A 57671-nucleotide genomic window follows, 5' to 3' on the forward strand; every position below is an offset into this window, starting at 1 on the left:
AGCAACAGAGAAAGAGTATAAGAATAAGCTTCGGTTTTAGATTTAAAATTCATCAGTTATAGAGAGAAATTAAAAAAAGCTAAATTTACTTTAATAAACTTAATATAATATTAAATGTATTTGTGCAAATCTAACTGAGTAAATTAAAAATAGCTAGTATGTTATTTATTTAAACTCAAAACATCTACAAAGCTAAATTTCATATAACATATAGAGTCTTATCTCAGTTCTTTTTATGTTGAGTAATTAATTTAGCGCTTTAGCGATTAAGAAGAAGTTTATCTTTTATGCGATTACTTAAGGGCTTAGTTTAGCGCTATAAAGTTAATAAGTTAAGCCTATTCACTCATTTCTTCTAATAGAGATGCAATATTTAACCATTCTTCTTCGGCAAGCTGTAAATAGTTCTTAACGTCTTGTTGTTCTTTTAAAAGAGACTGCAGTTTTGTAGAGTTATTGCCTGTATAAAGTGTCTCATCCGCTAAGTCGTTTTGTAATGAATTTAAGCGCTGTTGATAGTTAGAAGTTTGTTGCTCGAGTTTTTTCAACTTATTTTGCAGGTTTTTACGTTCTTTATAAAGATTATTGCTTGTGTTTTCTTGAGCTACTTGATTTTTTCGAGCTGTTTTATCAGATAGCCAAATAAAATAATCATCTAAATCACCTTTAAAGGGCTGTACTAGTTTATTGTAAACTAAATAATACTCATCAACGGCACTGCGCAGAAGATGTCTGTCATGAGAAATTAAAATTAAAGCACCTTCATAGCTTTGTAAGGCAATTTCTATTGCAGAGCGCATACTTAAATCAAGATGATTAGTCGGCTCATCAAGTAGTAAGAGGTTAGGTTTTTGCCAAACTAATTTAGCTAAGGCTAAGCGTGCTTTTTCACCACCCGAAAAGTAATGAATAGCATTGACAGCCATATCGCCTATAAAATTAAAGCCGCCTAAAAAATCGCGAATACTTTGCTCAGTTGCAGTAGGGGAGAGCGCTTGAATTGTTTCAAGTGGGCTTAAGTTGGGGTTTAATTCTTCTAACTGGTGTTGAGCATAATAACCAATTTTTAAGTGTGCAGAGGATAAAATCTCACCTTTAAGAGGCAAAAGATTTCCTGTAAGCGTTTTAATTAATGTTGATTTTCCTTCCCCATTAGGTCCTAATAACCCTAACCGTGCGCCTGAATTAATTATTAAATTAATTTGCTCTAGAACGGACGTATTTGCTGTATAACCAGCGGTGACCTGCTCGCAGCGAATAAGAGAAGAGGTCGCTTTAGGGCATGGGAAAAATTCAAAGCAAAAGGGTGAATCGACCTGTGCTTGCGCGATAACTTCCATCTTTTCAATCATTTTAAGTCGGCTTTGTGCTTGCTTTGCTTTTGTCGCTTTAGCCCGAAAACGATTAACAAAAGACATCAAATGATTAATTTTATCTTGCTGCTTTACAAACGTTGCCTGTTGTAGAGCTAGCTTTTGCGCGCGTGCCTGTTCAAATTTACTGTAATTACCTGTATAAAGAAAGGTATTTTGTTGCTCAATATGAAGAATATGCGTTACAAACGCATCAAGAAATTCACGGTCGTGAGAAATAACAATAATACTGCTAGGACTTTGTCTAAGCCATCTTTCAAGCCAGAAAATAGCTTCCATATCTAAGTGATTGGTTGGCTCATCAAGCAAAATTAAATCTGCAGGGTTCATCAAACAACGGGCAAGGCTTAAGCGCATGCGCCAGCCGCCTGAGAAACTATTGACTGGCTGTTGTTGCTCTTTAAATTTAAAGCCAAGGCCATCCATAATTGCTGCAGCTTTGGCAGGTTTACTATAGCCGCCTGTTTGGCCTAGTTGCTCATGACAGGAAAGTACCTGCGCATCATTTTTAGTAGCTTCCGCCTCTTTTAAGCGTTGTTGTAAAAGAAAATAGTCCTCATCGCCCGCAAGAATAAAATCTAGCGCTGTTTCTTCACTATCAGGTAATTGTTGAGAAAGATGGCTGATATGTAACTGAGGATTAAGCTGACACTCACCTTCGTCAGCAGTAATCTGTCCTAAAATTAAGCTAAAAAGGCTCGATTTACCGCAGCCATTATTACCTACTAAACCAATTTTTTGTTTCTCATGCAATGCCAATGAGGCTTGTTTAAGTAAAACTTTATTACCTTGTGAAAGGGTAACTTGGCGTAGAGATAACATACAATTAATACTCAATAATAATTAAATTAGACTTCTTCGGAAACTCTACTACAAAGGCGCATTGCTTCGTCAATACGGTGCTCGAATCCTCATGTAATTTAAGTATACACTCCGTCCGGTTCTGCGCTCCGTGTCTCCTCGCACTGCACTCTCTATAGCGAGTTTCCGAAGAAGTCTATTATTATAGCAGTGCCATCAAAGGATTTATAGTCAGCAAATACCTTAAGGGTTAAAGCAGATAAAAGATGCTAAACAGGGATGATAAGGCTATAATATGGCCAATTTGATTAACAGGTTGGTTGATGAATAGGCAAGATTTTTATTTTGATTTACCTGAGGAACTTATTGCTCAATACCCTTTAGAAAATCGTCGTGACTCACGCTTATTACTTTATAATAAGCAAGAGCAGACCTATAATCATCATCAGTTTAGTTATCTTCCCAAGCTTTTAGAGTCTGGCGATCTTTTAGTGTTGAATAATACTAAGGTCATTCCAGCCCGTTTCTTTGGTGTAAAGGAAACAGGCGGGCGGGTTGAGTTTCTAATTGAACGTATTCAAGATGATCATCATTTTCTGACCCATATTAAAGCGAGCAAAGCACCTCGCGCGGGCATGACTATTTTTCTAAATTCTAATTGGCAGGTGCAAATAATTGCAAAAGTTGATGATCTCTATCGCTGTTATGTGGACGGTAACATTGACACTATTTTAGAAGAAATTGGCCATATTCCTTTGCCGCCTTATATAATGCGACCTGATGAACTTAGAGATAAAGAACGCTATCAGACTGTCTATGCTAAGCATAAAGGTTCCGTGGCAGCCCCTACCGCAGGTCTTCATTTTGATGATTATGTTTTAACGCAATTAAAAGACCAAGGAATAAAGGTAGGTTACTGCACATTACATGTAGGGGCCGGGACATTTAGGCCAGTTCGCTGTAATAATATTACTGAACATAAAATGCATAAAGAGCAGTATGATATTAGCGAATCACTATGTGAGCTTGTTAATCAAACTAAGTCGCAAGGTAGGCGGGTGATTGCTGTTGGTACAACTTCAATGCGTAGCCTTGAAAGTGCTGCTCAAAAAGGGCATTTAAAACCAGGTAAACAAGAAACCGATATTTTTATTTATCCAGGTTATGAGTTTAAGCTTTGTGACGGTTTAATTACCAATTTCCATCTGCCTGAATCAACTTTATTGATGTTAGTAGCCGCATTCATTGGTTACAGTCAAACAATGGCTTTATATAAGGAAGCCATTGCTAAACAATATCGCTTTTTTAGTTACGGCGATGCTTGTTTATTATTGTAAATGGATTATTAAGATGCAAGAAAACGCTTTAAGTCAGTATATTCCTCTCTTATCAAGTCACGCTGGTAGTTGCCTTACGTTTGAAAATTGGCAGAATACTGGTATTAGAACAATTGCTTATCAAGTAGATGAATTATTAGTAAAGCCTGGATTGCCTGTTTTAAAAAAACTGACTCATCTACGAAACTATATTTCTTGGCCTGGTGAGATTGTTTTAAATGCTTTATTAAGTCCTACGAATGCTGAAGGGATATATCAGATTCGTTCTGCTTATGATGGCCAACTTGTGAAAATTTCTGTGTCCGAATTATCGCATCTAATTAAAAAACTTAAGCCAAGTAAGGTACTTCTTCCAGTAGGGAGTGCAAAATACTTTAAAGAGTTTTGGCAGCCTCTTTTAACTGACCTTGAGCTTTACCTGCATCATGAAGAATCTATAGATGATACACTTGTTACAGGTTATTATTGTAGCTATACTGAGCAGCCGTTTAACTATTTATACAAAAGTTTACAAAGCTTTAAAAATAAGCTTTATCTTATAGGTGATTTCCAATTACAAGAAATGCAGCTTCTTCTACAAAACAATTATAGTGTTCAGTCAAATCAACCAGCTCAAGATGGTATGCAAGGCCTGTTTTATAATGAAGAGGGTAAAATTAATATTCTTAAGCAAGAACTTCAGCAAGATTACCAAACTCTTAAGGACAACTGTCAATGCCAAACTTGTAAAGCGCAATTAACGCGAGCCTATTTGCATCATTTATTGCAACAAACACCTCTGTTAGCACAGCGTTACTTAATACAACACAATGTTTATTATTGTCAAAATTATCTTATTAATCAAAATTAAAGAATTGAATTATGTCGATGCTCATTTACGTCAGCGCAAAATCCCGATATGATGTCACGCAATTTTGTTCTGCCTGATGTTTTTAGGGTAATGATAAAATAGACCTTTTGCCTAATCTACCCCCTTTAAGTCATAAGGAGATTATAGGGATTTTGTGGTGCTTATTTACTAACTGTAAGTTCAGTACCTTAATTTAGTCCTTTACTATTTTAAGAAGAGTAAATTAGGCAAAAGGTCTAATGGCAAGTTTGAGGAGACCAAATATGAGTTTTTTTATCAATGATGCAATGGCTGCAGCTACAACAGCGCCTACAGGACAGGCTGAGGGCGCATTCCCTTTGGTAATGCTAATTGCTATTTTTGTTTTATTCTATTTTATGATAATAAGACCAAATAATAAAAGAGCAAAGGAGCATCGTGAGCTAATAAGTAATTTAAAAAAAGGAGATGAAATTGTTACTTCAGGAGGTATATTAGCAAAAGTAGTTAATATAGATGAGCAATTTATTAAAATTAGCATTGCTGAGGGTGTAGAAATTAACGTTCAACGTAATGCTGTTGTGGCAGTATTACCTAAAGGTACTATTAAGGCCCTTTAAGCTGGTAGGGACTAGACTTATGATGCATAACAAATATCCGTTTTGGAAAAATATAGCGTTAGTTATCGTTGCTGTAATTGGTCTTATCTATGCTATACCGAACTTATATAGCGAGGATCCGGCTATCCAGATATCTTCTCAAACATCAATAGACGTTGAGCAACTTAAACAGCAAGTAGCAAATCTCCTTGCCGAAGCCAAAATAAATTACAACTCGATAGCTACTAGTAATGAAAGTATTGAAATAAGATTTTCATCAACCGACACACAATTATTAGCTCAAGATGTTCTTAAAAAAGGTTTAGGTCAAGGCTATACAGTTGCTTTGAATTTAGCACCTGCTACGCCTAATTGGTTTAGTAAGATTGGCGCTGAACCTATGAAACAGGGGCTCGATTTACGTGGTGGTGTTCATTTTCTCCTTGAAGTTGATGTCGATAGTTTGGTAAATCGCCGCTACGAAGGCTTAATGAAAAATATTGGCCAAGATTTACGGGAGAAGGGAATACGCTATGCAGGTATCCGTTATTTTCCAGATAAAGGCGTCAATATTATATTCCGTACACCTGACGCAATTGATGATGCTGCTCTTGAAATTAAAAATAATCTACCAGGCATTGTTGTTAATAAATTAAAAGAAACAAACACGTTAGTAGTTTCTTTATCACCTGCTGAGCTTAATTCAATAAGACAAAATACCATCGAACAAACAATGAGTATTTTGCGAAATCGAGTCAATGAACTAGGTGTTGGTGAAGCTGTTGTTCAGCAACAGGGGGCGACTCGTATAGCTGTTGATTTACCTGGTATTCAGGATGCAGCGCGGGCAAAACAAATTTTAGGTGGTACTGCAACGTTGGAGTTTCATCTTGTCGATCAGGAAAATGATCCTCAAATTGCTAAGCAAACAGGCGCTGTTCCTGTTAACAGTAAACTTTATATGATGGATGGCCATCCAATTTTATTAAAAAAACAAGTTGTATTAAGTGGCGATTCAATTACCAGCGCTGTTTCTAGTTTTGACCAACAAACTGCTTCACCAGCAGTACAAGTTCAACTTGGTGGGGGCGGCGAAAGTTTATTTACCAAAATAACGCGCGAGAATATTGGTAAACGAATGGCAATTGTTTTTGTAGAAACGAAAACAGCCCTACAAACAGTAAATGGCGTGACAAAACGCGTTTCACAGCGTGAAGAGCGAGTGATTAGTGCACCTGTTATTCAAAATGCTTTAGGAAATAATTTTCAAATTACAGGCTTAACGGATTCAAAAGAAGCAAGTAATTTAGCATTGTTACTTCGTGCCGGCGCTTTACCTGCAGTTATTTATCCTGTTGAGGAACGTACCGTTGGTCCTTCACTTGGTAAAGAAAATATACGCCGCGGTATGATATCTTTAGAAGTGGGCATGGGTTTAATTATAATACTTATGTTAGTTTACTACCGTTTTTTTGGTTTAGTCGCTAATATTGGTTTATTCCTAAACCTTGTTTTGTTAAGTGCATTATTATCACTAATCGGTACTACGCTCACCCTGCCTGGTATTGCGGCCTTTGTTTTAACAGTAGGCATGGCAGTTGATGCTAATGTTTTAATCTATGAGCGTATACGTGAAGAATTACGCAATGGCATGTCACCGCAAGCTGCGATTTATGCAGGTTATGATCGGGCTTTCTCGACAATTATAGATGCTAATGTGACAACCTTAATTGTTGGCGTTGTGTTATTTGCAATAGGAACTGGACCGGTACGTGGTTTTGCAGTGATCTTATCATTAGGCCTATTAACCTCAATGTTAACAAGCATTACTTATACACGTGCGATAGTAAATTGGTACTATGGCGGACGGAATATAAAAAAATTATCTATAGGTATTTAAGGCGAGAAATAGATGGAATTTTTTAATCCAAATTCAAAAATAGATTTTATGGGGGCAAGAAAGTGGACAGCTTTATTTTCTGCCCTAATTTTCATTATCTCAATTGGTGCTTTGTTAGTTAATGGCTTAAAGTGGGGACTTGACTTTACCGGTGGTACACAAATTGAAGTCACTTTTCCTGAAGCAGCTAACCTGACCTTGATTCGTGATAATCTTTATCAAGCTGGTTTTAAGGAAGCTCAAGTAATTAGCTATGGTACTTCTAAAGATGTTTTAATTAGTATTGCTCCTCGAATGAATCAAGAGCAAAGTGTCTTAGTTGATAAAGTTATGAACGCGATGCCCCCTGGTGCAATCAAGCAGCGAGTTGATTTTGTAGGTCCGCAAGTAGGGGAAGAATTGGCGACTAAAGGTGCATTGGCTATTATTGTTTCTTTATTGGGAACCATGATTTATATTGCAATGCGTTTTGAATACAGGCTTGCAGTTAGCTCTGCGGTTGCTTTAATACACGATCCTGTATTAATACTAGGCGTGTTTGCTCTGTTTAATATAGAGTTTGATTTAAAAGCACTAGCTGGTCTATTAGCTGTAATTGGGTATTCACTTAATGACACAATTGTGGTGTTTGATAGAGTTAGAGAAAATTTTGTAAAAATACGACGGGCTGAGCCACTAGAAATTATGAATATTTCTATTAATCAGACGTTATCAAGAACAATTATGACTTCTTTACTTACGTTATTTGTTGTCGTTGCTCTTTTTATTTACGGTGGTGAGACAATTCGCGGTTTTTCTCTGGCATTGATAATAGGTATTATCGTAGGAACTTATTCTTCTATCTATGTAGCTGGGGCACTAGCAGTCGGTATGGGCTTAGATAGAAAAGATTTTCTTCCCACTCAGCGCCGCGAAGTTGATGACCGGCCTTAAGTATTTAATTTCGACGTAAAAGGGCAAATCTTTTTATGCCGTCATGAAAGCGTACCATTTGGTAAGCGAGAATAGCTAAATTGTTTGATAGTAAGAATAGTTACACAAACTAGATATAATTCAACCTTTTATATTAAAGAGCATATGAAGCTGTTGCGTGTTTTAGACTCAGTAACTGCCTTTAAAGCAGGGGCTGTAGCGACGATAGGAAATTTTGACGGTGTACATTTAGGACATCAAGCGCTTTTGGCAAAGCTTAAAGCTAATGCCCTTAAACTTAAGCTGCCTTCTGTCGTTCTAATATTTGAGCCTCAACCTAGTGAGTTCTTTTGTAAAGAAAAAGCGCCAGCACGCTTAACTAGTTTAAGAGAAAAAATAGAAATCTTACAAAAGTCGCAAATTGATTATCTTTGTTGTCTCAAATTTAATCAAAGATTAGCCAATATGTTAGCGATTGACTTTGCTCAAACTTATTTCTTTTCTTTACTACAAGCTAAATATCTCTTAGTTGGCGAGGATTTTCGCTTTGGCCAAGGTAGACAGGGAGATATTAATTTATTAGCTAGTATGACTAAAAAGTTTAATTGTACGCTCGATATTTTCTCTAATTATGTTCTAGATGGTCAACGTGTAAGTTCAACTAAAATTAGAACGCTTTTATCTCAAGGCCAGTTAAAAGAAGCGCAAGCGTTACTGGGAAGGCCATATAGTCTTTGTGGCAGGGTAATTCAAGGACAGAAACGTGGGCGCGAATGGGGCATTCCTACAGCAAACTTAAACCTACGGCGTTTAACTTTACCTTTCACTGGTGTTTTCTGTGTTCAGGTCCAACATGAAAATGGCCAAATAATAAATGGTGTTGCTAATCTAGGATGTAGGCCTACCGTTGATGGTAAACGCAACGTCTTGGAAGTACATTTATTTAATTTTAATGGTAATTTATATGGCAAAATGCTAAAAGTTATTTTTTTACATAAATTACGTGATGAAGCTAAGTTTTCGTCTATTGAGAAATTGATTCAACAAATACACGATGATGTTAAAGAGGCAAAGTGTTATTTTAGTAATTTATTTGTTTAAATATTAGACTTCTTTGGAAACTCGCTGCAAGGAGCTAAGTTGTAGGTTGCGCCAGCGCACAGAACCGGAGTGTACATCGAGTACATGAGGATTCGAGCACTGCCGCAGCCTGCAAATTGGCCATTGCAGTAGAGTTTCCAAAGAAGTCTATTATAATTTTATTTAATTTATATAATCGAGTAGTTATAGAATGGCAGAGTATAAAGATACCCTTAATTTACCTCATACAGCTTTCCCGATGAAGGCCAATCTTGCTCAGCGTGAGCCGCAATTTTTAGAAACATGGTATTCAACAGATATTTATAAAAAAATTAGACAGGCACGAGCAAAAGGGGAACGTTTTATTCTTCATGATGGTCCACCTTATGCCAATGGCCATCTTCACTGCGGTCATGCCTTAAATAAAATTCTAAAAGATATTATTGTTAAATCAAAAACATTAAGTGGTTTTGATGCCCCTTTTGTACCTGGATGGGATTGCCATGGCCTACCTATAGAATTAAATGTAGAGAAAAAAATAGGTAAAGCAGGCATTAAAGTTGATGCTAAAGAATTTCGTATTAAATGCCGTCAATATGCCGAAAGTCAGATTAATATACAAAGAGAAGAGTTTAAACGGTTAGGTGTTTTTGGTGATTGGAATGAGCCTTATGCAACTTACAACTATAATTATGAAGCGAATATTATTCGAGCATTAGGTAAGATTATTGAAAATGGTCATTTGCAGCAGGGTTTTAAACCAGTTCATTGGTGTATTGATTGTGGTTCCGCACTTGCTGAGGCTGAAGTTGATTATGAAGATAAAACGTCGCCTTCTATTGACGTTGCATTTTACGCAGATAATCCTAATGAAGTTATTAGTTTATTTGGGCAAGCGCTGCCAGTTAAACCTGTTATAGTGCCTATTTGGACTACAACACCTTGGACTTTGCCTGCCAATGAAGCAGTGACATTCAATCCTAAATTAAATTACAGCTTAGTTGATAATGGTGAACATTACTTTTTAATTGTTGAAGAGTTAGTTGAACAAGTAATGAATCGCTATGGGTTTTCAGATTATCAATCTGCTGGAAAGCTTCCTGGCGAGAGCTTTACTCATCTACAGTTGCAACACCCCTTTTATCAGAAGTTGGTCCCTATTATCACAGGTGAGCATGTAACAACCGAATCAGGTACAGGCTGTGTGCATACAGCACCTGCCCATGGTGTTGAAGATTATAAGGTAGGGCAAGCGTTTAATTTACCTTTAGTAAATCCTGTCGTGGGCAATGGCTGTTATGCAGAAGACGTGCAGTACTTTGGAGGACTATCCGTTTTAAAAGCAAATGAAAAAATAATTGATTTGCTTGGTGAAAGAAATAGGCTTCTTCATAAGACATTTATCAACCACAGCTACCCACACTGCTGGCGCCATAAAACACCAATGATTTTTTTAGCTACACCGCAATGGTTTATCTCTATGGATCAAAATGGCTTAAGGCAACATATTTTAAATGAAATTGAATATGTTAATTGGGTTCCAGAATGGGGCAAACCACGTATAACCAATATGGTTGAAAACAGACCTGATTGGTGTATATCACGGCAAAGAGCTTGGGGAACACCTATTCCTCTATTTGTTCATAAAGCAACACGACAACTACATCCAAATACATTGGAACTACTTGAAGAAGTGGCTAAGCGAGTTGAGAAAGAAGGTATTGAGGCCTGGTTTGCCTTAAATACAGAAGAGCTTTTAGGCAAAGATGCTAATGACTATGATAAATTAACGGATACCCTAGATGTATGGTTTGATTCAGGTATTTCCCACTATAGTGTTCTAATGCAAAATCAATCATTAGGTTTACCAGCTGACGTTTATTTTGAAGGCTCAGACCAACACCGCGGCTGGTTTAACTCATCACTAACAACCGCGGTTGCAATGTATGGCCATGCACCTTATAAAACTGTTTTAACGCATGGTTATACAGTCGATGCTGAAGGCAAAAAGCTTTCTAAATCAAAAGGTAATTATGTTTCTTTAGATAAACTGATTAATCAGTATGGCGCTGATGTGCTACGTTTGTGGGTCTCCTCAACCGATTATCGTAATGAAGTGAGCATCTCTGAAGAGATTATCAAACGAACCAGTGATGCTTACCGTCGAATTCGTAATACAGCGCGATTTTTATTAGCTAATTTAGTCGATTTTGAACCTGAAAGTCATCTTGTAGCACCTGAACAATTAGTAGCGCTAGACAGTTGGGCTATTAAGCGAACACAAGCGTTACAGGAAGAGATTTTAACTGCCTATCAACAATATAATTTTCACATTATTTACCAAAAAATTCATAACTTCTGTGCTGTAGATATGGGTAGTTTTTATTTAGATGTGATTAAAGACAGGCAATATACCACTTCTAAAAATAGTTTGGCACGTCGTTCTTGCCAAACAGCTATGTATCATATTGTACAAGCCTTAACACGTTGGCTTGCACCGATTCTTTCTTTTACAGCAGAAGAGATATGGCAATGTATCCCTGGCCAAACGATAGAGTCGGTTTTCTTAGAAACCTGGTATACAGCATGGCCTGAAATTAACAGTGTTGATATGAATTTATGGCAACGTTTACAAAATGTTCGCAATGAAGTGAATAAAGCTTTAGAAACACAACGCCAACAAGGCGTTATTGGCTCAGCCTTGGCAGCTGAAGTAACACTTTATGCCAATCCTGATTTAGAGCAGCAATTATCGCAATTGGGTGACGAGTTACGTTTTTTATTAATTACTTCTTCAGCCCAAGTTAAGCCGCTAAATGATAAGCCAGCTGAACTTACTATCAATGCGGAATTGGATTTAGCGATTGCCGTTAAAGCAAGCGAGATGGAGAAATGTGCGCGTTGTTGGCACCGATCTGATGACATTGGCTTAAATCCAGAGTATCCTGATTTATGTCGCCGCTGTATAAACAATATAACTGGAAATGATGAGGTTAGATATTTCGCATGAAGAAATGGCCTTGGTTACTTTTAAGTCTATTAGTTATTGTTATTGATCAGCTTTCTAAGTTTTGGGCTGCAACACAATTATTACCTTATCAACCTGAGCCCTTATTGCCTATGGTTAATTTTACTTTGGCTTATAATACAGGTGCAGCATTCAGTTTTTTAAGTAATGCAGGTGGTTGGCAACGTTGGTTATTTGCCATATTTAGTTTAATAATGAGCGCTGTGCTATTGATATGGCTTTTACGTACGCCAAAGCATTTAAAATTACAACTAGCAGGTATAAGCCTAATTTTAGGGGGCGCCATCGGCAATCTATATGATCGAGCTATAATCGGCTATGTCGTTGATTTTATTCAAGTCTATTATAAAAATTTCTATTGGCCCGTGTTTAATATAGCAGATAGCGCCATTTGTATAGGCGCTTTTCTATTGTTAATTGATTTAAGCAAAAATAGCTGTAGACAACGTGCTTAATTGGGTTGCTTCTGGATTTAAAATACTGACTGCATCGACTGAGGGTAAAGATAAATAATGCTCAGCCTCATCCCACTCAACCTCCATGGGAAATAAACGTAACATAGGTAAGCATCTATTTAATAACACACAAAAAGATAAAGTTGATGGGTAAGGACGTACCTGATAATAGCCTAGAGCCATAACCTGCATTGCTTCAGAAATCGTAGCGACCCCAGGTAGATAATTAACTGAGTAAATTGCTGCAGTTTGGGCAATAGCGGGTAAAAAACCTGGGCTTGAGACAAAATGAACGCCTGCTTGATAACAATTTTCTAACTGCTGAGTATTAATAACGTTGGCTGCCCCAATCCGTAATTTTGGAAATTGCTGCAAAATAGATTTGAGTAACGTTTCATCATGGGTATTAATCTCGACAGCGGAGAAGCCTGCCTGGGTAACTTGTTGAAGCCTATTAAAAAGTAATGCATCAACATCTAGCGTCACAATAATTGTTTGTGTGTTAAATAATTTATCAGTCATTATACTCTTCATGAACAAACGGCGATGCACTAATGGTAGAAGACTTAGCGCTTCTTAGCAAGTGTCTGAAGCATTTAGATTATCTTGATTTTCATAAAAAATTTTCTATGAGTAGTGATTCTTTATAGAGAAATTGAAAAATTAAAATTCACCTACCATTAGGTAGGTGAAAAGCTCATGTTCTTGGCGAACGTATGGCTGCGTTAGATTGTTGCCTTAGATATTCCTGATTGCTTGCTGCTTGAAAATCATCAGCTACTGCGGGACCAAGAATAGATTGTAATTGTTTATGTGGATCACTACCATTACTACTAGGCCTTAAATTTCCTAAGGCGGCGGCTCTTCCTAAATTAGGATTAGATTTATTACGTAGTTCAGCTTCAATACTTGCTTTTGCCGCTTGTAATTGCTGAAGTTGAGTTTTTAACTGCGTAATTTCTTGGGTAAGGGTACTTTTTCTTTCACTAGTGTTGCTCTTTCTCTCTTGATGAAATTTATTCTCTGCTTTTTCAGTTTCGCTGATAAGTTTTGACATTATTAATGAGTCTCGTGTACGATTAGCTGCTTTTTCTTTCCAATTTTCATTATTAAAGTCAGTCTTTTTATCAACTAGGAGGAGCGTATTATTCTCCTTAATAAACTTTTGATCAGGCCTTAGAATATAATAAGTAGCATCGTCAAATGAATCTACTTTATTACCTTCTTTATCATAAAGCGTTGCCTCACCATCATACACATCAAGCATGTCTTGCAATTCACCAACTTGAACGTATAATGCAATATATGCAGGCTTTTTATCCATGGCTTTTTTATCATCACCATTAATAAGGCATGTCTCAATTTCGAGCCTTTGCTTTTCTACTTCGGCTTGAAGCCCCTCTATACGTCTGGCAATCTTACCTCTAGCTGCATCTTTACTGGCGGGATTAGCAGGGTCAAATTTATAATTCTCTTTCTCTAAATTACTTAAACCAGTTTCAAATGCCCGATAGCGCGAATTAATACTTTTTCCGTACTCGTCAATCTTAGAGAGTTCCTTATCAACTATAGTTAACTCATCCGTTTTGTCCTTTAACTCATCTTCAGTTTCTTTTATGAGATTGTTAGTGTATGTTAGGGTCTCGTCTAACTCACTAGAATTTTGAGCATTAAGAAACTTTTGCCTATCTTTATCACGTTGAAGTATTTTTTCAATCTGCTCTTGGGCATATTCACAGATTTGTTTATAATTCTTCTCATCTTCTTTATCAGCCAATTTAAGAAGCAAATAAGCTAACATTTGGTGATGACGTGCTTCATCTTCCATAACTTCTTTACGTATATGCTCTTCTTCCTCAATCATTTTAATGAATTCTTCTACTATCTTTACACGAACAGCCTTGCCAGTTTCTGTAGTATTTAGGAATCCAATGACATCATTTGCATATTGAAAGCCCTTTTGAGGTAATTGTTTTAAAATTTCTTCTGCGTTACGGTCTTGTAAGGTATTTACAAGAAAATGGTCTAAATCAGCACCAGTTATAACAGTTGGCCCCCGGCGCTCTAATTCTATATCCGAAGGTATCTCCGTATTACATGTTAACGAACTTACACCAAGCCGCGTGAGTTTATTAGGAAGTTTAAATTTAGTTGCCATAGCTACGCCTATTTATAATCTAATATAATTATATCCAAGTAATTGTGTTGTTGAAAGCCTTTTTGATTATTTTTGTAACAAATACTAAACAAATTTACCAGCACCTAGACGCCGGGCCTGTCGGCACGCCAGCAGGACCTGCAGTAATACCTTTTACACCTAAACTATTTAAAGTTAGGGTCTGGCAACGCGTATCATTGGTTGCTTGCTGGTTATTAGGTACAGCTTGTAGCGTATAACTAGAAGGCGTTTGCGCTGTAATCGATAAAGTATACCATTGCTCGGGTGATAAATTAGTTGCTCTTACATCCGTTGCATTACCTGTGCCAATTGTTGCTGTTTGATAGGTATTTTGCTGCGCATAGTACCGTTCCAGGCGACTTGCTAAATCAAGTAAAGCAGCTTGCCCATCAGCACGCCTGCTGCGAGTAATATAATCCTGATAACTAGGGTAAGCGATCATAGTTAATATAGCTACAATGACAACCACAATCATTAATTCAATTAAGGTAAATCCTTTATTTAGATTTTTAACCACAATCATGCCTAATTCCTTGCATTATATTCAATTGAAACGCCTTAATTTAAATTATACCTAATCTAGCTTATTTAAACCGCGAATTTCAGATAAGAATTACCTAAAATCTTTAATAAATCAACGATAGTTTCGTTAAAACTAGCCAGAAATGCCCAAATGAGCACTACTAGTTCTGTACTTTTGTCTAGTTTTGCCTTGCCCTCATTGATTTTTCTTGATTTTAAGCGGTTGTTATTCGAAATTTGTGTTTAAAGTTAAATACATAGTTTTGTTTCATTTAAAGGCGTTATTTGATTTTGCTGTTTTATTTGTTTAACAAATAAAGCAGCATGGTGTATCTCCTCATTTGAGGAGGATGGTAAAGGATCTGCTAAAATTGGGTCAGAAGGAGAAATAGTGCTTAACAATACATTAAGGAAGCGTTGACTATTATTAGAAACTGTATGCTCAAGTTGGTCAATACGAATTGGGTTTTCAAGAAAATAATCACTATCTTTATGCGTTTGAAAGAGCTGTTTATCTTCATCTGCAAAAATCTTGCAATATAAATATTGCCGACAAATCTGAATCTTTGTTAAAGAGAACTGCTTAATAAAGCCAACTTGTTGTTCAAGCCAATTACTACTGTAGGTAATTGCCTTGGCAGTTAGGCGAAATAGAGGTCCTATTGTTTCATCCCAAATAGAAGCAACAGCAAGAATAACTAAACCTAAAGAGTAAGCTACAAAGCGACTTAAGGGGTTAAAAATAGTTAAGGATAAGCGAGTAAGGAAAAATAAAACATCAATACAAGGTAGAAGGATAAAATTCTTACAGGTTTGGAGAGCCGGTAAGGCAATTAACCAAAAGCCATTCATTAAGAAATTTAAAAAAGGGTTTTTACTATAAGTTCGCAGCGGATTAGTATAGCCGTAAAGTGGCATTAATCTTAAACCGGCTAAAAAATTCCAGTTTCCTGGTCGTTTAGCAAAAGCAATGAAAGTGTTGCCAATTGATTCTAACCCACCTAATGTCCCTAAAAAGCGACTAACAAAATTAGTTAGGCCACGAAAGGGAACGTAAATTAACATCGTTCCTATTTCTAAGAAAAAAACGGTGGTTAAAGCGAGTAATAAATCAAGTACTGCAGCGCCAATTTGTCTTAAAAATAAGCTAGCTAATCTGGCACTTTTTTTAATACCTGTTAAAAACCCAGGATAGCCATAATAGTGTGCTTCGATAAGCGGACCTAAGACTATTTTACCAAATGTCGCTGCGCCTCTAAAAAACCACTTAATGGTCCCTAGTAACCAATCATCACCAGGATGCATAACAGTATCATAAATAGCAGCGCCACCTTTGGCGCCTAGTGCTAAATAATTAATTTCAGGATGAGGTCCCATTTCTTTTTGTAAAGCAGGAATGGCTTTACATAAGCCATAGCCTAAACCTAGAGCAAGGGCTAAGATAATAGCAATTTCAGCAGGATTATCACGTAAAGCTGTAATCGTTTGAATAAAAAAATCATCCAGATTGCCAGAAACCACTATTCCTTGCCAGTAAATGACAGCTGCCGAAATAGCTTCAGAAAGTGTTCCATGACTCATCCATTTCCCAAGCTTTTGAGTAGGCTCAATTCCTGCAATTAGACCATTTAGGTGAAGTTTAAGTAATAATGCTTTTAAAGCGTCAGGTGCAATAATAGCGCCACCGCCATAAAGATAGGCAAGCATAGCGAGGGATCCGATAAGGGGATTTTCCTCACTTTTACTAACAAAGAACATTGCGAAGTGACGTGCTATATTAAGAAGTCTGTGCAGTGGATTGCTATAGAAAGTTAACTGAGGGACATGCTCTTCCCTAACAATAATATAATTATTTTTGCCAATATGTTCTTGTATAAATTCCTCTAATGATTGACCATTTTTTAATAAACCATGTCCAATCATAATTTCTACAATTGATTTTAACAAAGCCGGTTTTTCTGGGGCGATTTGCTTTTCTTTATTAATCGGATACCCGCTATGAATATGGTTAGCAAAGTCAGTGTGTAAATCTCTAAAAAAGAGCGTTAAGTTATTAAAAATATATTTAAAAAACTTAGGAATACAGGAAAGAAAAGCTTTAAATTGTAAGTTTATTTTTTCCGGCAGAAAAAGATGTTTCTTTGATAAGTGACTTAGTATCACTAAATCTTCACCGCTGGGCATAGGATAAAATAACTCATTTTCCTTAAAATAATGCAGTGCAACCATATTATTTTTTATTCGGATAATGACTTGATTTTCGCAAGGTAAGTGCACCCAATGACCATTAGCCTTAGTCGTTAGGACTTCATAAGCTTGCTCTTTCGAGTTAGCGACGTAACCCGGTTGATTTAAGTGAGTAAGGTCATTAATTAACGCCTCTAAGGTAGAGTGACCTATTTGATTTAAGCCTTTAAAGCGGTAATACGGCTTAATCGTTGTCAGGGTTAGCCCATCACTACGCGTCCAAACCTGTTTTTCATAAACAGGCTGGTTTTTTTTGGCTAGATGACTGGCTAATTGTTTAGCTTCTTTATAAAGCTTACTAAAAAAAGCGCCTAAACGCTCAAATCGATTAGCGGGAATATTATAAAGGGAAGAAGGTAATGCCAATCCATAAAGTTCTGAAATTACCCGTAAGGTATTATTAAGCTCTTGCTCATCTTGTTTAATATGAATTTCGCTATCCCAGACAAAACAAGGTTTCTTTTCAGCCGTAAAGTTGTTTGCTACTTCTGTAAAATCTAACTGATCTAATCTTGAAACAGGAAAGACACGATTAAATTGATAATATTGTGCTGTTTGCTTAGCACCGTAAAGAATACGACCTAAATAACCCTCAGAGACTATAGGACTATTAGCAAGCAATCTATTCTGATCACGGCATTGCTCAATAAGCGATATCACTTTAGTACGCAGCTTTTCTTGCCCTGCCCAATCGTGACTAAATAGACTTCGCTCCTCTTTAAGTAATTTTTCCAGTGAAAGAAGGCATTGTCTAGCAAACTGATATTTCTTTTCTTGATGTATATGACGTGGTTTGACATAGCTGTCTGAGCGAGTTAAATAACTACTTAATTGTCTTATACATTCAGCAATCAAGGAAGCTCGCCGTTTACCAGGCAGTTGTTTTAATTTTTGTGGGTCATGAGTAAACAGCAAAATTTGAGGAATTGACTTATTATGGTTAGCAATAATTCGCAGGTAATCACCATTAGGAAGACGATAATCCATATTATAATAACCAAAGATTACTGTACCCGCTTGAGCACCACTAATAGAACCAATGAATGTTGTTCCCACGCCATGGTTTAATGGACGCACTTGTAGGGGTATTTCCATATGAATAGTCTCTACTATTTCTTTTAAATTAACCATTTATTATTGATGAGCATCCAGCTACTAATAATAAATTATTCCTTCATTAATTAGGCAATAGCAAGCTAATTTATTTGCTTTCCTATTTAAAAAGACTTCTTGCAGATTAGATTTAAATCCCTTAATATGCTTTTGTCTATGCTTACCATGAAACTTAATCTTTACAAGCATATGATTAGTTGGATTTATATTGGATTGTTCTATTTAAAATGGATTAGGCATTGAAGCAGTTACGAAAATTTATTAGATTAGAAACCACATTAATACCTGTTGACATCAGTTACTCTCAGCAGCTTCAAATTTTTATTGTCTTAAAGTCACTTTCAATTAGGAACTTGATTCAATTATTCCTTAAAGCTAAAGAATTATTTTCAGTATTGGATTTTTTACCATGGCGCATTGGTATATTAGGCTTTTAGTCCGGGAGTAAGAAGAATTGATAAAAAAACTTATTTTTTTAATAATACTTTTTCCCTTAATGGTATTGGCTGAGGAAAATAATCCGTCGGTCAAGCCACCCGAGACGGTGCTTTCTTCAGTAGAGCAAGTACAAAAAACTTCCGTTGAGCAAGCTAAAAATACAGCTAGTATATCGGCAACAGGTTTTTCAGCACCAAGCAATAGTGGCGATGAAGGCAATGATCCGGCTGATGATGAAGAGACTAATATTCACTTAAAATCTACCACACACATGGGCGCTGTATTAAATCAAAAGCTGCCGGTGTTTGGGCGCAATCTTTTTGGGCGTCAATGTGAGCGCTTACATCAAGCGCGCTTTTTTAATCCTGAATATCGAATTACTGTTGGTGATGAAGTGAATGTGCAATTATGGGGCGCCTATCAGTTGTCGCAGAAATTAACCGTTGATAGTCAGGGCAATATTTTCATTCCGGAAGTGGGACCTGTAAAAGTTGAAGGCGTGGAGAATCAGCGGGTTAATGAGGTTATTCAACAGCATGTTAAACAGAGCTTTAAAAAAGGAGTTAATCTCTATGCAGATTTAGTCACTGCTCAACCAGTGCAAGTATATGTGGCAGGTTTTGTTAATTCCCCAGGCCTTTATGATGGGCTGTCGTCTGATTCAGTGATTTATTTCTTATGTGCAGCAGGTGGCATTAACTTAAGCGAAGGCAGTTTTCGTGATATTGCAGTGATTCGTAATGGTAAGCCGCTTCGACAAGTAGATTTGTATGATTTTCTCTTACAAGGTAATGTTAATCCCTTTCAGTTGCATCAAGGCGATACAATTTTAGTACGCGCTCAAAAGTACATTGTCTCAGTGGCAGGGGATGTTAAAAGTCCCTATCAATATGAGTTGCTTGACAAAGAAACACCGCTCTCCACATTAATGCATTTAGCCAATGTTGAGCCAACAGCTACTTATGTACGCATTCAACGTAATCAAGGGACACAGCCAACCTTCTTATATGAGAAAATTCGCGCATCCAAACCGGTGCGTATTAAAGCAGGCGATCGCATTACGTTTGTAGCTGATAAAGAAGTTCAACAAACTTTAATTACGGTGAAAGGGCAGGTCAAGGGTCCACATCAATATGTCGTCAAACAAGGCACCACCCTAGGGCAATTTTTAAAGACTCTACCGCTTGCGTCGAATGCAAATATAGATAATGTGCAACTGTTTCGTGAATCGGTAGCCAAGCAACAAAAGGAAGCATTAAGTGCTAACCTCTCACGTCTACAGCGTCAAACAATGACGGGGGAGACTTTCACTGGCGATGACGCCAAACTTCAAGCAGCTCGCTCAGAACTTATTACTAAATTTGTCCAAGAAGCTAAACAAGTGGAAACCAAAGGCCAAGTTGTTTTAGGTCCAAAAGACCACTGGGATAGTATTTTATTACAAAATAATGATGTAATTAACATTCCAATTAAATCTTCTGTCGTCACCATAAGCGGCGATGTAGTGAATTCTATTTCACTGACGGTTAATCCTAGCTACCGTCTCATCGATTATATTCAAGCTGCAGGCGGTTTTCAGAAAACAGCTAATCAATCTGAATTTCTTTTAATTCGACAAAATGGCCAAGTTCAAGTGGTCAAACACACTTGGCATTCAGGGCAAGTTGGCTTGCAAGGTGGTGATCAACTTATTGTCTTACCTAAGCAAACGGAAAGCGGTATTAAACTAACCGGTATGATGACGACAATACTTTATCAATTAGCATTGGCAGCGAAAGTAGCGATAGCCATTTAAAGTCTAAATTAATAGTGCAAGTAGAGCCATAATGGCAGTTTATTTAAAAATAACCTTAACAGTAAATCATGTTAACTAAACAAATGAATTACAAAAGATCTTTAAAATTACTTACTGCATTGCCTGTAGTCAAGGAGTATACCCGTTTAATAAGGTATTTACATAGGCAAATTAAGATTCAATTAATTAGCAAGTCTAATTTGATTCAGGTCAAACCAACAAAAAGCTACATCGAATTATGTAAGAAGCAACCCTGTTACCTTTACCTACCTTGGATAGAAGCGCTAACCAATAAATTAATGAGTCATTTAGATAATTCAGCGACGCATTTTAGATTACTGCCGTTACCCATTTTTACAAATACTAAAACAATCCAAAATCGTAAAAAAATTACTTTTTTAGCTCGGTACGCTCAGCCTATTTTAGACAAAATTTTATTAAATTGGTTAGAACCTATTGCATCCGATATAGCAGGAATAGTTTTCACCTTTGATTATGGGTTGCTGCAACGCCAAATGATTAGAGTATGTCAGCGTTTAAATATTCAAACAATTCTCATTCCACATGAATCTGTGTTTTTTAATCGTGATAAATATTATCTTCATCCATTAACGGGTATTAATACGCCCCTATGCGATTATGTATTGTGTTGGGGACAATTACAAAAGGATGTTTTTACCAGTCGTGGCTATCCTTCAGATCGGATCCAAATTGTTGGTGCGCCAAAACTCGATCACTACTACCATTATCAACCAAAATTCTCACATAGTGAATTTTGTCAGCGAGCAAAATTAAATGAGGACAAACCTATTGTTTTATTTGCTGCCCAAAGTTTAGATTTTCAAGTCAATCATCAAATGGCAATCCAAGCGCAACGTACTATCATTACGCAGCTAATCAATTATTGCCAACAAAAAAATTATGAGTTTATTTTACGGTGTCCTCCTACAGGCTACATCATTGGCGATAAGCAACTTTTTAATCAAATGCATGAAGCTAATTTTCTTATTGATTCGCCAAACCCAGCTTACTGTTTTGAACCAGAAGAAGCCATTTACCATGCAGATGTGATCATATCAATTAACAGTACAATGTTATTTGAAGCACTATTGATGGGGAAACGATCCTTATCAGTTAAGTATTTTGATTTTAAGGAGGATTGGCAGCGAGCAGGTATTAAATGTGTTTTTAGTGAGCAAGAACTGATAACAACACTTAATAATTGGTTGCAAGATAAGCAGTTTGAAAAGCCTATGCCTACTCAATGGGCAATTCAATCATTCTCCTTAAATGGTTTTGATGGTCAGGCTACAACACGCATTAATCAGCACCTTGAAAAAATTGTTGAGCAGCCATTAAAAATGATACCACCTCCTGTTACTCGAATTCTTTCTAACGAAGGGCCACCAGTTGATTTCGTGCACTTTCCTAAAGAAGGCAGTCGATTCGATTATATTGCTGAATTATTAAATGCTAAAACAATTGTTTCGCCTAAGAGAAAGCAGTTTATTCTCTTGACTGAGGTAGATTGCTTGATCAAGGGAAAGCGAAATCCTTTAGCAAACGAGTCAATAAAACAATTACCAAAAATCTACCTCGATCGTGGCCTTATTCATTATGGCGATCAATGGACTTCAATTACTCTAGATGATATGGAATTCTATGATAGAAAAAATCAAATTAATCGCTTAAAAAGCCTGTTAAACAGTGATATTGAATTAACACCTCTACAAGAAAATGAAGCAAAGCATTGTATAGATAGAATAGTTTCTAGTCATTTCTTTACAACCCTTACACTTCCACATAAACCAAAAATTGTAGGATCTAAAAATCGACCCAAGTTATTATTAATCGATGAATTCAGAGAAGCTAAAAATAAAACGACAGAATTATCCTTTAAAAGGCTCCTTGAGCAAGCGCTTCTAGAGTGCCCACACTACGATATTTTAATCTATTCGCCTCATCTAAAGCATAGAAAGAGAACTTATTTAAATCAGGCCAGCTTAAGGCTTTATTTAAAGCAATATAAGAATATCTACTTTGTTAACTCTGATTATGATCTTTATTCCTTAATGACACAGGTAGAAAAGCTCTATGTAGTGAATTCTATAATTGGTTTTTTTGCTTTAATGGCAGAGATTAAAGTTTATTGTTATGGCCTTCCTTTTTATTCAAATTGGGGTTTAACTGTTGATGACATTCAGTTACCTAACCAAAGAAGACGCACGCTAAATGAGCTTTTTTATTTTGCTTGCATTTATTTAAGCCGGTATTACAGTCCCTTGTTAAAGCGTAAATGTAATTTAAATGAGTATATTGATTATATTTTAAACTCTAAAGCAAACGCTCCTATGCATCCTTTTCAAACCCTCAATTAAATATTTTTATGAATGTTTAATTTTTTGCTTTATTATTTCGTTACTCTATTTTTTAAAGCTTTATTAGACTTAACCCAGCACTCAATACATGCTAAAATGTTTTAAAAATAAACATGGTTGAAAGTAAATGACAAGTTATTGTGGCTATATTGCTTTAGTAGGTAGACCAAACGTCGGTAAGTCAACGCTACTTAATCATATTTTACAATACAAAGTAAGTATCACTTCTCGTAAGCCACAAACAACTAGGCACAGTATTTTAGGTATTCATACAGTTGACGAGTATCAATTTGTTTATGTTGACACACCGGGTATTCATCAGAATCAAAAAAAAGCAATTAATCGGCTAATGAATAAAACAGCAAGCAGCGTATTGCGAGATGTGGATGTGGCAGTATTTATAGTAGATGGTACACATTGGACGGATGAAGATGAGAAGGTTTTAAAATTAATTGCACAAGCAGAGGTTCCTTGTATTTTAGCTATTAATAAAATTGATAAAATTACGGATAAAGCGCAGCTATTACCTTGGATAGAGAAAGTAAGTCGATATCATCAGTTTGCTGCCATCATTCCTTTATCTGCTAAAACAGGCGCTCAGGTTGAAGAATTGCAAAAATGCCTAAAAGATTTTCTCCCTGAAGGGCCGCATTTATTTGCTGATGATCAGTTGACTGATCGCTCTACTCGCTTTTTATGTGCTGAATTGATTCGAGAAAAGGTATTCCGTCTTTGTGGGCAAGAAATTCCGTATTCAACCACAGTTGAAATTGAATCCTTTAAAGAAGAAGAAAAATTAGTGCGCATTCATGCTTTAATTATGCTGGATAAAGCTAATCATAAACCTATTATTATTGGTGAAAAAGGCCAGAAACTTAAAGAGATTGCTACAGCGGCACGACTGGATATTGAAAAATTATTAGGTAAAAAAGTGTTTCTACAGTGCTGGTGTAAAATAAAGTCAGGATGGGCCGATAATGAGCGTTTCTTAAAGCAATTGGGTTATGACTAATCATTCCCTCAGCGCTTGGTTGCTTCATAAGCAACCTTTAGGTGATACAAGTTTAAAGACTACTTTTTATTCTCGAGAGCAAGGAATTATTTCTTGTATTTATAAAGGAGGGCGCTTACCCAATAAGCAGACCCTTTTACAACCTTTTATACCTTTATGGCTATCAGTTAATCAGCAACCTAGATCACAGTGGCGTTATATCCAGCAACTTGAGAACACTTCATCACCTTTAATCCTTAAGGGAATCGCATTATTTGCAGGACTTTATATCAATGAACTTATTTATTATTTACTAGATAACACCGAGTCCCAGCCAGCTTTCTATGATAATTATGAATATACTCTGCAAGCTCTAGCTAATGTACATGAGCGTTTAGAGATTGAAGCAATATTACGACGTTTCGAGTATCGCCTACTAGAAATTTGTGGTTATGCTTTTTCTTATGAGCATGAAGCCTATTCATTTGAATTAATTGATGTAAAAAAGCGATATACATTTGTTGCAGGCCACGGTTTTATTCCGGCTAAAGAAGGGTTATTGGGAAGTGATATAATAGCGCTTGGCAGTGGGCAGTTAAATAGTGCCCATTATTTAAAGGTTGCAAAATATATTATGCGCCATGCCATTAATCACGCCTTAGACGGTCGTAAATTAATCTCAAGAAGTTTATTTAAAGTAGGTGCGAAGTAGTTGGTTAAGATAAATATGGCAAAATCCTAATTCATATTTCTATTAAATAAGCAAAGGTAGGTTGGGCTAAGCATAGCGCAGCCCAACAGTTTTAGTCATAAAGCGTTTAACATATTCATAGTTTGTTGGGCTGCACTTTGTTTAACCCAGCCTATCCTCTGTTTTCTCTCTTATCCAGACAGTAGTGCGCGTAAGCGAGCATCCATGTTTAGCTTGGTATTGAAAGTAAATAAATAATACAAATTATCTTGATATGACTAATTGTTAGCTAGCATTAAAGAAAAAAAACTAAAAATTGCATCACTTGTGTAACAATCAATTTAACTTTAAAAAAAACATAGCTTATTTCACACAATTAGTTTCATAATATAGTTTGTTGTTTTTTTAAGTTGTGAGTGAAATATGAAAGAAATTTTATTAGGCGTTAATATTGATCATGTTGCAACAGTTAGGCAAGCACGCGGCACACGCTACCCTGATCCAGTGCAAGCAGCTATTGAGGCAGAAGAAGCAGGTGCTGATGGTATTACATTGCATATGCGTGAAGATTTACGGCATATTCAGGCGCGTGATGTACAGTTAATTAGACAAGTGTTGCAAACAAGAATGAATTTAGAATTAGCAGTGACTGATGCTATGCTAGATTTTGCGGAAGAAATTTTGCCCGAGCATACTTGTTTTGTACCTGAAAAGCGTGCCGAACTTACTACAGAAGGCGGCTTAGATGTTAGAGGCAATTTTGACTTAATAACTCGAGCTGTAAAGCGCTTGCAATGTTTTGGTAGTGAGGTGTCTTTATTTATTGATCCTGATATAAAACAAATTAATGCAGCCGCTGAAACAGGTGCGCCTGTTATTGAAATTCATACAGGTGCTTATGCAGATGCTTCAACACTTGCGCTACGAAATGAAGAATTAGCTCGAATTAAAGTTGCTGCTAAGCATGCTCACGAACTTGGATTAATTGTTAATGCAGGACATGGTTTAAATTATCAGAACGTTAAACCCATCGCTGCAATTAACGAATTACATGAATTAAATATTGGCCATGCCATTATTGCCCGAGCGCTTTTTACTGGTTTAAAGGATGCAGTAAGGCATATGCGCCAGTTAATGGTGGAAGCTAGAAATTATGTCAATGAATGATGCAATTATTATTCGCTTAACAGGAGATTCAGGCGACGGTGTACAACTATTAGGTGAGCAGCTAACTATAACAGCTGCCTTAACTGGACGTGATGTTCGAACCTTACCTGATTTTCCTGCCGAAATTAGAGCACCAGCTGGCACTGTCTCTGGTGTTTCTGGCTTTCAGCTTGCAATGGCAGAGGAAGCCATCTTTACTGCTGGTGAGGAGCTTGATGTTTTAGTGGCTTTAAATCCTGCAGCTTTAAAAAATTCAATTTCCTACTTGTCTCAAGGCGGACTATTGATTATTAATGAAGATAGTTTCCAAGAAAAAGATTGGCAAAAAGCAGGGCTTACAGATAGTTTTTTAGAAGAAAAAAAAGCCCTTTATCAAGTCATTAGTTTGCCTTTAATAAGTTATACCTTACAAGCATTAAAAGAGCTCGATATAAGTCATGCCCAAGCTAAAAGGGCAAAGAACTTTTATATTCTGGGTTTAGTTTTATGGTTATTTGATTTGCCAACGGAGAATTGTCTTTCTTTTATTAAGAAAAAATTTAAAACAAATCCCTTAATGGCCCAAGCAAATGAATTAACCTTACTTGCAGGATATAATTATGCTATGACGCTTGAATTAAGTCGACAGCATTTTATGCTTGGGCAAGTCAATCGTGAAAAAGGTGAATATAGACAAATTACAGGTGTTGAGGCCATTAGCCTTGCACTAGCGACTCTCGCTGTAAAAACAAAAACTCCTTTATTAGTAGCAGGTTATCCAATTACTCCTTCATCGGCTATTTTACATGAATGCGCTAAATTAGTTGATTATGGCGTGCAGTTATTCCAGGCAGAAGATGAAATTGCAGCAATTGGCGCATGTCTTGGTGCGGCCTTTGGCGGCTGTCTGGCAATGACATGTACTTCAGGCCCGGGGCTTGACCTAAAAAGTGAAAGCTTAGGGCTCGCTGTTGTTACTGAACTTCCGATGGTGCTTATTGATGTTCAAAGAGCAGGTGCTTCTACAGGGTTACCTACTAAGATGGGACAAAGTGATCTCAGACAAGCCCTGTATGGACGTCATGGTGAAGCACCACTTCCTGTGATTGCGGCTCAATCGCCTGCTGATTGTTTTAATACAGTTCTTGAGGCATTTAAAATAGCTGTTTCTTACATGACGCCTGTCATCGTATTATTAGATGCTTATCTAGCAAATGCAGCGGAGCCTTGGAAGATACCGCCAGTAGAATCTCTTGATGTACCTATCATGCAATTTAATCGTTTTATTAAACCCTATGAGCGAGATGAATATTTTGTTCGTAGTTGGAATATACCTGGTAGTCCCGGATATATTCATCAAATAGGCGGGCTTGAGAAAGAAGGTGAAGAGGGTAAAGTAAGTTACGATCCTGATAATCACCAAAAAATGATTAATTTACGTGCACAAAAAGTAGCAGGCATTGCTCGAGAATATACTGCATTAACTATAGAAGGTGATGAGCAATCCACTACGTTATTAATTGGTTGGGGCAGTACTTATGGCAGTCTTAAGTCAACTGTTAAACAAGCTAGCGAGGAAGGATTAGGTTTAGCCTTATTACATCTACGTCATTTAAATCCCTTACCCAACGAATTAGGAAACTGTCTCGCTCGTTATAAAAAAGTTTTTGTTGTGGAATTAAATTCAGGGCAATTGTGCCAAATTATTCGTGGAGAATATCTAATTGATGCTCATTCAATTAGTCAGTCTAACGGTCAACCCTTTACTGTAAGTACATTGCTTAAAGCCATTAAAATGGAACTTAACTATGAACAACAATTTCAAGCGTGAGGATTTTACAAGTAAAGCTGAAGTAAGATGGTGCCCCGGCTGTGGTGATTATGCAATTTTAGCCGCACTGCAAAAATTACTACCTGAATTGGATTTACCGCCAGAGCAACATGTTTTTATTTCAGGAATAGGTTGCGCTGGACGCCTGCCTTATTACATGAATACTTATGGCTTTCATACTATTCATGGCCGAGCGCCAGCAGTGGCAACTGGTTTAAAAGCCATGCGAGAAGACTTAACAGTATGGATTATTACAGGTGATGGTGACGCCCTAAGTATTGGCGGTAATCATTTCATTCATTGCTTAAGAAGAAATGTTAATGTCAACATTTTATTATTTAATAATCAAGTATATGGACTGACTAAAGGTCAATTTTCTCCAACCTCGCAAAAAGGACAAATTACAAAAACCTCACCTGCTGGGGTTAGTAATGAGCCAATTAATCCTATTTTATTAGCACTAGCTGCAGGTGCGACTTTTATAGCGCGAGCTGTTGATAAAGATCCCAATCATTTAATTTCTATCCTAAAGCAGGCTTACGCTCATCAAGGATGTTCCTTTGTAGAAATCTATCAAGATTGCAATATCTTTAATCATGGTGCTTTTGATAGCTTTGCGGTGAAAACAAATCGAGCTGAAAAAACCGTTCTTCTTTCTGAAGGAAAACCGTTGTTATTTGGCGCTAGCCAGCAACGGGCGCTTATTCCTCGGGAAGATAAAATGGAAATAGTTGAGTATAAGCTTGATGAAATAGGAGATATTTATACACATCAATCTCATAGCTTTATAAATGCCATTCGTCTCGCTCAACTTACCTACCCTGATTTTCCTGTTCCATTAGGCGTTTACTATCAAAAATCACGCGATGTATTTAATTTAGCTCGTCCAATTTTAAAACAAGAAGAAGACTTGAAAAAGTTATTTAGAGAAAAAGCAAATTGGCAGCAGGTTTAAGTGAGATGAACAAATTAAAGGAAGCTCTACTCTGGCGGAGAGACAGGGATTCGAACCCTGGGAAGGTTGCCCTTCAACGGTTTTCAAGACCGCCGCAATCGACCGCTCTGCCATCTCTCCACGGCGAATACTATAACAACCATTAAACCTTTGCAAATAATTTTTTGAAATAATGAGTTACTTTTTATATTTAGTTAAATCTTCATTTAAGTTTTAATGATAAAGTTTTGTAATTGTTAGAGGATGAGTATAATGGCTTTTCTCTACATTAGTATGCATTAACTGTTTACAGGTATTTTTATGAAACGTATTTTAGCATTGACCCTTACTATGATAATTCTGTTACTCACTTCATGTGTATCATGGTGGGGAAATGAAGTCGATGATAATGGTCCTTATAAAGGGATGACTGCTAAACAAATTTTTGAGCAATCACAAGATGCAATGGCAAAAAAAGAATATAGTGCTGCGGTTAAGCGCCTTGAAGCATTAGAAACCATGTATCCTTTTAGTGAGTATGCTGAAAAAGCCCAATTAGATTTAATCTATGCTTACTATCAAAAGGAAGATTACGCTTCAGCAGCCGCAACAGCAGAGCGCTTTATCCACCTTTATCCACGCGCTAAAAGAGTAGATTATGCCTATTATATGAAAGCAATGGCTAATTTTCAGCAAAATCGAGGCACGTTTGCTAACGTTCTACCTTTAGATGAATCATGGCGCGACCCTGGAACGCAAGCGCAAGCCTACGCAGACTTTGCTGTGTTAGTTCAGCGTTTTCCAGAAAGTAAGTATAAAGATAATGCTCTGCAACGCATGATTTATTTACGCAATATGTTTGCCCAGCGTGAATTAAACACGGCAAATTATTATTTTGAACGTAAACGATATGTCGCTGCAGCAGAGCGAGCTAGCTATTTAATTAAAAATTACCCGCAAGCCCCAAGTGTTCAGCCAGCATTGATTATTCTTTATCGAGCTAATAAGGCTTTAGGCTTGCATAAAGCGGCCGCAGACGCATTACAAGTCTATCAGGCAACCTATCATTCGTTACCAGCTGGGGTAACTATTTAATGATTATCAATTGTGAAAAGTATTAATAAGGGATTATTTTATTTATTTCTTTATTGGATGACATTGCCAGTGCTAGCAATGTCATTCGAAGATGCTCAATTATTACGTAAAGATTACTTCCTTTATCAAGCATGGTCTGTTAGTCGTAATTATTATTTTGGTACAATTATAAAACAAAACAGAGTTTATGCGCTCGCATGGCAACTCATTTATACCTCTTTACTACCTACAACTTATCCGCAAAAAGAAAAATTATTAGATGTCTATCGAAATGGTTTAAGCGCTAAGCAACAACAAAGAGCTTCTGAAATAGCTGGTTATCTCATAAAGACGTATAATCTTAATTCACCGCTATCAGAAATCGAGTTAACTCAGGCTTATCTTCTAAGAGAAGTAAATAATGATTGGTCAAGTTTAGAATTAATTCTTCCAAGTAAAGAGGATAGTAAACAGTTCAAACAATGGATAATATGGTTAGCTCATTATTATGGCCAAAGTATAGCTGAGCAGATAGATCAGTATGCCTATAACTTACTTACTGCTAATCAGCTACCAATCGTTTATGGCCAACTTAATGTTAAAGGTCCAGAATTACCGCAGATGGTTGGGGTTGACGTAAAAATTTTTTCTCATGGTTTGTTTGTCGGCCATCCCCATAATCGAGAGCTTAATTTTAATCTAGCAGGTTACCAAACAGCTCGAATTAAGTTAAATAATAAATCCATACAACCTATCCCTGTCGTGAATTTAGAACCCCTGCCTCATAATAAGCAAACAGGACTAATTGGTAGAGTATTGCCTTGGTCTGGTTTAACAACAGGCAACATTATATTTATAGCTGAATCTGCATTAGCAAATCATCAAGATGAGCCTTGGTTACAACCGCATATTCCATTAACGATCACCGAAAATGGTGAATTTTATGCTACTGGCTTAGCGGCAGGCCGTTATTTGCTTTTTATTAATACCGCTGGTCTTAGTACAAAAATTAAAGTGACTCTTAAAGAAGGTGAAACAAGAGGCTTGTCCTTAATAAAGCTTAATAAACCTACTTATTAAGTAAAACAGTTCTTGAGTAACTCTACTTAAGTATTGAATGAGCTTGGATGGATACCGCCTGCGCGGGAAAGACATTTATTATCCACCATTATCCACGCAACAATGCCGCGCGGGTATGACAAGATAGTTGCATTATCAGTGATGCCTGCGCAGGCAAGGAATTATTATAGTTTGGCACTGAACTAAGCTATAGTGATTTTATTTGTTGGTAAGGGATTTTAAAAAGACTTATATTCATCAATAAAGTTACCTCAATCCTTTATGAATTACGGACTCACCTTCATTCCATAAAACAGCTTGTTTTATTTTTGAGATTTTCCAGTTATTACCTTGTGTTTTATTAACTAATACAAAATTATAGATGACATGGGAGTTAAACTGTTTGCCCTTTTTGTCCTTTCTATAAATCAACGCACTTAATCGACAGTAAGCTTCGTTTCCTTGACAATCAATCTCTAAGTTTGAAAAAAGATGCTGCGTGTGAAGATGAGCTAGTGCTGCTTTTCTAGAATCAACATAGTCTTTTTTAGCATAAGTTTTAATTTCGCCTCGTAAATCTTGATAATTGCATTCGATATTGTCAGCCAAAGTATCTTCTAAGCCCTGCCAATCCTTTATATCAAAACTATTTGCAAATTTAGCAAGTAAATTACAAACTGGGTGCATTAGTTATTTCCTTATAGGCTTAATAAAAACCTAACTTTTGTACATTAAATAGTTTTAAATAGAAATTAAAATAATTAAACTAATTATAAGGTAGAAAATTATAAGTAGTTAATTTATAAAGGGAACTTTATAGTTTAAAACTACTGGTTAATTTAATATGCAACTCAGTATTGAAACATCACGTACCATTTTACGGTTAATTAAAGAAGATGATTTAGAACAAATCGCTGAACTAAATTTAGATCCAGAAGTTAGAAAGTTTTTCCCTGATGGAATTCAAACTAAAGAACAAACTAAGAAAAGGGTTGGAGAATTTATATCTTTTTATAAAAACTACGGGCTTCCTTGCTTTGTCATTTTAAATAAAATATCTGGCGAATTTATAGGTCGCTGTGGCTTTGGCCCTGTTGAAACAGGAGAAATAGAAGTAGGCTACTTAATTGTGAGAAAATTTTGGGGTAGAGGTTATGCTTCTGAAGTGTTAAAAGCACTTCTTAATTGGAGTAAAATTAATCTAAGCGCTGACTACATTATTGCGTTTGCTCCTTTAGAGCATAAAGCCTCCCATCGAGTCATGGAGAAATGTAATATGAAATATTACAAAGATGGAATAGGGCATGGCGTAGCTTGTAAGTTTTATAAAATTAAAAATAGTTAAGCTATAGAGGCTTAAGTTTATTTCCCTAAATATAAATAAGTTAATTACTTATTAAATAGTCGTTATAAAAATAAATTTTGGTTTTAATGCATGTTATTTAAGGCTTCTTTAAGTGAAGCTGCCAAAACTGATATAATCCTTCAACATCAGCAGAGCATAATAATTTTATCGCCTTAGCTAGTACATCATCAGGCCAATGCCACCATTGTATTTTTAGTAATAATTTTATTTGGTCATCTGAAAACCGTTTGCGAATTGGTTTAGCAGGATTGCCTACCACAATAGTATAAGGTTCAACATCTTTAGTCACCATGGCGCGGGCGCCAATAACAGCACCGTGTCCAATTTTAATACCCGGCATAATCATTGCCTCTGCACCAATCCATACATCATGTCCGACTTCCGTGTTACCTGCGCTTATAAAGCCATCTACTGCATCTTTGGTATAATCATCGCCTGTGTAATAAAAAGGAAAAGAGCTTACCCATTCCATTCTATGGCCTTGGTTGCCTGCCATAACAAAAGCAACGCCTGTGCCTATTGAACAGAAATTACCAATAATTAATTTATCGACATCATCGCGATCAGGTAATAAATAGCGCGCGCAATCATCAAAGGAGTGACCATGATAATAGCCTGAATAATAACTATGCCGACCAACTATAATATTAGGGTTGGTAACTTGTTCTGACAAAGGTATCCCTTTAAATGGATTTTCAAAATAGTTGTATCGACTCATGTGCTTCACTATTAATTATCGAAGAACTCATTCATTAGTTTCTTGCTAGGAATGAGATTAAACAACACTTAGACTACGATGGCAACAATAAGTTGAAATTCTAACTAAATACAAAAAGGCCTGATAGTAATTGCATATTCGAGTTGTTGCTAGGTGATTAAGTATCTATTTGCTAAAATTAAGCTGCCACTTATTAATTAATTTTCTCTATGAACAAAAGCTATTTATGGACTTCTTTGCATGCGCGCTTGCAATTAATTCAAACGACTTTAGATGCAAGCTTTAACTGGCTTTTTCTGCCCGGCGGTCCAGGACTCGGCTCCGAGTCATTAGCGCCTCTTACGGCACTGTTAAAACTACCAGGCAATATATGGCACCTTGATTTACCAGGTGATGGCTCTAATTTGACAGCTAACGATACAGAGGCGTTTGCCAATTGGTCAGAAGCTTTGATTGAAGCAGTGAGTGCTTTAGAAAACGTCATTTTAGTTGCACATTCAACGGGCGGAATGTATGCTCTCGCCACCCCTGAACTTGAAAATAGATTAACAGGTTTAGTATTAATGAGTTCTGCCCCAAACTCATCTTGGCATCAATTTTTTATGAAGTATGTTCAGAATAATCCTATAGCTGAAGCAGAAAAACTTCATGAAATTTATGCAAGGAATCCTACTAACGCTAGTTTAAAGAAACTAACTATTCTCTCTGCTCCTTATCTATTTACAAAGGAAGGGTTAGCAAAAAATTTATCTTTTCTAGAAGATTTACCCTATAATTTTAGAACCTGTGAATGGTCAGCTCAACATTTTGATTCAGTTTATAAGGCGAAATGGTTCCCTAAAAAATTGCCTACTTTAATATTCGCAGGCGAAAAAGATTATGTAACCCCCCTACATTTATTTACCCAAGCAAAAAATTTTCAAAGAGAAAATATTACAATTCGAACCATTGAACATGCAGCTCATTTTCCTTGGATTGAGAACCCCAAACAAGTGATCGAGGTTTTTAAGGATTATGTTCAGCAGCTATCATAATAGTAGGTAGAGAAGAGTATTTGAAACAATATTTAACGCTGCAAGCTTTACGCAATAAAATACATAACTATTGCATCAACCAATATAATCTTATAGTTAAAATCACTATTGATGTTAATAAATCAAAATGTTTTAATTTCAAACATAATTATGTTAAAATGCGCAACACTATTAAAATAATATTAGATTCAAAGTAGGTAAGGTATTATAATTATGCGTCTTGAAATAACTGATAACATTAAATTAGATGAATTAGAAAAGTCATTTGTAAGTAAATTTATTGAGGCTCTTAACCAAGATGAAAGGACAAGTGCTCATGGTGAGGAAGTAAACTATCAGGCGTTAGAATCAGCTAAATATCTACTGCAACATCGTGAACTAAGTCCTACTCTTACATTAGAGCAGATTGTAAAAGGAGCAATGAATATGGCAATTGCTCTACAAAATTCTAAATATAGAATTATTACTCCTGAGGGAATTGCAGAAACAAGATACCAAATATATACAGAGCGAAGTCATAGCTGGTTTGTAGGTTACAATGAGGCATTATCAAAATTAAAAGCAAAAGATAACCTTTCAAAAATATGGCACATAGCGATTCCAGTCATTGTGAGAGCCTCTAATAGTCCTTTATATATTACCCCGTGTGTCCCTAACACATTAAAATTATATTTTGATTATATGAAAATCTTAGATAATAATTTTGTTCCTCCAGAAATACCAACTGGCAATACGTTTGATAAATTGACAGAAGATCAATTTCTTATTCTTAATTCAGTATCTACCTTATCTTATTTATCTTTATTTGCAGTCAAGAAACATAATCTAACTATAAAGGATCTACCTTTAGATTTAAAAGACAAACTTCAAGGGCTACCAGGTTTTAACGAAGATAAAGAAGAATTTAACTTCTCATGTTCATCTTGTGTCATTATTTAGCAAGCCCTGATGTAGCGCAGCATAATTAAGGTATTATTCTAATCTGCTAAGTTGCAGATTTAATTAAAAGCAAGATATCTAGTTTGTTAGTGTTAGGTCGTAAGATTTAAGTAAAAGTAATGCTAACTAGAGCGCCTAGTTCGTTGTAAGTTAGCTTTCCTCTTTTATTGAACTTATGCTAAGACCTGTACTTATCTCATAAGCTAATGCCAGTTAAATAAGTTCTTCTGCAAGTTTACTCTCTTTAACTGGTGAGTTACTAGCTTTATTATTTAATCCCTTCATCAAATCATCAACTAAGTGCCGTAATTCACCACAAAGTAGAGTTAGTGAGGCATCTCGTTTTAAATAATCGTCTTCAAGTTGATTAATGTCATTAAATTCATCAATCAGATAATCTAAACTTTTTAAACGCTTAAAGGTTAAGTCATGCGTTAAGGTAAATTGAATGCGTTCATTCCAAATTAAAGACACTTCAGCTGCTGCTAGACCTTGCGTTAATAGAGTAATGATTTCTTCTGCCGGTAACTCATAACCTCGACAAGTAATTCGCTTTTTTTCATCATCCATAGCAAATAATAAGCAATCGGAAGCGAGCTTAAAAGAAGAGGGTAGAGCGGCAGGATTAGTTATCCATTCAGCAAAGCGAAGCGCTAAGTTATCTGGGTGCGAAAGTGGCTCAAGTTGAACTTTGGGTAGAGTTTTTCGTAAAAGTGAAGTTAATTGCGATGCTTGATTCTCACTTGCCGTATTAATAATTAAGCGTTTAGCTTGTGTGTCTAAGATTGCTAATAAACGTTTTTGAATGCAAAATGACTTAGGCAGTAATTCGAATTCGACTTCCTCATTTAATTGTGCTTTTTCAGAGCGCTTAATTTTTCGTCCATGCTGGGTTTCTAGTTGCAAAATACGCTCAGCAACAATTTGATTGATAACACCGCGTGGCAAAATACGCTCTGTTTTACCTAAACAAAGAAGGGCAGCCCCTGCTACTTCACAAATAAGCTCATCTTCTGCAACAGGCAACCAGCCATAAATAAAGCGAGCATGTGGTGGACAAGGTTTTAGTTTTTCTTCTGCCAGTAAAGACGCAAAATCTAATTTTTCCTCTGCAAGCTCATAATGGTAAATAAGCGCGTTGTTAAACCACATCTAATCTATCCTGTTAACAAAATTGGCATGCTAACATGATTAATTTCGATAAGCTATGTATGCCAATAGTTTGTTAATCTTCGCAATAAACAGGTTATCTTCTAAATATAAATATTTAAAGCAATGACAACTGATTTAAAATCGGTAGCATCTTTTCCTGTTATTGAAAACCAATAACCACCTATTATGCCAATATTTGCATTAAAGTTATACTCAATAGCAGGTGCAAGTGATATTTCTTCTAGATAGTTATGGCCAATAGTTGCAGGGCTACCACTTGCAGTTAAACCGCGAAAACCACGAAAGCGCGTACGGTCTCGACTGGCATAATAACCTTCCATAACAGCGACCCAGTTTTGCGTAAGATTTAATTCCCATGCTAAATCGAGGCTAAGCATATTTCCTGGGTTAATCTTGCCATTGGTAGTTGCTGTTCCACCATAGCTGGTGAAACCTCTGATATTTACATCAAGAGGTATAAGATAACCAATACTAAAGCGTGTGCGCAGATAGTTTAATTCTGTTAATTGTAAGAGATGCTGAAAGTTTAAATTAAATCCTGTTTGATAGCTGCCAAGGCCAGTTGCATCAGCGCCATTATTTAACGGATTTAAATTCTTAAACTTCCCACTTGGAAAAATTTCTTGTCCAGTAATTCTTAAATCAGGTCGCCACTTTGCTTTCCCTTGTTCAAGAAATTGATAACCTAATACTGCGCTAACATCACTAATATGATGATAACTTCTACCTTGCTGCCTATTATAGGCGTAGGGAAGGAGATATTGGATGTCAAGTTTATCAGTTAGCCCATGCGTGATAACAGGGTTGCCCACTATGTTCTCGCTATGGGGTAGATGGGTTAAACGCCAGTGACGCGTGTACACACCATCATTCTCAGTAAAGAAAGCATAAGGTTCAAAGTTTGTGTGCCCTCTCGGTATAGTATGTCCTGCTGGAGCAAGGAGAGGACCTGTATACCAGGGGCCTGCAACTGCATTGCTACACATTAAAACAACTGAAAAAAAGGGTAAGAATATGGCTACTAACCGGTACATAATTATCCTTAATTAAACTAATTTGTTTGAAGTTCTAATCCATTAGTGCTTTTAAAAGATGAAGGCATAACGCCACCCACTAAGCTTTATACTGCGTTGCAAGTTCACTTGCGCCTTGTCTAAAGCTTAGTGGATGGCGCTATAGACATTTCAATTTTCAAAACTATAGTGTAGATTAGCTGACTTTTGATATTTGTGAAATACCCATGAGAGCTGTCGTTTATCTTAATCCTGAAAAACAACATACTATGCGCCGCGGCCATCCTTGGATTTTTCCCAAAGCAATTAGGAAAATGCAAGGTAAACCTAAAACGGGCAATTTCGTTGATATCGTTGATTTAAATAACAATGAACGGCTAGGTTTGGGTGTTTATAATGAGCATTCTTTATATCGTGTACGACTACTAGCGCAAAACTGGGAAGTAACTGCTGATTTTACCTTGACTAAGTTGTTAGAGCTCAGATTTAAGCAAGCTTTGTCAGTGAGAAAAGCACTTAATTTACCTAATGAGTTCACTAACGCGTTTCGGTTATTTAATAGTGAAGCGGATGGCCTATCTGGCTTAACTATTGATTACTTTAATCAAGTTTGTGTCGTTTCAAGTTCTGCTTATTGGGTCGAATTACATAAAAATGAAATTACCGCCACACTTAAAAGCATTGTAAACTGCGCAAGAATAATTTGGCTTTCACAACAAAAACCCTTAAAACAAGATGGTTGGGAAGTTATTAAAGAAACATCGAGAGAAGAATTTTCTATGGATGTTTTAGAAGCAGGCGTAACTTATCAAGTTAATTTCGCGAATGCTCAAAAAACAGGACTCTTCCTTGATCAACGCGAGAATCATGAGCGTATTGCCCATCTTGCGCGTGGGAAGCGCGTTTTGGATTTATATACTTATACGGGTGGTTTCGCATTGCATGCAGCGCGTGCGGGTGCTAAAGAAGTGTTGGCTGTTGACAGCTCAGCGCCAGCTATCTTGCAAGCGAGACAAAATGCTATAAAAAATAATTTGACCAATATTGAGTTTATTGAAGGTGATGCCCGTAATTATTTAAGTCAGGCGCAAAATTACGATTTAATTATTCTTGATCCACCAAAATTAGTCCCTTCTCAACAACATCTCCAACGGGCAAAAAATTATTACCGCTTTCTTCATCGAGAATTATTCAAAGTAATGCAATCTGGTTCTTTACTAATGACCTGCAATTGTTCATCAGCACTTTCAACGATTGAATTTGTTAACCTCATTCAAATGCAAGCTTTAGCTGTTCAAAAACAGTTAAGAATCCTAGGAACGTTTGGACCGGCTAGTTGTCATCCCACGCTGCCTTCTTTTCCGGAAGGGAATTATTTAACGGCTGTTTTAGTGGCTGTTTTATAGTGTTTACTAGAGCAACATTCGCTATATCTCTTATTAAAACCTTATTAGTAAAATAATTATATTAATGATATAAAAAAATAAAATCTTTTAAGCTTTTCTTTTATCTAAGAAATATTTTCTTGTTAATTAATAACCTAATAAAAACTGAGATAACTGAACTTTAATATATTTTTTTGTAAACTTATTGATCAAATTATACTATTTATGTATAATGTGAAACCATAAGACGTAAGAGTTAGTTAAGGTAATTAATAGTTAGTTGACATTTTAATGAAGCCGAGGTCCAAATGAAATTTATAGCATTCGAAGATGCTGGAGAAAAATCCATAGAGGCAGTACAAAACAAGTTTAAGATTGCCAAAAAAGATACTTATATTATCCGTGATAAGGATGCAAGATCAAGAAAGGATGATATGCAAGAAGTAGAAGGTCCATTTGAAGAATTTATAATCTTAGGTCATACGGGTGATGATGCCAAAAAGGGTAAAACAACTTTAGGAGACTATAGCGCTAAAGAATTTGCTGAAAAACTGGCACTTAAGGTACATCCTACTAATAGGCTTCAAGTTAAACATGTCTATATTATTGGCTGTGAAGTCGGTATGTCAAAAGAAGGTAAACCTGCTTTGGCTCAGGAGATTGCTAATGAACTTTCTAACCAAGGATTCAAGAATATCCAAGTGCATGCAATTACAAACCCTAGTGACGCGCCTTGTTATGGAATGCGTGTTGAAGTTGTATCAAGGCCAGGAGCACCAGGCAAAATTTTAGGCCATCAACCTGGCCAGTTAGTATCGCATTTACATGCTACCCCTCGGCAAGAAGCATTATGTATGCAATTAAGCGAAGAACCTGAAAAAGAACTAACCATTATTGCGGATAAAGAAGAGTATAAATCAAGACCTACTCTGGTAGATACAAGTGATGCCCGTAATGAATTTCTGCGCAAACAAAATACCTTTATACCAGGGGGACATGGGCCTTTATCTAAGAAAATTTTAGCACAAGAGCAATTTATTGTTTTAGTTGAAAGAGAAGCTAGAACAACTCCCAATAAAAAACTAGCTGCAAAATTAAATAAACTTTTACCAAACTTAAAAAAAGCATCAAGCACAGAGTGGGAAAAAATTATTATTGAAGCTTTAATTCCTTATTATGATGAAAAGGGAGTGATCGGAAAGTTACAAAACAAAGCTCGGGCTAGAAAACACGATCCCGAAAGCTCAACCTTTTGTATAACAATGCGAAATTTTTATGCTCATGTTGGCTTGTCAGAAGATAACTTAGTAAGGCAAGTTAAGCAAGTCGCTAATAAAAAAGAAGCCAAAGGAAAGGATGTTAAGACAACAAAAGAAGAAGAGCAGCCACTATTAGTAGGAACTGATGATAGAAGTAAGAAAGAAGAAAAAACTTCAGGTCCAGAAAAGCAAAGACCTAAAAAAGGGGCTAAAGACCACGAAAGCACAATCATACGTAGAGCAACTCATCATTCTAGTTCACCAGCTCTATATGTAGATCCAAAAATTATGGCAGTGAAATCACAATTAAGATTGATCTCTTCGGCATATGAGATAAGAAGGCCTACAGATAATTGGTTAAAGAATTTATGTTTTTTCAAACCAAAGTCAAGCCGAACTACACAACTAAATACATTAATGCAGTTAGGTCAAGATGAAACAGCAACCGAAGGAAAAGTTAGAGAAGGTATTAGCAAAGTATTAACACAGTTAAGAGGTGAAAATAATAAACTTAAAAGTACACTTCAAAATATATTAGAAGAATTAATAGATGAGTTAGATGGTAAGAAACCTGAAGTACAGCATCAGAAACAAAAAGCTTTCTAATCTAATTGACGCTCCTTTTCTCTGAAGTGCTCTAAAAGATTAATGAGTTAGTAAAGCTCAAATTTGATCTGACAGATCTTAGTTTTAAAGAAAGCTCTGTCAGGTCAATTTTAATTAAAAATATTTCTCCAGTACTGGGTATCTTCACTTAATAAAGCACAAAAAGTATTAATACATATTAATATTCACGACCATAATCACAATTCATAAATCTTTTATTGTTATTGATTAAGGAGAAGGATTCTTAAAGACATTAACACTCTGCAAATTCATTACAAATGTTAAGAATTGCTGTTTATGTGGCTGTAGTTGTATATCATTAGGATTATAATTTGGGAGATAGTCTTTCTGTTTTCGTCCAATGCCTTGCCAGGCTTCTTCTAAAGCTTTGGATTCAGGATGATGATTGATCGCAGAAGAGAGGTATTGCTGATATATAGGATTTGATAATAAATCCTCTTTAGTAAAATCATAAGGTGAATATTGCGAAAAAAGCTTGGCATGTTGGCTAATGAGTTCCAGAATCTTTTGCTCAAACAGGCACTGCTTGTAGACTGTTGTAATCATGTTTTTAACTAAAGTTGAAGCAGAATTATTATTTAAATCAAGATCCATTTCAATATTAAGATTATGTGTAGAAGTATCATCGTTTTCATTGCCTAATAAAATACTTAGCTTTTGGCCTAATGTTCTTTGATACCAAGGTATGTCTTCATAATCAGTCTCTTCAAGGAAGATTTGATCATCAACAGGCTTAAAGCCAAAGTTGCAATAAAACTTAAACATGCCTTCTCTTGAATTTTTTTGGTTAGGATGAATAGCAGCTAGAAGCTGTATTTCTTTAAGATTATTTTGCAAGGCATACTCAATGAGCTTGCTTAACAATAAATTACCTAATTTATTTCCTTGATACTCTTCTGCTATTTCTATGCCTGCTAAATGAAGATAATTATCGTCTTCATTGTTAAAATGAGTAAACTGCAGATGCCCAATAATTTTATCGTTAAACTTTAAGACATAATAAAAGTAAGTGTTGTCATGACTTTGAAATTTTCCATTATTTGCTAAAATTTCTTCTAAAAAAGGCGTATCATCCGAAATGATTGTACATGTTGAAGGGTCGTATTCATGCTCCTTAATGCGTTCAATACTAAAATGCTCAAGAGCATGAATGTCAGTGAGTATAGCGCTTATGTCACTGCTGTATGCAATATTAAAAAATCCCTGCAAACTGTTTTGAAATTTATCGATTAAAGCAATTGGACTTTGTTCAGACTTTATAAAGCGAATTTTAGACATAGAAACTCCTCTTTTTTTTAATTCTAGTACAAGGGATAGTAAAAGAGGATAAAAAGGGAGCAATTAAATACATTAGCGTAAAGCAATAAATTTTAGCAGTTTTATTGCCATATAATTTATTTCTACTAATCTTAAGCCTTATTGATAATTGCCGAGCTCTACGTTTCACAGCTTGTCCGCCTAGGAAACATAGATTTTGTGAACAAGTCGTTGTTGCTGCATTGTTACGTGGAGAATGTCTTTCCCGCTAGGCGGGAATCCATCTAAAATTAACCTTCGTGCTAATTGATAAATAGATCCCCGACTGCGCAGGAAGGTATTGTTGCGTAGATAAGAATAATTAGTTATAGATAGTTGTAGCATGGGTGAAACGAAGTGAAACCCGGGTTTCGGCCTTATGGGCCTGCACCCAGGCTACCTATTTTTTTTATAAATTTATCCATGCAACAACGCCGGGCAAGCCGTGGAACATAGGGATTTTAGGCATTTTGAAAAAATGCATTATGAATAGACCTTAGTCTCTTTATGCTTTATCCATTTGTTTTTTGATGACGTTTCTGTAAACAAGCAACGACATTATAAAAATTACTTCCAGATGCTGTTAAAAGCACTAAAAGATGATAAATTAAATCAGCACTCTCATTAATTAATTCCTCTTTATTATCTTTCATTGCAGCAATCACCACTTCCGTCGCTTCTTCACCTACTTTTTGTGCACAGCGCGCTGCGCCTGATTGTAATAATTGAGTCGTATAACTTGTTTGATTTGGATTATTAGCCCGGCTTGCAATGAGGTTAACTAAGTCACTTAAAAAACCAATTTTTGTAGTGATAGAAGGTTGAAAACAAGTATTAAAACCTAGATGACATGCAGGGCCTGCGGGTAAAACTTGGATTAACAAGCTATCTCCATCGCAATCTTTACTTATTGCCTGCACTGTCATGGTATTCCCCGAGGTAGCGCCCTTACGCCATAATTCATTACGGCTGCGGCTAAAGAGCGTTAGTTCTTGGGTTTGCTGGGTGATTTCTAACGACTCTTTACTCATATAACCTAACATTAACACATCACCGCTTTCTGCATGCTGAATAATAGCCGGTATTAAACCGGCCATCTTTTCCCAAGCTAGCTTAGTTATATCAATCTTAATCATTGTCTTACCTCAATTTGATTTGCCGCTAGATAAGTTTTTAAAGCAGGAATAGCTAATATCTGATCATGAAAAACGCTGGCTGCTAAGGCGCCTTCAACTTGGGCTTGTTTAAAAACGTCAACAAAATCTTCTTCTTTTCCCGCACCGCCTGAAGCAATGAGCGGCACATAAGTGGCGGCTCGAATTTTTTGTAATTGCGCGAGATCATAACCTCGACGTACGCCATCGGATTGCATGCAATTAAGAACAATCTCGCCTGCGCCTCGGTCTTGGACTTCTCTAGCCCAGTCAAGCGTTTTGCGCGCAGCATTACGCATAGTTTTTATACTTCCTGTATATTGAAAGACGTAAAAATCATCCTCAATCCATTGGCTATCAATGCCCACAACGACACATTGACTACCAAATGTTTGACTTAATTCATTAATAAGATTTGGATTTTCCAACGCTGGGCTGTTAATAGAAATTTTATCTGCACCAGCATTTAAAATAGACTTTGCTTGATTAACGCTACGAATACCACCTGCAACGGTAAAAGGGATATTAATGGTTGCTGCAACTCGATTAATCCATTTTGGACAAACTGGGCGCTCTTCAGCACTGGCAGTAATGTCATAAAAAACTAATTCATCTGCCCCTTCATCCGAGTAACGTTTGGCTAAAGTAAGGATATCGCCAATAATACGATGATTATCAAATTTTATGCCTTTAACAACAAGATTATCACGTACATCAAGGCAGGGAATAATACGTCTAGCTAACATACAATACTCTCAAAGGAAGAAATTGAATTAGGTTGATAAAGCATACGTCCTAAAATGGCGGCACTTACACCTAATTTTGCTAAAGTGTTTAAATCGTCTTCGTTACGTATGCCTCCTGATGCTTGCCAGTGTAAGTTTGGAAATCGGAAAGTAGCTTGTTGATAGAGTTCAAAATTAGGGCCTTCTAGCATGCCATCGCGACTTATGTCGGTGCATAAAATGGTTTTAACCTGCCAGTGTTGATAAAGTGCAACGATATCCCATAAATTAGCTTCTGTGAGTGTTTGCCAACCATGAATGGCAGGTTTAGGTATTTCATTTTGGATAAGGACATCTAAGGCAAGAATAATATTATCAGCGCCCGCTAGGTTAATAATTTCCCGGGTTGTTTCTAGATCTGTAATGGCAAGGCTTCCTAAAACTAATTGATTAGTTCCTGCATCAAGGCAGCTTTTTGCTGCATTTAAGTCTCGAATCCCACCGCCTACTTGTAGCGTACATCCTGCCGCGCGCAGCGATCTAATCAAAGGAAGTTGTTGTATTGTACCTGCTTTCGCGCCATCTAAATCAACAATATGTAAATGATTAGCTCCGCGTTTAACATAACTTTCTGCCAATGTTAAAGGATTATGTGGATAAATAGTTGTTTGATTAAATTTACCTTGCCGTAATCGGACACATTGTCCTTGCTGTAAATCAATCGCAGGAATAAGTTTCATTGAAAACTCCAACAGTTGCACCATCAGATTGAATAGTTAAAAAATTACATAACAACCGTAGTCCTACATTTGAGGATTTTTCTGGATGAAATTGCATACCATAAAAATTATCACGCTGGACAATGGCTGTGAATTTTATGCTGTAATCGCAAGAAGCAAGCGCATAAGTTTGGTCTTCTAAGGCAAAGCTGTGCACAAAATAAACGTAGTCGTTGGCCTTTAGCCCAGCTTGCAGGGGAGACTTCTTGCGCCATTCTAAAGTATTCCAGCCCATATGCGGCACAGGATAGCCTTTTTGTTGGGGGAGACGTTTAGCGATACCCGGAATTAACCCAAGGCAATCAATATTGCCTTCCTCACTATGATCAAGTAATAACTGCATGCCTAAACAAATACCTAACACGGGTTGTTTTAAGGCTTTAATAACGGGTGTCAATTGATAATCATGTAAGGCTTGCATGCCTGTATAAGCTGCGCCTACACCCGGAATAATGACATGGCTTGCTCTGCTAATTTCGTCTGAGTTATGAGTAAGCTGATAATCATATCCTAATTGTTTTAAAGCATTGGCCAGTGAGGTTAAGTTATTACCGCTAACATCAATGATGGCAATCATAAAACCCCCTTAGTAGAAGGCAGGGTAATATCAGTTTGTTGTAAGGCTTGCTTTAAAGCACGACCTAATCCTTTAAAACACGCCTCAATCATATGATGATGATTTTCACCTTTAACTGTGATATGTAGGCTGGCGCCAAGGCTGTCTGCTAGGGAATTAAAAAAATGCGGAATCATCTCTGTTGCAAGTCCGCCTACAAATTCGCGGGTAAATTTCCCTTCAAAAATACAAGAACGTCGACCACTTAAATCAATAGCCACACTTGCTAGCGCTTCATCCATGGGTAGTGTAAAACCATAGCGGCTAATACCCCATTTATCACCTAGAGCAGTTTTTAACGCCTCCCCAAGTGCAATTGCTGTGTCTTCAATTAAGTGATGATCATCAACTTCTGTGTCACCATGCGCTTGTAACTGAAGCGTGAAACCAGCATGTTTGGCAATCTGCTCTAACATATGGCTAAAAAAGCCAACGGGCGTTTCAATTTTGCTTGGTTTATTTGAGTCTAAAGTGACTGCAATATAGATGTCTGTTTCATTTGTCTTGCGCTTTATAGTTGCCTGACGTTTGGTATTTAAAATGGTTGCGGTAATGTCTTGCCAACCATGCTCTTTTGATACAGGTAAAAATTTAATATTTAAATTATCAGCAAACTGCTTATCTGTGGCACGATCACCAATCATCCAAGAATAGTCGCGATTAAAATGGGTTGATTGAAGAAAGTCATTCAGTAAACCAATTTTAGGTTTACGACATTCACATTGATCAGCCTCCTGATGTGGGCAGATGAAAATATTTTCAAAGTCGATTCCCTGGGATGCAAACAGATGCAAAATAAAATTATGACAAACTTGAAACTTTTCTTGTGGAAATTTTAAAGTACCTAAACCGTCTTGATTAGTTACCATAATAAAACGATAACCCGCATTCTTTAGAGCAAGCAGAGATGGGATAACACCTTGGCATAGCCGAATTTTGTCCAATGAATCAACCTGAAAATCATAAGGTTCCTCTATTAAGGTGCCATCTCGATCAATAAATAGTATCTTTTGCATAGTAAACTCACTTTATTTAGCGCTACATAGCAACTAAATAGGGGTTAAAATATCCTCATTAAATTCTTGTAGTAAGGTGATTAATAATTGATTATGTGCTTTGTCACCAATGCTGATTCGTAAAAAATGCTCAAAGGGTGTATTTAAAAAATCACGTACCGCAAGTTTGTGTTGAGTAAACCAGTTTGCTAATGCTCTAGCATAGTTGGTTTTAATAAAAATGAAATTAGCTTCACTTGGGTAAATTGTTTCAATGATTGGAAGCTGCTGTAAAAATCCCTGCACTCGTTCTCGTTCAATAAGAATTTGATGCACGCTTTCTGTCAACCACTCTGGCTGTTGCAGCGCTTGTTCAGCTAAGGCCATAATGGGGCTTGCTAATAGATAAGGTGCCATAATCTTTTGTAGCGCTTTAATCACCCAGGGGTTGGCAATGACGCTTCCTAAACGTAAGCCCGCTAAACCAAATGCTTTAGATAGGGTACGTAGTACAATAAGATTGTCATATCGAGTAAGTAAAGTAGTGGCGCTAGAGCAGGCTGCAAATTCAATATAGGCTTCGTCCACTATAACCATTGCTTTATGACTGAAATGTTGACAAATAGTCGCTATTGCTTCTAGAGGGATTAGGTTGCCGGTCGGATTATTTGGTTGGCAAAGAAAGATAAGTTTACAATTAGGTTGCCAAGCTGCGAAGAGTTCGTTAAGGGATAACCTAAATTTTTTTTTAGGGTTAAGAGGGCAGTTAATGACCTCGGCATGTTGGAGCTGGGCATAAAATGTATACATAGGAAAAGTAGGTGGGCACTGAAGAATACTATCTTTGTCAGGGCATAAAAAAAGACGCATGAGAAAATCAATTCCGTCATCGCTACCCCGTGTTAAGACTAGCTCTTGACTATTGACTTGATAATGATTGGCGAGTAGCTCTTGCAGCGCTATTTGATCATTGACATTAGGATAATGATTTAAAGCCAGCGTTCGTAATTTAACCGGCGACCACGGTGATTCATTCGCATGTAAGCGATAAAGAGGATTGTCTTGTGAAGGCTTGTACTCTTTTAAGTTTTTTAATTCAGGGCGTATTAAATCCATTATTGACATATTAATTCTCCAAATTTTTTAAGCGAATGCTCACAGCATTAGCATGTGCATCGAGGCCTTCTAACTGAGCTAAAGTGATAGCAGCCTGACCTAGCGTCTTAATACCCGTACTATTAACTTCTTGTACAGTCATTGATTTTAAAAAGTCTAACGTGCTAAGTCCGCTGTGACTGCGCGCATACCCATTGGTTGGTAAAACATGATTACTACCTGTGACATAATCACCTAAGGTTTCCGCAGCCCAGGGGCCAATAAAAATAGTTCCGGCTGCCGTAATCTGCGAAACCCAGTTTAGCGCATCTTCTCGATTAATAATTAAATGTTCTGGTGCATAATAATTGATTAAAGCGGGCTGCTTATTTGCTGGGCAAATAATAATTGCACTTTTTTCCAAAGATTGTTTAATAATCTCTTGCCTTGACAGTTGGCTAAACTGTTTTATTAGTGCTTTTTTGACAGTTTGGGCTAACATTTTATCCTCGCATAATAAGATGACTTGCGAATCTTGACCATGTTCGGCTTGTGCTAATAAATCAGCAGCAACATAATCTGGATTAGCTTCACTGTCTGCTGTAATTAAAACTTCAGAGGGGCCTGCAGGCATATCAACAGTAGCACCATCTGGATCGAGGGCAACTTGCGTTTTTGCTTCAGTCACAAAGCTGTTTCCAGGCCCAAAAATCTTATCGACTTTAGTAACAGATTCTGTACCATAAGCCATTGCTGCAATGGCTTGCGCGCCGCCAATAGGATGGATGGTATCAATACCGCATAATTTTGCGGCTACTAAAAGGTGAGGATTTATGTCTCCTTCTCTATTAGCAGGTGTACACAAAACTTTTATCGGACAGCCGGCAATTTTGGCAGGAATTGCCTGCATAAGTAATGAAGAAATTAAAGGCGTATTATTTCCGCCAGGGATATATAACCCCACTCTTTGAATAGGGCGATAAAGACGCTTAATTTTTATGCCTTGTGCGGTTGTAATACTTAAAGGCTCAGGTATTAAATTCTGATGATACAGCGTAATAGTTGTTATAGCAGTTTTTATAGCATTCAGCGCTTCTTTAGTTATAGATGCTTTATTAATTTTTTCTTGATCAATTTGCAACGTTGTTAATTTACATTGATCAAATTGATAGGCGAATTCAAATAGCGCTTGGTCACCTTGTTCTTGAACAGAAGTAATAATTGCCTTAACTTGGCTTTTAATAGAGTTTATTTTTTTAGGCCTTGTTAAAAGGTTAGTCTGTTCAGTGAAAGATAAATTCTGCCAATCGATAATTTTTAACATCAATTACTCCAGCATTTTTTCAATCGGCAAGACTAAAATTGAACTTGCGCCTAGGAATTGTATTGTTTCTAAAGTATTCCAAAATATACCTTCACTTGAGACAACATGAACCGCTACTTTATCAGGGTAGTCTGATAGCGGCAGAATAGTTGGTGACTCAGCGCCAGGTAGTGCTTGACAAATTCGAGTAAGCGCAAGTTTTGGTGCATGAAAAACAATGTATTTACGCTCGCAAGCTTGCAAAACTGCTTGAATACGCCTTTTTAACATAGTAAATAAGTCATTAAATACTTCGGGAAATGATTGCGAAGATTGAATGAAAACGGCCTGGCTTTCTAAAACCATATCCATTTCAATAAGTTTATTATCTTCAAGTGTTTGCCCGCTTGACACAATATCACAAATGGCATCAGCCATACCCATACGGGGGGCTACTTCTACAGAACCTGATAGGGTCAAAATATCGGCGCAAATTTTTCTTTCTTCTAAATACTGTCTAAGTAAATTAGGATAACTTGTTGCAATCCGTTTCCCATCTAAACTACCTGGATTTTGATAATTGGATAATTCAGGTACAGCAATAGCTAAGCGACAACGACAAATACCTAAAGGAAGAATGACTTTATAATTTGAATTAAACTTATTCGATGCTGCTTCAAGTAAAACATTTTCACCAACAATACCTGCGTCACAAAGACCATCAAAAATTAAGGTAGGTATATCATCATCACGCACAAAGAGAAGGTCGATAGGAAAATTGTCGACATGACAAAGTAGTGCATTTTCACGAAGTCGGTAACGAAGGCCACAACGTTTGAGTAAATTTAAAGATTCTTGTGCCAGACGGCCCTTTTTTTGTAGCGCTAAGCGTAAACGTCTAGTCATGATTGATTTAATCTCTCTGCAATTAGGGAATAGCCGCCACTTCCCATCATTAAACTGCGGGCAACGCGGGTAATAGTTGTTACACTGACGCCTGTTTGTTCATGGATAGAGCGATAAGAAAGACCTTGACGTAATAAAGGGACAACTTGAAAGCGATCGGCCATTGCCTCCAGTTCAGCAGGCGTACATAAATCATTGAAAAATGCGCTTGCTTCTTCTTCACTTTTTAAAAGCGCGATAGCCTGCATTAATAATTGATGTGCTTGTTGCTTAGATCCATGATTTATTTTCATATTAGTATTTTAGCGCATTAAAACGTTAAAACAGGGTAGCAAAAAATATACACTGAGTCAATACGCTTTAAAGAATTAAAAAATATGGTATAAAACATATTTAATTTAAGGAGAGAACGCGTGTTACTTAGGAAAGATGATTCTTGTTTACTTTTAATTGATGTACAAGAAAAACTAACACCCCTTATTGAACATCATGAATCTTTAATTGAGCGTTGTCAGTGGCTATTACGCTTAGCAAATGATCTTGGTGTGCCGTGCCTTATAAGTGAACAATATCCTCGCGGGTTGGGGCCAACTTTAGATTCACTTAAAACACTTGTGTCACAAAATATAGCCATCGAAAAAGTGCATTTTTCTTGTTCTCGCGAGCCAACTTATAAGCAACATTTAAAAGACATTAATAAGCAACAATTAATACTGATTGGCATAGAAGCACATGTTTGCGTTTTGCAAACAGCACTTAATTTAGTTGCTGAAGACTATGAAGTGTTTATAGTTGTTGATGCTGTAGGTAGTCGCAAGATGTTGGATAAAAAATATGCTCTTAAACGCATGCAGCAACTCGGTGTAACACTTTTAACGTCTGAAATGGTGTTTTTCGAGTGGCTAGAGCAAGCAGGAACGCCACTATTTAAAGCTTTAAGTACTACTTATTTAAAATAGGTAAGCCTTTACATTAATTGAGGGAGTCAATGAATGAATTTAGATAATCAAATTGCAGTGATAACAGGTGGTGCTTCCGGCATGGGAAAAGCCTGTGCCTTAAAGCTTGCCGATAAGGTTACGCAAGTAGTTATTTGGGATAAAGATATTAGTTCTTTTGTTAATCACCCAAATATTGAGGCTATTGAATGCGATGTAAGTTTAGATGATGCCGTGTCTGCGGCTATGGATAAAACCAAGGAGAAAGTTGGTATTCCAAGAATATGCATTAATTGCGCAGGTATTGCCCCTGCTAAGCGTATGGTAGGAAAGGAAGGCGCAATGCCTCTAGAGGCTTTCAAAAAAGTAATCGACATAAATCTTATTGGCACATTTAATGTTATGCGCATCATAACTACAGCAATGATTGAGCTTGATATCAATGAGAGTGTCGAAGAGCGGGGGGTTATTATTAATACAGCTTCTATAGCGGCGTTCGAAGGGCAAATTGGCCAGTTAGCTTATAGTGCTTCTAAAGGTGGCATTGTTGCTATGACTTTACCCGCCGCTAGAGAGTTAGCCCAGCATGCTATAAGGGTCAATACCATTGCGCCTGGATTAATTGCAACCCCATTACTACTTAATATGCCTAAAGAAGTACAAGATAACTTGGCAGCGACGGTCACTTTTCCTAAGCGCTTGGGAAAGCCTGAGGAATTTGCTGATTTAGCAATTCATATTATAGAAAATCAACTTATTAATGGGGAGACAATTCGCCTAGATGGTGCATTAAGGATGCAAGCTAAATAAGTCTTTCCTATATTGCAAATCTTAACTGTAATAATTTTTTCTATACTTATAATTACAGCAAATTATTTCTGAGCTTCTGCTTAATTAGACGAGGCTCTTATAGCTGTTATGTCAATATTAACCTATGTTATTCATTTATATGGACATTCATGGATAGGGAAGAGCTGTGGGAAAATTTAAAAGATGTACACATAAGTAAGCCTGTTCTTAATGCTCTTTTCATTATGGCGCTCTTGTTGCTGATGATTATTAGCTATTTGTCTCATCAGCAAGTTAAAAATTTAATTGAATCTAATAAATGGGTTACGCATACCTATGAAGTCATCCAAGAGATTGATTCAGCCCTTTATAAAGTTGTAAATCTTGAATCTAATCAACGTGGTTATCTTTTAAGTGGCAATGAGCGCTTCTTATTAGATATGGATAGTGTAAGAGATAATCTAAATGTTAATTTAAATTCACTAAAAGAATTGATTAAAGATAATAAAGAACAAAGCCAACGTGTGAATCAATTTATTGCTTTTATTAATACTCGTATTGCGCTTATAAAAAAAATTATAAATTTAAAAGCTGTAAACAAATTTAATACGATTGATGGAGCTAATTTATTTATAGAGGGGCAAGATATCTCCTTGCGCGTAAAAAGTCTAGGGCAAGAAATTAAATCAGTTGAGCTAGTGCTTTTAAAAGAGAGACATTTAGATGCAATAAAAAATATCGACGTTACTAATACAATCCTAATTGTTGGCAACTTAATAAGTATCCTCTCTCTAATCTTTGCCTTATTTCTAATCAATAGAGAATTATCTATTCGGAAAAGTACCGAATTACAAAATGAAACAACAAAAGCGCGTTTAAGAAAAATTATTGAAAGTGCTAGTGATATGATTGCAGCGCTCGATAAAGAGTGTCGATTTTTAATTTTTAATGAGGAATATCATCGAGAATTTAAACTTATTTTTGGCAAGTCAATTTGGGTTGGTATGTCATTGGAAGAGGCTTTTTCTGAATCTATAGAAACAAAAGACAATGTAGCCCGAGTTTGGCGAGAGACATTGCATGAAGATAATACAGTTAAGACCATTAAGGTTACAATAAACGATGAAGAGCGTACTTATGAGATTTCAGCTAATCTGATTTACAGTGAAAAGAATGAGTTTAATGGCGCTGTGCAAATTGTTCGCGATATTACTAAACGAATTCAAGAGCACACTGAATTGCAACTGTCTTATGAAAAACTTGAACAGGGCATGCAAGCCTTAGAAGAAAAGAATAAACAAATTACGCTCTTAGTTGAAATGAGCGACATCATGCTTGCTTCTAATTCACAAGATGAATTAAGTGAGGTCATGTCTAAATATTCAGCAAGGCTTTTAGACTTTGCAAGTGGTTATTTATATGTCATGCATCCATCTAAAAATTATCTAGAAATAATATCTCGCTGGGGAGTGCCAACTACACAAGAGATGAGTTTTGTACCTGAGCAATGTTGGGCCATTCGCTTAGGACGTAAACACCATGTCAGCAGTTGTAATCGAAGTGAACTAGTTTGTAATCATATAAAAATAACTAATCCAGAAAAGAATGCCTTTTTATGTGTTCCATTAATGGCACAAAATGATATTTATGGGTTATTATATTTAGAACTTATCCGTAATGGTACAGAAGTTTTAGATGAAAATCATAAGCTCCTAATTAATGCTTTTGCTGAATTAGCTGCTTTAGCTTTAGCGAATGTGCGTTTAAGAGAGAACTTACGCCATCAATCCATTCGTGACCCTTTAACTGGGCTTTATAATCGGCGCTATTTAGAAGATTTTCTTTTTAAGAGTGTCCATCAGGCGGCGAGATCAAAATCAACATTCTCCATTTTAATACTTGATTTAGATCATTTTAAAAAAATTAATGATACGTATGGGCATGATGCAGGAGACGCCGTATTAAAAGAACTAGGTCGTATACTACAGGGCATTATTCGCATTGGTGATATTGCAGCCCGTTATGGTGGTGAGGAATTCGTGGTGGCCTTTTATAATATTGACCATGAAACAACTTTAACGCGAGCTGAAAGTATTAGGCAGGCTGTCTTAAGATTACAAGTTCGTTATGGCGCACAGCAAGTTGGACCAATAACTGTGTCAATTGGCGTTGCTATGTATCCCGTGGATGGTAGAACGCCTACCGAATTAATAGAGTCTGCTGATAAAGCTTTATATGCTGCTAAGCACAAGGGTCGTAATCAAATTATCTCTTTTGCTGAAATAAATAAAAAAGAGTCATGAGATTTTAGCTTTTAAATTTTTTAGTCATTAAACGTAATCTCAATGCATTTAATATAACAGAGACAGAACTTAAAGACATAGCCGCAGCCGCAAAGATAGGACTTAATAATAAACCTGTAAATGGGTAGAGAATGCCAGCTGCAATCGGAACACCAATGACATTGTAAATAAAGGCAAAAAATAGGTTTTGCCGAATGTTGTATATTGTCGCTTTCGATAAATCGTAAGCCTTTAAAATAGCCACAAGATCACTATGTAAGAGGGTTATATCGGCACTTTCAATGGCAATATCACTTCCTGTTCCCATTGCAATACCGATGTCAGCCTGTGATAGAGCAATAGCATCATTGACGCCATCGCCTGCCATGGCAACTTTGAAACCTTGTGATTGTAATTGTTTAATAAGCTCGCTTTTTTCTTGGGGCAATACTTCAGCATAGACTTTATCTATCTTTAATTGTTCGGCAACATAGTTTGCAGTTTGCTGATTATCACCTGTCATCATAATGGGTTTAATCCCGCGCTCTCTTAGTTTCTCTATAGCAACATAACTTGAAGATTTAATGGGATCTTCGATAAGAAATACACCAACAAGTTTCATATCAATTGCTAAGTAAATTTTTGTAGCATGAGGTTTATTAAGTTGACTAGAATCAAGAAAAGTAGAGCAATCAACTTTAAATTCTTCCATTAAACGCATGTTACCTAATAAGATAAATTCATCATTAATAGAAGCAGAAACGCCCTTTCCTGTGATACTGTTAAAGGTTGCGTTATTTTGTATTTTTATCCTTTTATCGAGTGCTGCTTTGTTAATTGCTTTGGCTAGCGGGTGCTCACTATTTTGTTCAAGATTAGCTGCAAAAGTTAATAGTTCGTCAGCTGAGTAATTAGCAAGTGGAATAATCTCTGTAAGTTTTGGCCTGCCTTCAGTAAGTGTGCCTGTTTTATCTATCACTAAAATATTTATTTTTTCCATTAATTCAAGAGCAGCTGCATTCTTAATTAAAATACCAAGTTGTGCGCCTTGGCCGATACCCACCATAATCGACATCGGTGTTGCTAGCCCTAGAGCGCAGGGGCAGGCAATAATTAATACCGAGACCGCAGTGATTAAACCATAATTAAGAGCAGGTGCTGGGCCAAATAGTAACCACATGAAGAAGGTAATCACAGCTGTTACTAAAATGGCTGGCACAAACCAGCCAGAAACAACATCAGCTAATCGTTGTATAGGTGCCCGACTACGTTGCGCTTGGCTAACAAGAGTTATAATGCGAGCGAGAAGAGTGTGTGTGCCTACATCAGTTGCGCGCATAATAAAGCTGCCCGCTTGATTCACTGTTCCGCCAATCACCTTATCACCGGCTTCCTTTTTAATGGGTATGGGCTCGCCTGTTATCATTGATTCATCAATATAACTTTGACCCTGTATCAGTTCTCCATCAACTGGAATTTTCTCACCTGGTTTAACTCGCAATAAATCACCTGCCGCTATTTTATCAAGAGACACATCTTCATCGGCTTGATTAGATACAATACGGTGAGCAAAGGTAGGTTGTAATTTTAACAGAGCCTCTATAGCACCACTTGTCTTAGCCCGAGCCTTAAGTTCTAAGACTTGCCCTAATAAGACCAGCGTTATAATGACAGCTGCTGCTTCAAAATAAACCCCCACTAATCCATTGCTTAAATGAAAAGCAGGTGGAAATAATCTCGGGGCGAGTAAGGCCACAAGACTATAACCCCAAGCAAGTAGAGTACCGATAGCAATTAAAGTAAACATATTTAATTGCTTAGATTTTATTGACACCCAAGCTCTAACAAAGAATGGCCAACCTGCCCATAGTACTACAGGAGTAGCCAGTATTGCTTGTAACCAAAAAGATAAGTAGGGTGAAAGGTAATGACCAAAAAAATGTTCTCCCATTGCTAGTAAAAAAACGGGTATGGTTATAAGTAGAGCAATAAAAAACCGCCTACGCATGTCAAGATACTCAGGATTTTCTAATGCATTCGCAGTAGAAATTATCTCAGGCTCTAAAGCCATGCCACAAATGGGGCAGTTTCCTGGCCCGTTTTGCCGAATGTTTAAATGCATGGGGCAAATATAAATCGTATTAGGGCTGCCTTCTACATTTGATTGCATCTTAATACTAGTAGATTGGCGATTGTGATGACAGCAGGTATGTTCATTAGACTTTTTTATAGAATCAAGATTCTCATTAGGTGGTTTATTCATTACATTACTCTAAGTAACAATAAATAATTAAAGTATAGGACTTATGAAAAAACTAATCTCTTTGTTAAAAATATTTCAACTCGGTCATTTAGGTTAAGTGTTATTACGTGGATAATGAATGTCTTTCCCGCGTAGGCGGGAATCCATCTAAAAATTGACCTCAGTGCTAATTGATGAATAGATCCTCGCCTGCGCGGGAATGACATAGGATTTGCGGGCATGACATAGGATTCGCAGAGATGATATAGGATCATTCTGGTTATAATTAGGGCGTGTCTAACTAAACTCTCTCATTAAAAATATTTTTTGCCTCGATCTTGGTTTTTTTCCTAAGTCTTGAATAGATTAGGAATGATTAAATTATTGGATTAATAAATTTAATAATTAATATTATAGTTGCGCTCAAATTAAAAATAGTGCGAGTGACTATTTTTAATTTGATACGAATGAGAAAAGACAGCGCTATTTATGCACCTTAAAAATCAGCAATGAGCTTTAAAGCTATTTGCTCACTATTAATCTGATAACGTCCAGACGCAATTTCATGCTTAAGGTGCGCAATGCGATTTTGATTAATAGTAGTGGCTTGTTGAATTATCTCTTTTAAGAAAGAAAGCTGACTTAAAAAGATAGTCCAATCATGGTTATTGTGAGACAAGAATTGACTTTTCGATAACTTAGAACTTTTTCTGTTGTTAACAGATTTTACCATAACCATGTCCTCAATCTCATTCACCATTTTTCATCGGCTCCTTATGATAAAATCTTTAGAAATTTCAATTCTTGTTTTATCTATAACATAAGTTTTAAATAATGTCATCACTTAAAATTAATATAATAGAAATTTTTATTGTTAAAGAAAATAGCGACCCATTGTAAATTCAGGTAAGCTGCAATTTTTGGCGAAAAGCTAATTTATTCCTTATTTAAAGAGAAGTTGTTATATGAAAATATGGATAAAAATAATTTACCTTAACGTGCTTATTATTAAAGCTTCTTTAGCGGCTACGCACCAACCAGAGGAATTCCTTGCTAAAGTTCGTGGTCAGAAAGATGAAGGCCAACAGATTGTTCAACACTTTTGTGCAAATTGCCATGCAATAAAACCACTTATTGAATTAGGTGCGCCAAAAATAGCAGTTTTAATGGATTGGGAAATTCGAATGAAGCAAGGTTTTGCTAAAGTTTTTGAACATACAACCGAAGGATATCGCGCTATGCCTGCTCGTGGCGGCTGCTTTGAATGTACAGATAAGCAATTACAACTCGCTATCTTAGCAATGTTGCCTCTTTCTTTGCAAAAAGAGCTGAATAACAGTCTGAAAGAAAATAAATAATTCAATAAGTTAAAATTTTCATTTAAAAAGCTAAACCTATTACAAATTCTCCCGATAAAGAGTAAAAAGGGAGGATACACCAATGAAAAAATATTTCATTCTTGGACCGTTGTGTGTATTAACAGCCGCTTGTACGTCAATGGATAGATCAGTTGCTATCGTCGATGATGGTGGCTATACACATTACACAACACATCATAGTTTTGATTCAAAAGGTAGCAATTATTTTCCAGAAAAAAGGGAAGCAACGGGACGAAGAGTGTTTATTTTTGACCCGAAAGCGACTGCTTGGGCTGCTTATGATGAAGCTGGAAATCGAGTTAAAACAGGTAGTGCTTCAGGTGGAAAAGATTTTTGTGAGGATACGGGTAGAGGTTGTCGTACTATTACAGGAACTTTTAGAGTTTACTCGAAAAAAGGACCGGAATGCAGATCAAGCCTTTACCCTATAGAGACTGGTGGCGGCGCTTTGATGCCTTATTGTATGCACTTTTCAGGTAGTTATTCTATTCATGGTGCGTATGAGGTGCCCAATTACAATGCGAGCCATGGCTGTATTCGAGTATTCCCAAGTGCTGCTCAATGGCTAAATGAAAACTTTTTAAATATTGGATCTACAGTTATCGTTAGGCCTTATTAATTGTTCTGTCTAGGAAATTAAATTATGAATATTTATTAACTTTAACGAGGGGAGAACCACTCTAATATAAAAACAATAAAAATCAATGTCAGCAGTTTTCCCCAATATCTTATAAACTACACTTAGTGATTTAAGAAGTTATTTTAGGTATTTTTTTAATAATGAATTAACCTCACTGGGATTTACTTTTCCTTTCGTTTGTTTCATCACTTGACCAACAAAAAAAGCTAAGAGTTTTTCTTTGCCCTCTCGATATTCTTGCGCCTGCTCAGGATATTTTTTGACTAATTCTTTAATTAAAGAAATAAGCCTATCTCCCTCAGTTAT

Annotated in this window: 50 protein-coding genes and 1 tRNA gene (2 of these 51 cut by a window edge); 27 read left to right on the forward strand and 24 right to left on the reverse strand. The window is 36.5% G+C overall.

All coding sequences use genetic code 11. The features are described from left to right. Positions 1 to 53: the beginning of a hypothetical protein gene (locus tag ACQUW5_RS08045; RefSeq protein WP_444990715.1), read on the reverse strand. It extends 1576 nt beyond the left edge of the window; only the first 53 of its 1629 coding nucleotides appear in the window; its start codon is at positions 51 to 53; its stop codon lies beyond the left edge, outside the window. Between the two features lie 285 nt (positions 54 to 338). Next, a complete protein-coding gene (locus ACQUW5_RS08050; protein WP_444990716.1) occupies positions 339 to 2195 on the reverse strand; it encodes an ABC-F family ATP-binding cassette domain-containing protein in 1857 nt (618 codons plus the stop codon). A 302-nt stretch (positions 2196 to 2497) separates the two neighbouring features. On the opposite strand from ACQUW5_RS08050, the gene queA reads away from it, so the two are divergent. The 8 genes from queA (at position 2498) to lspA (ending at position 12314) form a co-directional block, all read left to right on the forward strand. Beyond that, positions 2498 to 3511 carry a tRNA preQ1(34) S-adenosylmethionine ribosyltransferase-isomerase QueA gene (gene queA, locus ACQUW5_RS08055; RefSeq protein WP_444990717.1) on the forward strand — a complete coding sequence of 338 codons (1014 nt, stop codon included), beginning with the start codon at positions 2498 to 2500 and terminating at the stop codon, positions 3509 to 3511. A gap of 13 nt (positions 3512 to 3524) precedes the next feature. Further along, positions 3525 to 4361: a hypothetical protein gene (locus ACQUW5_RS08060; protein WP_444990718.1), complete on the forward strand. Its 837-nt coding sequence runs from the start codon at positions 3525 to 3527 to the stop codon at positions 4359 to 4361. Between the two features lie 263 nt (positions 4362 to 4624). Then, entirely contained in the window at positions 4625 to 4960 is a 336-nt protein-coding gene (gene yajC / locus ACQUW5_RS08065; RefSeq protein WP_444990719.1) for a preprotein translocase subunit YajC, read from the forward strand. Positions 4961 to 4982: 22 nt separating this feature from the next. Next, a complete protein-coding gene (gene secD / locus ACQUW5_RS08070; protein ID WP_444990835.1) occupies positions 4983 to 6839 on the forward strand; it encodes a protein translocase subunit SecD in 1857 nt (618 codons plus the stop codon). A gap of 12 nt (positions 6840 to 6851) precedes the next feature. Beyond that, on the forward strand, positions 6852 to 7772 hold the full coding sequence (gene secF / locus ACQUW5_RS08075) for a protein translocase subunit SecF (protein ID WP_444990721.1): 921 nt from the start codon (positions 6852 to 6854) through the stop codon (positions 7770 to 7772). Between the two features lie 144 nt (positions 7773 to 7916). Continuing rightward, on the forward strand, positions 7917 to 8852 hold the full coding sequence (gene ribF, locus ACQUW5_RS08080; RefSeq protein ID WP_444990722.1) for a bifunctional riboflavin kinase/FAD synthetase: 936 nt from the start codon (positions 7917 to 7919) through the stop codon (positions 8850 to 8852). A 190-nt stretch (positions 8853 to 9042) separates the two neighbouring features. Beyond that, positions 9043 to 11841, forward strand: coding sequence for an isoleucine--tRNA ligase (ileS, locus tag ACQUW5_RS08085; protein WP_444990723.1), 2799 nt, complete (start codon positions 9043 to 9045; stop codon positions 11839 to 11841). Next, complete coding sequence (gene lspA, locus ACQUW5_RS08090; RefSeq protein WP_444990724.1) at positions 11838 to 12314, forward strand: signal peptidase II; 477 nt, start codon at positions 11838 to 11840, stop codon at positions 12312 to 12314. The genes ileS and lspA overlap by 4 nt, the downstream gene beginning before the upstream one ends. On the opposite strand, the gene ACQUW5_RS08095 is transcribed toward lspA, so the two are convergent. The 4 genes from ACQUW5_RS08095 to ACQUW5_RS08110 all read right to left on the reverse strand — a co-directional run bounded on the left by ACQUW5_RS08095 (position 12282) and on the right by ACQUW5_RS08110 (position 18393). Next, the gene (locus ACQUW5_RS08095; protein ID WP_444990836.1) at positions 12282 to 12839 is read right to left on the reverse strand and encodes a beta/alpha barrel domain-containing protein; all 558 of its coding nucleotides are present in this window, start codon (positions 12837 to 12839) and stop codon (positions 12282 to 12284) included. The genes lspA and ACQUW5_RS08095 overlap by 33 nt on opposite strands. Before the next feature lie 172 nt (positions 12840 to 13011). Beyond that, complete coding sequence (locus tag ACQUW5_RS08100) at positions 13012 to 14472, reverse strand: hypothetical protein (protein WP_444990725.1); 1461 nt, start codon at positions 14470 to 14472, stop codon at positions 13012 to 13014. A gap of 94 nt (positions 14473 to 14566) precedes the next feature. Continuing rightward, complete coding sequence (locus ACQUW5_RS08105) at positions 14567 to 15016, reverse strand: type IV pilin protein (RefSeq protein WP_444990726.1); 450 nt, start codon at positions 15014 to 15016, stop codon at positions 14567 to 14569. A 248-nt stretch (positions 15017 to 15264) separates the two neighbouring features. After that, positions 15265 to 18393 (reverse strand): hypothetical protein, encoded by a 3129-nt coding sequence (locus ACQUW5_RS08110; RefSeq protein WP_444990727.1) that lies wholly within the window; start codon positions 18391 to 18393, stop codon positions 15265 to 15267. Positions 18394 to 18829: 436 nt separating this feature from the next. Between ACQUW5_RS08110 and ACQUW5_RS08115 the strand changes: the two genes are divergently transcribed. The 7 genes from ACQUW5_RS08115 (at position 18830) to ACQUW5_RS08145 (ending at position 28600) form a co-directional block, all read left to right on the forward strand. Then, positions 18830 to 20608, forward strand: a complete 1779-nt coding sequence (locus ACQUW5_RS08115) for a polysaccharide biosynthesis/export family protein (protein ID WP_444990728.1) — start codon at positions 18830 to 18832, stop codon at positions 20606 to 20608. A gap of 68 nt (positions 20609 to 20676) precedes the next feature. Further along, a complete protein-coding gene (locus ACQUW5_RS08120) occupies positions 20677 to 22986 on the forward strand; it encodes a capsular polysaccharide export protein, LipB/KpsS family (RefSeq protein WP_444990729.1) in 2310 nt (769 codons plus the stop codon). A 127-nt stretch (positions 22987 to 23113) separates the two neighbouring features. Next, complete coding sequence (gene era / locus ACQUW5_RS08125; RefSeq protein ID WP_444990730.1) at positions 23114 to 23998, forward strand: GTPase Era; 885 nt, start codon at positions 23114 to 23116, stop codon at positions 23996 to 23998. Next, positions 23991 to 24689, forward strand: a complete 699-nt coding sequence (gene recO / locus ACQUW5_RS08130; RefSeq protein WP_444990731.1) for a DNA repair protein RecO — start codon at positions 23991 to 23993, stop codon at positions 24687 to 24689. The genes era and recO overlap by 8 nt, the downstream gene beginning before the upstream one ends. A 402-nt stretch (positions 24690 to 25091) precedes the next feature. After that, positions 25092 to 25835 (forward strand): pyridoxine 5'-phosphate synthase, encoded by a 744-nt coding sequence (gene pdxJ, locus ACQUW5_RS08135; RefSeq protein WP_444990732.1) that lies wholly within the window; start codon positions 25092 to 25094, stop codon positions 25833 to 25835. Beyond that, a complete protein-coding gene (locus ACQUW5_RS08140) occupies positions 25822 to 27645 on the forward strand; it encodes a 2-oxoacid:acceptor oxidoreductase subunit alpha (RefSeq protein ID WP_444990733.1) in 1824 nt (607 codons plus the stop codon). The genes pdxJ and ACQUW5_RS08140 overlap by 14 nt, the downstream gene beginning before the upstream one ends. Continuing rightward, a complete protein-coding gene (locus tag ACQUW5_RS08145; RefSeq protein ID WP_444990734.1) occupies positions 27623 to 28600 on the forward strand; it encodes a 2-oxoacid:ferredoxin oxidoreductase subunit beta in 978 nt (325 codons plus the stop codon). The genes ACQUW5_RS08140 and ACQUW5_RS08145 overlap by 23 nt, the downstream gene beginning before the upstream one ends. A 32-nt stretch (positions 28601 to 28632) precedes the next feature. On the opposite strand, the gene ACQUW5_RS08150 is transcribed toward ACQUW5_RS08145, so the two are convergent. After that, a tRNA-Ser gene (locus ACQUW5_RS08150) sits at positions 28633 to 28720 on the reverse strand. Positions 28721 to 28900: 180 nt separating this feature from the next. On the opposite strand from ACQUW5_RS08150, the gene ACQUW5_RS08155 reads away from it, so the two are divergent. Both ACQUW5_RS08155 and ACQUW5_RS08160 read left to right on the forward strand, forming a co-directional pair. Further along, positions 28901 to 29674 carry an outer membrane protein assembly factor BamD gene (locus ACQUW5_RS08155; RefSeq protein ID WP_444990735.1) on the forward strand — a complete coding sequence of 258 codons (774 nt, stop codon included), beginning with the start codon at positions 28901 to 28903 and terminating at the stop codon, positions 29672 to 29674. A gap of 12 nt (positions 29675 to 29686) precedes the next feature. Continuing rightward, complete coding sequence (locus ACQUW5_RS08160) at positions 29687 to 30733, forward strand: hypothetical protein (protein ID WP_444990736.1); 1047 nt, start codon at positions 29687 to 29689, stop codon at positions 30731 to 30733. 246 nt (positions 30734 to 30979) lie between these two features. Here the strand turns inward: ACQUW5_RS08160 and ACQUW5_RS08165 are convergent, their stop codons facing one another. Then, positions 30980 to 31399: a nuclear transport factor 2 family protein gene (locus tag ACQUW5_RS08165; RefSeq protein WP_444990738.1), complete on the reverse strand. Its 420-nt coding sequence runs from the start codon at positions 31397 to 31399 to the stop codon at positions 30980 to 30982. A 157-nt stretch (positions 31400 to 31556) separates the two neighbouring features. Here ACQUW5_RS08165 and ACQUW5_RS08170 point away from each other — a divergent pair, with 157 nt between their 5' ends. Then, on the forward strand, positions 31557 to 32057 hold the full coding sequence (locus ACQUW5_RS08170; RefSeq protein WP_444990739.1) for a GNAT family N-acetyltransferase: 501 nt from the start codon (positions 31557 to 31559) through the stop codon (positions 32055 to 32057). 97 nt (positions 32058 to 32154) lie between these two features. Here the strand turns inward: ACQUW5_RS08170 and catB are convergent, their stop codons facing one another. Then, positions 32155 to 32796 carry a type B chloramphenicol O-acetyltransferase gene (catB, locus tag ACQUW5_RS08175; RefSeq protein ID WP_444990740.1) on the reverse strand — a complete coding sequence of 214 codons (642 nt, stop codon included), beginning with the start codon at positions 32794 to 32796 and terminating at the stop codon, positions 32155 to 32157. Between the two features lie 209 nt (positions 32797 to 33005). Between catB and ACQUW5_RS08180 the strand changes: the two genes are divergently transcribed. Both ACQUW5_RS08180 and ACQUW5_RS08185 read left to right on the forward strand, forming a co-directional pair. Further along, positions 33006 to 33830, forward strand: a complete 825-nt coding sequence (locus tag ACQUW5_RS08180) for an alpha/beta fold hydrolase (protein ID WP_444990741.1) — start codon at positions 33006 to 33008, stop codon at positions 33828 to 33830. A 213-nt stretch (positions 33831 to 34043) separates the two neighbouring features. Continuing rightward, on the forward strand, positions 34044 to 34769 hold the full coding sequence (locus ACQUW5_RS08185; protein ID WP_444990742.1) for a hypothetical protein: 726 nt from the start codon (positions 34044 to 34046) through the stop codon (positions 34767 to 34769). 213 nt (positions 34770 to 34982) lie between these two features. Here the strand turns inward: ACQUW5_RS08185 and ACQUW5_RS08190 are convergent, their stop codons facing one another. Beyond that, positions 34983 to 35921, reverse strand: coding sequence for a recombination-associated protein RdgC (locus ACQUW5_RS08190; RefSeq protein ID WP_444990743.1), 939 nt, complete (start codon positions 35919 to 35921; stop codon positions 34983 to 34985). Between the two features lie 101 nt (positions 35922 to 36022). Continuing rightward, positions 36023 to 36976 carry a hypothetical protein gene (locus tag ACQUW5_RS08195; RefSeq protein ID WP_444990744.1) on the reverse strand — a complete coding sequence of 318 codons (954 nt, stop codon included), beginning with the start codon at positions 36974 to 36976 and terminating at the stop codon, positions 36023 to 36025. A 206-nt stretch (positions 36977 to 37182) separates the two neighbouring features. Here ACQUW5_RS08195 and ACQUW5_RS08200 point away from each other — a divergent pair, with 206 nt between their 5' ends. Together ACQUW5_RS08200 and ACQUW5_RS08205 are read left to right on the forward strand one after the other, a co-directional pair. Further along, a complete protein-coding gene (locus ACQUW5_RS08200; RefSeq protein ID WP_444990745.1) occupies positions 37183 to 38361 on the forward strand; it encodes a class I SAM-dependent rRNA methyltransferase in 1179 nt (392 codons plus the stop codon). A 287-nt stretch (positions 38362 to 38648) separates the two neighbouring features. Further along, entirely contained in the window at positions 38649 to 40205 is a 1557-nt protein-coding gene (locus tag ACQUW5_RS08205; RefSeq protein ID WP_444990746.1) for a hypothetical protein, read from the forward strand. 228 nt (positions 40206 to 40433) lie between these two features. Here the strand turns inward: ACQUW5_RS08205 and ACQUW5_RS08210 are convergent, their stop codons facing one another. From ACQUW5_RS08210 to ACQUW5_RS08255, 10 genes are all read right to left on the reverse strand, one after another. Beyond that, the gene (locus ACQUW5_RS08210; RefSeq protein ID WP_444990747.1) at positions 40434 to 41504 is read right to left on the reverse strand and encodes a GNAT family N-acetyltransferase; all 1071 of its coding nucleotides are present in this window, start codon (positions 41502 to 41504) and stop codon (positions 40434 to 40436) included. A gap of 530 nt (positions 41505 to 42034) precedes the next feature. Further along, the gene (gene hisIE, locus ACQUW5_RS08215; RefSeq protein WP_444990748.1) at positions 42035 to 42658 is read right to left on the reverse strand and encodes a bifunctional phosphoribosyl-AMP cyclohydrolase/phosphoribosyl-ATP diphosphatase HisIE; all 624 of its coding nucleotides are present in this window, start codon (positions 42656 to 42658) and stop codon (positions 42035 to 42037) included. Next, on the reverse strand, positions 42655 to 43422 hold the full coding sequence (hisF, locus tag ACQUW5_RS08220) for an imidazole glycerol phosphate synthase subunit HisF (protein ID WP_444990749.1): 768 nt from the start codon (positions 43420 to 43422) through the stop codon (positions 42655 to 42657). The genes hisIE and hisF overlap by 4 nt, the downstream gene beginning before the upstream one ends. Then, positions 43416 to 44141 (reverse strand): 1-(5-phosphoribosyl)-5-[(5-phosphoribosylamino)methylideneamino]imidazole-4-carboxamide isomerase, encoded by a 726-nt coding sequence (locus tag ACQUW5_RS08225; protein ID WP_444990750.1) that lies wholly within the window; start codon positions 44139 to 44141, stop codon positions 43416 to 43418. Before ACQUW5_RS08225 ends, hisF begins: the two co-directional genes overlap by 7 nt. After that, a complete protein-coding gene (hisH, locus tag ACQUW5_RS08230) occupies positions 44119 to 44757 on the reverse strand; it encodes an imidazole glycerol phosphate synthase subunit HisH (RefSeq protein ID WP_444990751.1) in 639 nt (212 codons plus the stop codon). Before hisH ends, ACQUW5_RS08225 begins: the two co-directional genes overlap by 23 nt. Continuing rightward, complete coding sequence (gene hisB, locus ACQUW5_RS08235) at positions 44754 to 45812, reverse strand: bifunctional histidinol-phosphatase/imidazoleglycerol-phosphate dehydratase HisB (RefSeq protein ID WP_444990752.1); 1059 nt, start codon at positions 45810 to 45812, stop codon at positions 44754 to 44756. Before hisB ends, hisH begins: the two co-directional genes overlap by 4 nt. Positions 45813 to 45845: 33 nt before the next feature. Then, positions 45846 to 46916, reverse strand: a complete 1071-nt coding sequence (gene hisC, locus ACQUW5_RS08240; protein ID WP_444990753.1) for a histidinol-phosphate transaminase — start codon at positions 46914 to 46916, stop codon at positions 45846 to 45848. Position 46917: 1 nt separating this feature from the next. Continuing rightward, positions 46918 to 48210, reverse strand: a complete 1293-nt coding sequence (gene hisD, locus ACQUW5_RS08245) for a histidinol dehydrogenase (protein WP_444990754.1) — start codon at positions 48208 to 48210, stop codon at positions 46918 to 46920. Between the two features lie 3 nt (positions 48211 to 48213). After that, positions 48214 to 49095, reverse strand: coding sequence for an ATP phosphoribosyltransferase (gene hisG, locus ACQUW5_RS08250; RefSeq protein ID WP_444990755.1), 882 nt, complete (start codon positions 49093 to 49095; stop codon positions 48214 to 48216). After that, positions 49092 to 49388: a YerC/YecD family TrpR-related protein gene (locus ACQUW5_RS08255; protein ID WP_444990756.1), complete on the reverse strand. Its 297-nt coding sequence runs from the start codon at positions 49386 to 49388 to the stop codon at positions 49092 to 49094. The genes hisG and ACQUW5_RS08255 overlap by 4 nt, the downstream gene beginning before the upstream one ends. 120 nt (positions 49389 to 49508) lie before the next feature. Between ACQUW5_RS08255 and ACQUW5_RS08260 the strand changes: the two genes are divergently transcribed. From ACQUW5_RS08260 to ACQUW5_RS08270, 3 genes are all read left to right on the forward strand, one after another. Next, the gene (locus ACQUW5_RS08260) at positions 49509 to 50054 is read left to right on the forward strand and encodes a hydrolase (protein ID WP_444990757.1); all 546 of its coding nucleotides are present in this window, start codon (positions 49509 to 49511) and stop codon (positions 50052 to 50054) included. 33 nt (positions 50055 to 50087) lie between these two features. Then, positions 50088 to 50843, forward strand: coding sequence for an SDR family NAD(P)-dependent oxidoreductase (locus ACQUW5_RS08265; RefSeq protein ID WP_444990758.1), 756 nt, complete (start codon positions 50088 to 50090; stop codon positions 50841 to 50843). A 149-nt stretch (positions 50844 to 50992) separates the two neighbouring features. Then, positions 50993 to 53125 (forward strand): diguanylate cyclase, encoded by a 2133-nt coding sequence (locus ACQUW5_RS08270; protein ID WP_444990759.1) that lies wholly within the window; start codon positions 50993 to 50995, stop codon positions 53123 to 53125. Positions 53126 to 53129: 4 nt separating this feature from the next. On the opposite strand, the gene ACQUW5_RS08275 is transcribed toward ACQUW5_RS08270, so the two are convergent. Continuing rightward, positions 53130 to 55367 carry a copper-transporting P-type ATPase gene (locus ACQUW5_RS08275; RefSeq protein WP_444990760.1) on the reverse strand — a complete coding sequence of 746 codons (2238 nt, stop codon included), beginning with the start codon at positions 55365 to 55367 and terminating at the stop codon, positions 53130 to 53132. A 475-nt stretch (positions 55368 to 55842) separates the two neighbouring features. After that, a complete protein-coding gene (gene flgM, locus ACQUW5_RS08280) occupies positions 55843 to 56106 on the reverse strand; it encodes a flagellar biosynthesis anti-sigma factor FlgM (RefSeq protein ID WP_444990761.1) in 264 nt (87 codons plus the stop codon). 205 nt (positions 56107 to 56311) lie between these two features. Between flgM and ACQUW5_RS08285 the strand changes: the two genes are divergently transcribed. Both ACQUW5_RS08285 and ACQUW5_RS08290 read left to right on the forward strand, forming a co-directional pair. Then, a complete protein-coding gene (locus tag ACQUW5_RS08285; RefSeq protein ID WP_444990762.1) occupies positions 56312 to 56704 on the forward strand; it encodes a c-type cytochrome in 393 nt (130 codons plus the stop codon). An 82-nt stretch (positions 56705 to 56786) separates the two neighbouring features. Next, the gene (locus tag ACQUW5_RS08290; protein ID WP_444990763.1) at positions 56787 to 57344 is read left to right on the forward strand and encodes a L,D-transpeptidase; all 558 of its coding nucleotides are present in this window, start codon (positions 56787 to 56789) and stop codon (positions 57342 to 57344) included. 138 nt (positions 57345 to 57482) lie between these two features. Here the strand turns inward: ACQUW5_RS08290 and gatB are convergent, their stop codons facing one another. Further along, on the reverse strand, positions 57483 to 57671 hold the 3' portion of the coding sequence (gatB, locus tag ACQUW5_RS08295) for an Asp-tRNA(Asn)/Glu-tRNA(Gln) amidotransferase subunit GatB (protein WP_444990837.1). Its footprint extends 1245 nt past the window's final position; 189 of the gene's 1434 nt are visible here — the last part of the coding sequence; its start codon lies beyond the right edge, outside the window — the gene reads right to left on this strand; it ends in the stop codon at positions 57483 to 57485.

The organism is Legionella pelazae, assembly GCF_052527395.1.

Coding starts and splice junctions, on each gene's coding strand:
- queA (WP_444990717.1), top strand. CDS start 2,498: ATGAATAGGCAAGATTTTTATTTTGATTTACCTGAGGAACTTATTGCT.
- ACQUW5_RS08205 (WP_444990746.1), top strand. CDS start 38,649: ATGAAATTTATAGCATTCGAAGATGCTGGAGAAAAATCCATAGAGGCA.
- hisH (WP_444990751.1), bottom strand. CDS start 44,757: ATGATTGCCATCATTGATGTTAGCGGTAATAACTTAACCTCACTGGCC.
- ACQUW5_RS08145 (WP_444990734.1), top strand. CDS start 27,623: ATGAACAACAATTTCAAGCGTGAGGATTTTACAAGTAAAGCTGAAGTA.
- recO (WP_444990731.1), top strand. CDS start 23,991: ATGACTAATCATTCCCTCAGCGCTTGGTTGCTTCATAAGCAACCTTTA.
- era (WP_444990730.1), top strand. CDS start 23,114: ATGACAAGTTATTGTGGCTATATTGCTTTAGTAGGTAGACCAAACGTC.
- hisB (WP_444990752.1), bottom strand. CDS start 45,812: ATGCAAAAGATACTATTTATTGATCGAGATGGCACCTTAATAGAGGAA.
- ACQUW5_RS08275 (WP_444990760.1), bottom strand. CDS start 55,367: ATGAATAAACCACCTAATGAGAATCTTGATTCTATAAAAAAGTCTAAT.
- yajC (WP_444990719.1), top strand. CDS start 4,625: ATGAGTTTTTTTATCAATGATGCAATGGCTGCAGCTACAACAGCGCCT.
- ACQUW5_RS08290 (WP_444990763.1), top strand. CDS start 56,787: ATGAAAAAATATTTCATTCTTGGACCGTTGTGTGTATTAACAGCCGCT.
- ACQUW5_RS08270 (WP_444990759.1), top strand. CDS start 50,993: ATGGATAGGGAAGAGCTGTGGGAAAATTTAAAAGATGTACACATAAGT.
- hisD (WP_444990754.1), bottom strand. CDS start 48,210: ATGTTAAAAATTATCGATTGGCAGAATTTATCTTTCACTGAACAGACT.
- ACQUW5_RS08285 (WP_444990762.1), top strand. CDS start 56,312: ATGAAAATATGGATAAAAATAATTTACCTTAACGTGCTTATTATTAAA.
- hisF (WP_444990749.1), bottom strand. CDS start 43,422: ATGTTAGCTAGACGTATTATTCCCTGCCTTGATGTACGTGATAATCTT.
- ileS (WP_444990723.1), top strand. CDS start 9,043: ATGGCAGAGTATAAAGATACCCTTAATTTACCTCATACAGCTTTCCCG.
- ACQUW5_RS08060 (WP_444990718.1), top strand. CDS start 3,525: ATGCAAGAAAACGCTTTAAGTCAGTATATTCCTCTCTTATCAAGTCAC.
- ACQUW5_RS08170 (WP_444990739.1), top strand. CDS start 31,557: ATGCAACTCAGTATTGAAACATCACGTACCATTTTACGGTTAATTAAA.
- ACQUW5_RS08200 (WP_444990745.1), top strand. CDS start 37,183: ATGAGAGCTGTCGTTTATCTTAATCCTGAAAAACAACATACTATGCGC.
- ACQUW5_RS08100 (WP_444990725.1), bottom strand. CDS start 14,472: ATGGCAACTAAATTTAAACTTCCTAATAAACTCACGCGGCTTGGTGTA.
- hisG (WP_444990755.1), bottom strand. CDS start 49,095: ATGACTAGACGTTTACGCTTAGCGCTACAAAAAAAGGGCCGTCTGGCA.
- ACQUW5_RS08265 (WP_444990758.1), top strand. CDS start 50,088: ATGAATTTAGATAATCAAATTGCAGTGATAACAGGTGGTGCTTCCGGC.
- ACQUW5_RS08180 (WP_444990741.1), top strand. CDS start 33,006: ATGAACAAAAGCTATTTATGGACTTCTTTGCATGCGCGCTTGCAATTA.
- secF (WP_444990721.1), top strand. CDS start 6,852: ATGGAATTTTTTAATCCAAATTCAAAAATAGATTTTATGGGGGCAAGA.
- secD (WP_444990835.1), top strand. CDS start 4,983: ATGCATAACAAATATCCGTTTTGGAAAAATATAGCGTTAGTTATCGTT.
- ACQUW5_RS08105 (WP_444990726.1), bottom strand. CDS start 15,016: ATGATTGTGGTTAAAAATCTAAATAAAGGATTTACCTTAATTGAATTA.
- ACQUW5_RS08210 (WP_444990747.1), bottom strand. CDS start 41,504: ATGTCTAAAATTCGCTTTATAAAGTCTGAACAAAGTCCAATTGCTTTA.
- ACQUW5_RS08225 (WP_444990750.1), bottom strand. CDS start 44,141: ATGAAACTTATTCCTGCGATTGATTTACAGCAAGGACAATGTGTCCGA.
- ACQUW5_RS08120 (WP_444990729.1), top strand. CDS start 20,677: ATGTTAACTAAACAAATGAATTACAAAAGATCTTTAAAATTACTTACT.
- lspA (WP_444990724.1), top strand. CDS start 11,838: ATGAAGAAATGGCCTTGGTTACTTTTAAGTCTATTAGTTATTGTTATT.
- ACQUW5_RS08195 (WP_444990744.1), bottom strand. CDS start 36,976: ATGTACCGGTTAGTAGCCATATTCTTACCCTTTTTTTCAGTTGTTTTA.
- ACQUW5_RS08110 (WP_444990727.1), bottom strand. CDS start 18,393: ATGGTTAATTTAAAAGAAATAGTAGAGACTATTCATATGGAAATACCC.
- flgM (WP_444990761.1), bottom strand. CDS start 56,106: ATGGTGAATGAGATTGAGGACATGGTTATGGTAAAATCTGTTAACAAC.
- ribF (WP_444990722.1), top strand. CDS start 7,917: ATGAAGCTGTTGCGTGTTTTAGACTCAGTAACTGCCTTTAAAGCAGGG.
- ACQUW5_RS08140 (WP_444990733.1), top strand. CDS start 25,822: ATGTCAATGAATGATGCAATTATTATTCGCTTAACAGGAGATTCAGGC.
- ACQUW5_RS08050 (WP_444990716.1), bottom strand. CDS start 2,195: ATGTTATCTCTACGCCAAGTTACCCTTTCACAAGGTAATAAAGTTTTA.
- ACQUW5_RS08165 (WP_444990738.1), bottom strand. CDS start 31,399: ATGCACCCAGTTTGTAATTTACTTGCTAAATTTGCAAATAGTTTTGAT.
- ACQUW5_RS08190 (WP_444990743.1), bottom strand. CDS start 35,921: ATGTGGTTTAACAACGCGCTTATTTACCATTATGAGCTTGCAGAGGAA.
- hisC (WP_444990753.1), bottom strand. CDS start 46,916: ATGTCAATAATGGATTTAATACGCCCTGAATTAAAAAACTTAAAAGAG.
- ACQUW5_RS08185 (WP_444990742.1), top strand. CDS start 34,044: ATGCGTCTTGAAATAACTGATAACATTAAATTAGATGAATTAGAAAAG.
- pdxJ (WP_444990732.1), top strand. CDS start 25,092: ATGAAAGAAATTTTATTAGGCGTTAATATTGATCATGTTGCAACAGTT.
- hisIE (WP_444990748.1), bottom strand. CDS start 42,658: ATGATTAAGATTGATATAACTAAGCTAGCTTGGGAAAAGATGGCCGGT.
- catB (WP_444990740.1), bottom strand. CDS start 32,796: ATGAGTCGATACAACTATTTTGAAAATCCATTTAAAGGGATACCTTTG.
- ACQUW5_RS08155 (WP_444990735.1), top strand. CDS start 28,901: ATGAAACGTATTTTAGCATTGACCCTTACTATGATAATTCTGTTACTC.
- ACQUW5_RS08255 (WP_444990756.1), bottom strand. CDS start 49,388: ATGAAAATAAATCATGGATCTAAGCAACAAGCACATCAATTATTAATG.